This window comes from Pelagimonas sp. (assembly GCF_058892305.1).
Genome location: NZ_JBZXVN010000018.1, coordinates 1 through 55,605, shown reverse-complemented (window position 1 = coordinate 55,605; position 55,605 = coordinate 1). Strand labels below are relative to the sequence as shown.

The 55,605-nt window shown below is 55.6% G+C and carries 58 protein-coding genes, 2 tRNA genes and 1 pseudogene (1 of these 61 only partly in view); 32 read left to right on the top strand and 29 right to left on the bottom strand.

All coding sequences use genetic code 11. The features are described 5' to 3' along the window. Positions 1-640, bottom strand: partial view of a sensor histidine kinase RegB gene (gene regB, locus AC5EFR_RS08110; protein ID WP_493575346.1) — the 5' end (the start) only. The gene continues 758 nt to the left of window position 1, outside the view; 640 of the gene's 1,398 nt are visible here — the first part of the coding sequence; it begins with the start codon at positions 638-640; its stop codon lies beyond the left edge, outside the window. A 75-nt stretch (positions 641-715) separates the two neighbouring features. On the opposite strand from regB, the gene AC5EFR_RS08105 reads away from it, so the two are divergent. Together AC5EFR_RS08105 and AC5EFR_RS08100 are read left to right on the top strand one after the other, a co-directional pair. After that, positions 716-1,342: an SCO family protein gene (locus AC5EFR_RS08105; RefSeq protein WP_493575345.1), complete on the top strand. Its 627-nt coding sequence runs from the start codon at positions 716-718 to the stop codon at positions 1,340-1,342. Positions 1,343-1,419: 77 nt separating this feature from the next. Beyond that, positions 1,420-1,974, top strand: a complete 555-nt coding sequence (locus tag AC5EFR_RS08100; RefSeq protein ID WP_299921954.1) for an ActR/PrrA/RegA family redox response regulator transcription factor — start codon at positions 1,420-1,422, stop codon at positions 1,972-1,974. 39 nt (positions 1,975-2,013) lie between these two features. Here AC5EFR_RS08100 and AC5EFR_RS08095 read toward each other — a convergent pair whose 3' ends face one another. From AC5EFR_RS08095 to AC5EFR_RS08085, 3 genes are all read right to left on the bottom strand, one after another. Then, positions 2,014-2,727 (bottom strand): hypothetical protein, encoded by a 714-nt coding sequence (locus AC5EFR_RS08095; protein ID WP_493575344.1) that lies wholly within the window; start codon positions 2,725-2,727, stop codon positions 2,014-2,016. A gap of 122 nt (positions 2,728-2,849) precedes the next feature. Next, entirely contained in the window at positions 2,850-3,335 is a 486-nt protein-coding gene (locus AC5EFR_RS08090) for a GNAT family N-acetyltransferase (protein WP_493575343.1), read from the bottom strand. Then, positions 3,332-3,931, bottom strand: a complete 600-nt coding sequence (locus AC5EFR_RS08085; RefSeq protein WP_493575342.1) for an HD domain-containing protein — start codon at positions 3,929-3,931, stop codon at positions 3,332-3,334. The genes AC5EFR_RS08090 and AC5EFR_RS08085 overlap by 4 nt, the downstream gene beginning before the upstream one ends. A 494-nt stretch (positions 3,932-4,425) precedes the next feature. On the opposite strand from AC5EFR_RS08085, the gene ahcY reads away from it, so the two are divergent. Beyond that, positions 4,426-5,817 (top strand): adenosylhomocysteinase, encoded by a 1,392-nt coding sequence (gene ahcY, locus AC5EFR_RS08080; RefSeq protein WP_493575341.1) that lies wholly within the window; start codon positions 4,426-4,428, stop codon positions 5,815-5,817. Positions 5,818-5,824: 7 nt separating this feature from the next. Here ahcY and AC5EFR_RS08075 read toward each other — a convergent pair whose 3' ends face one another. The 4 genes from AC5EFR_RS08075 to AC5EFR_RS08060 all read right to left on the bottom strand — a co-directional run bounded on the left by AC5EFR_RS08075 (position 5,825) and on the right by AC5EFR_RS08060 (position 10,698). Next, the gene (locus AC5EFR_RS08075; RefSeq protein WP_493575340.1) at positions 5,825-7,894 is read right to left on the bottom strand and encodes a response regulator; all 2,070 of its coding nucleotides are present in this window, start codon (positions 7,892-7,894) and stop codon (positions 5,825-5,827) included. Between the two features lie 331 nt (positions 7,895-8,225). Next, positions 8,226-9,431 (bottom strand): tryptophan synthase subunit beta, encoded by a 1,206-nt coding sequence (gene trpB / locus AC5EFR_RS08070; RefSeq protein WP_493575339.1) that lies wholly within the window; start codon positions 9,429-9,431, stop codon positions 8,226-8,228. Positions 9,432-9,595: 164 nt separating this feature from the next. Continuing rightward, complete coding sequence (lysM, locus tag AC5EFR_RS08065) at positions 9,596-10,000, bottom strand: peptidoglycan-binding protein LysM (RefSeq protein ID WP_431373004.1); 405 nt, start codon at positions 9,998-10,000, stop codon at positions 9,596-9,598. Between the two features lie 95 nt (positions 10,001-10,095). Next, a complete protein-coding gene (locus tag AC5EFR_RS08060; RefSeq protein WP_493575338.1) occupies positions 10,096-10,698 on the bottom strand; it encodes an HD domain-containing protein in 603 nt (200 codons plus the stop codon). A gap of 228 nt (positions 10,699-10,926) precedes the next feature. On the opposite strand from AC5EFR_RS08060, the gene AC5EFR_RS08055 reads away from it, so the two are divergent. Both AC5EFR_RS08055 and AC5EFR_RS08050 read left to right on the top strand, forming a co-directional pair. Next, positions 10,927-11,268: a DUF2853 family protein gene (locus tag AC5EFR_RS08055; protein ID WP_493575337.1), complete on the top strand. Its 342-nt coding sequence runs from the start codon at positions 10,927-10,929 to the stop codon at positions 11,266-11,268. Between the two features lie 66 nt (positions 11,269-11,334). Then, the gene (locus AC5EFR_RS08050; protein WP_493575336.1) at positions 11,335-11,685 is read left to right on the top strand and encodes a GFA family protein; all 351 of its coding nucleotides are present in this window, start codon (positions 11,335-11,337) and stop codon (positions 11,683-11,685) included. Between the two features lie 218 nt (positions 11,686-11,903). Here the strand turns inward: AC5EFR_RS08050 and AC5EFR_RS08045 are convergent, their stop codons facing one another. The 5 genes from AC5EFR_RS08045 to tsaD all read right to left on the bottom strand — a co-directional run bounded on the left by AC5EFR_RS08045 (position 11,904) and on the right by tsaD (position 15,082). Continuing rightward, positions 11,904-12,302 carry a DUF1761 domain-containing protein gene (locus AC5EFR_RS08045; RefSeq protein ID WP_493575335.1) on the bottom strand — a complete coding sequence of 133 codons (399 nt, stop codon included), beginning with the start codon at positions 12,300-12,302 and terminating at the stop codon, positions 11,904-11,906. A 65-nt stretch (positions 12,303-12,367) separates the two neighbouring features. After that, a complete protein-coding gene (locus tag AC5EFR_RS08040) occupies positions 12,368-12,787 on the bottom strand; it encodes an EVE domain-containing protein (RefSeq protein ID WP_493575334.1) in 420 nt (139 codons plus the stop codon). Next, positions 12,787-13,053 (bottom strand): YciI family protein, encoded by a 267-nt coding sequence (locus tag AC5EFR_RS08035; RefSeq protein WP_493575333.1) that lies wholly within the window; start codon positions 13,051-13,053, stop codon positions 12,787-12,789. The genes AC5EFR_RS08040 and AC5EFR_RS08035 overlap by 1 nt, the downstream gene beginning before the upstream one ends. A gap of 2 nt (positions 13,054-13,055) precedes the next feature. After that, positions 13,056-14,006 (bottom strand): NAD(P)H-dependent glycerol-3-phosphate dehydrogenase, encoded by a 951-nt coding sequence (locus AC5EFR_RS08030; RefSeq protein WP_493575332.1) that lies wholly within the window; start codon positions 14,004-14,006, stop codon positions 13,056-13,058. Continuing rightward, on the bottom strand, positions 14,003-15,082 hold the full coding sequence (gene tsaD / locus AC5EFR_RS08025; protein ID WP_493575331.1) for a tRNA (adenosine(37)-N6)-threonylcarbamoyltransferase complex transferase subunit TsaD: 1,080 nt from the start codon (positions 15,080-15,082) through the stop codon (positions 14,003-14,005). The genes AC5EFR_RS08030 and tsaD overlap by 4 nt, the downstream gene beginning before the upstream one ends. A gap of 100 nt (positions 15,083-15,182) precedes the next feature. On the opposite strand from tsaD, the gene AC5EFR_RS08020 reads away from it, so the two are divergent. Genes AC5EFR_RS08020 through AC5EFR_RS08010 form a run of 3 tightly spaced genes read left to right on the top strand, consistent with a single transcriptional unit; the run spans position 15,183 to position 18,923 of the window. Continuing rightward, positions 15,183-15,884 carry a uroporphyrinogen-III synthase gene (locus AC5EFR_RS08020; protein WP_493575330.1) on the top strand — a complete coding sequence of 234 codons (702 nt, stop codon included), beginning with the start codon at positions 15,183-15,185 and terminating at the stop codon, positions 15,882-15,884. A gap of 27 nt (positions 15,885-15,911) precedes the next feature. After that, the gene (locus AC5EFR_RS08015) at positions 15,912-17,366 is read left to right on the top strand and encodes a COG4223 family protein (RefSeq protein WP_493575329.1); all 1,455 of its coding nucleotides are present in this window, start codon (positions 15,912-15,914) and stop codon (positions 17,364-17,366) included. A gap of 12 nt (positions 17,367-17,378) precedes the next feature. Next, positions 17,379-18,923 carry a heme biosynthesis protein HemY gene (locus tag AC5EFR_RS08010; RefSeq protein ID WP_493575328.1) on the top strand — a complete coding sequence of 515 codons (1,545 nt, stop codon included), beginning with the start codon at positions 17,379-17,381 and terminating at the stop codon, positions 18,921-18,923. A gap of 47 nt (positions 18,924-18,970) precedes the next feature. Here the strand turns inward: AC5EFR_RS08010 and AC5EFR_RS08005 are convergent, their stop codons facing one another. Then, positions 18,971-20,581 carry a choice-of-anchor L domain-containing protein gene (locus tag AC5EFR_RS08005; protein ID WP_493575327.1) on the bottom strand — a complete coding sequence of 537 codons (1,611 nt, stop codon included), beginning with the start codon at positions 20,579-20,581 and terminating at the stop codon, positions 18,971-18,973. Positions 20,582-21,020: 439 nt separating this feature from the next. Here AC5EFR_RS08005 and AC5EFR_RS08000 point away from each other — a divergent pair, with 439 nt between their 5' ends. From AC5EFR_RS08000 to AC5EFR_RS07980, 5 genes are all read left to right on the top strand, one after another. Continuing rightward, entirely contained in the window at positions 21,021-21,308 is a 288-nt protein-coding gene (locus AC5EFR_RS08000) for a hypothetical protein (protein ID WP_493575326.1), read from the top strand. Continuing rightward, the gene (locus AC5EFR_RS07995; protein ID WP_493575325.1) at positions 21,305-21,949 is read left to right on the top strand and encodes a DedA family protein; all 645 of its coding nucleotides are present in this window, start codon (positions 21,305-21,307) and stop codon (positions 21,947-21,949) included. The genes AC5EFR_RS08000 and AC5EFR_RS07995 overlap by 4 nt, the downstream gene beginning before the upstream one ends. A 164-nt stretch (positions 21,950-22,113) precedes the next feature. Next, positions 22,114-22,818, top strand: a complete 705-nt coding sequence (locus AC5EFR_RS07990; RefSeq protein WP_493575324.1) for an ABC transporter permease — start codon at positions 22,114-22,116, stop codon at positions 22,816-22,818. A gap of 5 nt (positions 22,819-22,823) precedes the next feature. Continuing rightward, a complete protein-coding gene (locus tag AC5EFR_RS07985) occupies positions 22,824-23,528 on the top strand; it encodes an ATP-binding cassette domain-containing protein (protein WP_493575423.1) in 705 nt (234 codons plus the stop codon). Next, positions 23,525-24,325, top strand: a complete 801-nt coding sequence (locus AC5EFR_RS07980) for an ABC transporter substrate-binding protein (RefSeq protein WP_493575323.1) — start codon at positions 23,525-23,527, stop codon at positions 24,323-24,325. Before AC5EFR_RS07985 ends, AC5EFR_RS07980 begins: the two co-directional genes overlap by 4 nt. Positions 24,326-24,393: 68 nt before the next feature. Here AC5EFR_RS07980 and AC5EFR_RS07975 read toward each other — a convergent pair whose 3' ends face one another. From AC5EFR_RS07975 to AC5EFR_RS07960, 4 genes are read right to left on the bottom strand one after another with little or no spacing between them, the layout of a single operon-like run. Continuing rightward, a complete protein-coding gene (locus tag AC5EFR_RS07975) occupies positions 24,394-24,876 on the bottom strand; it encodes a DUF6505 family protein (RefSeq protein WP_493575322.1) in 483 nt (160 codons plus the stop codon). Beyond that, on the bottom strand, positions 24,873-25,580 hold the full coding sequence (locus AC5EFR_RS07970) for a biotin/lipoate--protein ligase family protein (protein WP_493575321.1): 708 nt from the start codon (positions 25,578-25,580) through the stop codon (positions 24,873-24,875). Before AC5EFR_RS07970 ends, AC5EFR_RS07975 begins: the two co-directional genes overlap by 4 nt. Further along, positions 25,577-26,638, bottom strand: coding sequence for an Mrp/NBP35 family ATP-binding protein (locus tag AC5EFR_RS07965; protein WP_493575320.1), 1,062 nt, complete (start codon positions 26,636-26,638; stop codon positions 25,577-25,579). The genes AC5EFR_RS07970 and AC5EFR_RS07965 overlap by 4 nt, the downstream gene beginning before the upstream one ends. 3 nt (positions 26,639-26,641) lie before the next feature. Continuing rightward, a complete protein-coding gene (locus AC5EFR_RS07960; RefSeq protein WP_299936497.1) occupies positions 26,642-26,845 on the bottom strand; it encodes a DUF6494 family protein in 204 nt (67 codons plus the stop codon). A gap of 78 nt (positions 26,846-26,923) precedes the next feature. Here AC5EFR_RS07960 and AC5EFR_RS07955 point away from each other — a divergent pair, with 78 nt between their 5' ends. Continuing rightward, positions 26,924-27,643: a hypothetical protein gene (locus AC5EFR_RS07955; RefSeq protein ID WP_493575319.1), complete on the top strand. Its 720-nt coding sequence runs from the start codon at positions 26,924-26,926 to the stop codon at positions 27,641-27,643. A 4-nt stretch (positions 27,644-27,647) separates the two neighbouring features. Here the strand turns inward: AC5EFR_RS07955 and AC5EFR_RS07950 are convergent, their stop codons facing one another. Then, positions 27,648-29,594, bottom strand: coding sequence for a 4Fe-4S binding protein (locus AC5EFR_RS07950; protein ID WP_493575318.1), 1,947 nt, complete (start codon positions 29,592-29,594; stop codon positions 27,648-27,650). Between the two features lie 373 nt (positions 29,595-29,967). On the opposite strand from AC5EFR_RS07950, the gene AC5EFR_RS07945 reads away from it, so the two are divergent. From AC5EFR_RS07945 to AC5EFR_RS07895, 11 genes and pseudogenes are all read left to right on the top strand, one after another. Further along, entirely contained in the window at positions 29,968-30,504 is a 537-nt protein-coding gene (locus tag AC5EFR_RS07945) for a DUF3305 domain-containing protein (RefSeq protein WP_493575422.1), read from the top strand. Beyond that, complete coding sequence (locus tag AC5EFR_RS07940) at positions 30,501-31,205, top strand: DUF3306 domain-containing protein (RefSeq protein WP_493575317.1); 705 nt, start codon at positions 30,501-30,503, stop codon at positions 31,203-31,205. The genes AC5EFR_RS07945 and AC5EFR_RS07940 overlap by 4 nt, the downstream gene beginning before the upstream one ends. Beyond that, a complete protein-coding gene (locus tag AC5EFR_RS07935; RefSeq protein WP_493575316.1) occupies positions 31,202-31,810 on the top strand; it encodes a TorD/DmsD family molecular chaperone in 609 nt (202 codons plus the stop codon). Before AC5EFR_RS07940 ends, AC5EFR_RS07935 begins: the two co-directional genes overlap by 4 nt. Positions 31,811-31,882: 72 nt before the next feature. After that, positions 31,883-32,068, top strand: coding sequence for a twin-arginine translocation signal domain-containing protein (locus AC5EFR_RS07930; protein WP_493575315.1), 186 nt, complete (start codon positions 31,883-31,885; stop codon positions 32,066-32,068). A gap of 121 nt (positions 32,069-32,189) precedes the next feature. Continuing rightward, a pseudogene (locus tag AC5EFR_RS07925) lies at positions 32,190-34,753 on the top strand (molybdopterin-dependent oxidoreductase); the annotation flags it as partial. A 2-nt stretch (positions 34,754-34,755) separates the two neighbouring features. After that, the coding region (locus AC5EFR_RS07920) for a molybdopterin dinucleotide binding domain-containing protein (protein WP_493575314.1) at positions 34,756-35,088 on the top strand (333 nt) is incomplete at its 5' end. Between the two features lie 12 nt (positions 35,089-35,100). Continuing rightward, entirely contained in the window at positions 35,101-35,694 is a 594-nt protein-coding gene (fdh3B, locus tag AC5EFR_RS07915) for a formate dehydrogenase FDH3 subunit beta (RefSeq protein ID WP_299922020.1), read from the top strand. A 114-nt stretch (positions 35,695-35,808) separates the two neighbouring features. Further along, complete coding sequence (locus AC5EFR_RS07910; protein WP_493575313.1) at positions 35,809-37,035, top strand: formate dehydrogenase subunit gamma; 1,227 nt, start codon at positions 35,809-35,811, stop codon at positions 37,033-37,035. After that, entirely contained in the window at positions 37,035-38,360 is a 1,326-nt protein-coding gene (locus AC5EFR_RS07905; protein WP_493575312.1) for a c-type cytochrome, read from the top strand. The genes AC5EFR_RS07910 and AC5EFR_RS07905 overlap by 1 nt, the downstream gene beginning before the upstream one ends. Positions 38,361-38,364: 4 nt before the next feature. After that, positions 38,365-38,490 (top strand): hypothetical protein, encoded by a 126-nt coding sequence (locus AC5EFR_RS07900; protein ID WP_299922025.1) that lies wholly within the window; start codon positions 38,365-38,367, stop codon positions 38,488-38,490. Between the two features lie 7 nt (positions 38,491-38,497). Next, the gene (locus AC5EFR_RS07895) at positions 38,498-39,826 is read left to right on the top strand and encodes a sigma-54-dependent transcriptional regulator (RefSeq protein ID WP_493575311.1); all 1,329 of its coding nucleotides are present in this window, start codon (positions 38,498-38,500) and stop codon (positions 39,824-39,826) included. Between the two features lies 1 nt (position 39,827). Here the strand turns inward: AC5EFR_RS07895 and AC5EFR_RS07890 are convergent, their stop codons facing one another. Both AC5EFR_RS07890 and AC5EFR_RS07885 read right to left on the bottom strand, forming a co-directional pair. After that, positions 39,828-41,771: a sensor histidine kinase gene (locus tag AC5EFR_RS07890; RefSeq protein ID WP_493575310.1), complete on the bottom strand. Its 1,944-nt coding sequence runs from the start codon at positions 41,769-41,771 to the stop codon at positions 39,828-39,830. Between the two features lie 87 nt (positions 41,772-41,858). Beyond that, positions 41,859-43,298 carry an MORN repeat-containing protein gene (locus AC5EFR_RS07885; RefSeq protein ID WP_493575309.1) on the bottom strand — a complete coding sequence of 480 codons (1,440 nt, stop codon included), beginning with the start codon at positions 43,296-43,298 and terminating at the stop codon, positions 41,859-41,861. 148 nt (positions 43,299-43,446) lie between these two features. Between AC5EFR_RS07885 and AC5EFR_RS07880 the strand changes: the two genes are divergently transcribed. Both AC5EFR_RS07880 and AC5EFR_RS07875 read left to right on the top strand, forming a co-directional pair. Next, complete coding sequence (locus AC5EFR_RS07880; RefSeq protein WP_493575308.1) at positions 43,447-45,105, top strand: NAD+ synthase; 1,659 nt, start codon at positions 43,447-43,449, stop codon at positions 45,103-45,105. Positions 45,106-45,233: 128 nt separating this feature from the next. Next, a tRNA-Ser gene (locus AC5EFR_RS07875) sits at positions 45,234-45,323 on the top strand. A 229-nt stretch (positions 45,324-45,552) separates the two neighbouring features. On the opposite strand, the gene AC5EFR_RS07870 is transcribed toward AC5EFR_RS07875, so the two are convergent. The 8 genes from AC5EFR_RS07870 to AC5EFR_RS07835 form a co-directional block, all read right to left on the bottom strand. Next, positions 45,553-45,684, bottom strand: a complete 132-nt coding sequence (locus tag AC5EFR_RS07870; RefSeq protein ID WP_493575307.1) for a hypothetical protein — start codon at positions 45,682-45,684, stop codon at positions 45,553-45,555. Beyond that, positions 45,684-45,995, bottom strand: a complete 312-nt coding sequence (locus tag AC5EFR_RS07865) for a hypothetical protein (protein WP_493575306.1) — start codon at positions 45,993-45,995, stop codon at positions 45,684-45,686. The genes AC5EFR_RS07870 and AC5EFR_RS07865 overlap by 1 nt, the downstream gene beginning before the upstream one ends. A 77-nt stretch (positions 45,996-46,072) precedes the next feature. After that, on the bottom strand, positions 46,073-46,312 hold the full coding sequence (locus tag AC5EFR_RS07860; RefSeq protein WP_493575305.1) for a hypothetical protein: 240 nt from the start codon (positions 46,310-46,312) through the stop codon (positions 46,073-46,075). A gap of 177 nt (positions 46,313-46,489) precedes the next feature. Beyond that, positions 46,490-47,434 (bottom strand): hypothetical protein, encoded by a 945-nt coding sequence (locus AC5EFR_RS07855; protein ID WP_493575304.1) that lies wholly within the window; start codon positions 47,432-47,434, stop codon positions 46,490-46,492. A gap of 6 nt (positions 47,435-47,440) precedes the next feature. Beyond that, entirely contained in the window at positions 47,441-48,754 is a 1,314-nt protein-coding gene (locus tag AC5EFR_RS07850; protein ID WP_493575303.1) for a TRAP transporter large permease, read from the bottom strand. Next, positions 48,751-49,464, bottom strand: a complete 714-nt coding sequence (locus AC5EFR_RS07845; RefSeq protein ID WP_493575302.1) for a TRAP transporter small permease — start codon at positions 49,462-49,464, stop codon at positions 48,751-48,753. The genes AC5EFR_RS07850 and AC5EFR_RS07845 overlap by 4 nt, the downstream gene beginning before the upstream one ends. 64 nt (positions 49,465-49,528) lie before the next feature. Then, entirely contained in the window at positions 49,529-50,512 is a 984-nt protein-coding gene (locus tag AC5EFR_RS07840) for a TRAP transporter substrate-binding protein (protein ID WP_493575301.1), read from the bottom strand. A 34-nt stretch (positions 50,513-50,546) separates the two neighbouring features. Beyond that, positions 50,547-51,797 carry an NAD(P)/FAD-dependent oxidoreductase gene (locus AC5EFR_RS07835; RefSeq protein ID WP_493575300.1) on the bottom strand — a complete coding sequence of 417 codons (1,251 nt, stop codon included), beginning with the start codon at positions 51,795-51,797 and terminating at the stop codon, positions 50,547-50,549. 104 nt (positions 51,798-51,901) lie between these two features. On the opposite strand from AC5EFR_RS07835, the gene AC5EFR_RS07830 reads away from it, so the two are divergent. The 5 genes from AC5EFR_RS07830 to AC5EFR_RS07810 form a co-directional block, all read left to right on the top strand. After that, positions 51,902-52,822 (top strand): LysR family transcriptional regulator, encoded by a 921-nt coding sequence (locus AC5EFR_RS07830; RefSeq protein ID WP_493575299.1) that lies wholly within the window; start codon positions 51,902-51,904, stop codon positions 52,820-52,822. An 8-nt stretch (positions 52,823-52,830) separates the two neighbouring features. Next, the gene (locus AC5EFR_RS07825; protein ID WP_493575298.1) at positions 52,831-53,517 is read left to right on the top strand and encodes an aspartate/glutamate racemase family protein; all 687 of its coding nucleotides are present in this window, start codon (positions 52,831-52,833) and stop codon (positions 53,515-53,517) included. A 483-nt stretch (positions 53,518-54,000) separates the two neighbouring features. After that, positions 54,001-54,090 (top strand) — tRNA-Ser (locus AC5EFR_RS07820). Between the two features lie 147 nt (positions 54,091-54,237). Beyond that, positions 54,238-55,407 carry a tyrosine-type recombinase/integrase gene (locus tag AC5EFR_RS07815; protein WP_493575297.1) on the top strand — a complete coding sequence of 390 codons (1,170 nt, stop codon included), beginning with the start codon at positions 54,238-54,240 and terminating at the stop codon, positions 55,405-55,407. Beyond that, positions 55,394-55,605 (top strand): hypothetical protein (locus AC5EFR_RS07810; RefSeq protein ID WP_493575296.1); only part of this gene is annotated, 212 nt, incomplete at its 3' end. The genes AC5EFR_RS07815 and AC5EFR_RS07810, both read left to right, overlap by 14 nt.

Below are 55,605 nucleotides of genomic sequence, written 5' to 3'. Positions count from 1 at the left end.
CCCCTAAATCATTAAGTTTTTGGGCCCGTGCCAAGGCCATTTGCGTCGCGGCCAAAGCGTCGGACATTGAGTGCATTTCAAGGGTGATGCGCCGTGAATAGAGCGAAATGAACAGCAAGGCGATACAGATCGCGATCCATTGCCCAAAGACGAAAATATCAGGAATACGCAGAATAAACCCATCATCTGTCCGCAAAGGCAGGTGAAAATTCACCATCAGCGTCACAAAAATAAGGGCCGTAGACCCGAGGATAAGTGTCGAACGCAGGGTCAAAACAGAGGCCGAGACGGTCACCGGACCAAGCACAAGCAAAGAAAATGGATTGTTTAGACCACCGGTCAAATACAACAGGAAACACAATTGCAGCAGGTCAAACATGACCATCAAAAAGTTTTCCGTTTCGCTCAGACGTTTGTTTTCTGGAAACACAAAGATGGCGATTAGGTTGCCAATAATCGACACGCCAATAGCAAGGTAACAAAGCCCCAATTCGAGTTGCAGATTGTACATGCGCTGCGCGACTGTGATCGCGGTGATCTGTCCAACAATCGCCACCCATCGCAACAAAATCATCGTGCGCAGACGAATCCAATTGCTGCGCTGGTCTTCGCTGATCAGGCCGAGTTCACTTTGTGTCATATGTGCCCTTTCGCCCCTTGCGCGGGGTGCCCCAAGTGTTACCTGTGCCTGAGTTCGATTGAAAGGGAGAGAGCCATGTCGCGTTTGGCCGCCATATCCGCCTCTGTTGCTGTTGTCGCTTTGATTGGTGCAACGGCCTATATGACGTTGGGCAATTCGTCGGATGATCCGTTTGAGCAATGCCGCACGGGTGCCGTTGCCGGCGGTGGTGCCACGATTGGCGGACCGTTCACCTTGGTGAATTCCGAAGGTCAGACCGTGACCGATACGGATGTGATCACCGAACCGTCGCTTCTCTATTTTGGTTATACGTTCTGCCCGGATGTTTGCCCGTTCGATAGTGCCCGCAATTCCGAAGCCGTTGATCTTTTGGCCGAGCGCGGAATAAGCTCAACGCCAGTTTTCATTTCGATCGACCCCGAGCGCGACACGCCGGAGGTGGTGGGCGATTTTGCTTATAACAATCATGAAAAGATGATTGGATTGACCGGATCAGCGGAGCAGGTCAAAGCGGCGTCGCAAGCCTATCGCACCTATTTCAAAGCCCAACCGGCCGAGGATGAATACTATTTGGTTGATCACTCAACCTTCACCTATTTGGTGTTGCCCGAGGTCGGATTTGTCGAGTTTTTTCGCCGTGAAACCACTCCGGAACAGATGGCAGATCAGGTTGCCTGCTTTGCACAGGCTGCGGCAAAGTAGAAACCGGGTTTGACCATGCCATATTACGCATATAATACTTAGCGTTATTGGCGGGATTTCATCCGGGAGGATAGGCTTTGGCGGAACGCAGCATCGAGGAACTCGGCGACGATAGGTCCCTGTTACTAGTGGACGATGACGAACCTTTTCTGCGGCGACTGGCCAAAGCGATGGAAAAACGTGGATTTGATGTGGAAACGGCTGGGTCTGTTGCCGCCGGGTCCGCAGTCGCCACAGCGCGACCGCCGGCCTATGCTGTTGTTGACCTTCGCCTAGAAGACGGCAATGGGCTCGATGTGGTTGAAGTTCTAAGAGAAAAGCGCCCCGACAGCCGCGTCGTTGTTTTGACTGGTTATGGCGCAATTGCGACGGCGGTTGCTGCTGTCAAAATCGGAGCAACCGATTATTTGTCCAAACCGGCGGATGCGACCGACATTATGAATGCGCTATTGGCCAAGGGCGATGATTTGCCCCCGCCTCCTGAAAACCCGATGAGCGCGGATCGCGTCCGTTGGGAACATATTCAGCGAGTGTATGAATTGTGCGATCGCAATGTGTCTGAAACGGCGCGTCGTTTGAACATGCATCGCCGGACATTGCAGCGGATACTGGCAAAACGCAGCCCTCGTTAAGGCGCGACCCGGTTAGGGATCACGCCGTTTCTAGAAGTGTTAAAGCAACGATAACTGAGCGCGAGCTGATACGGCTTCGGCTTCTAGCTTGTTTGTTTCGGCAATGTACCAATCAATACCGGTTTGCCCCTGCGCCTTGGCATCAATGAGCGCGGTTTTCGCCTGACGGGCTTGGCTTGCACTAAGCGCCAGAGCTTGGGCAACCTCACTGCGTAGGGTGCGGATTTCGGCAAGTCGTGTGTCATAGGCTTGTTGTGATAGATCGCCTTGGGCAAGTTGTTGTTGCATCTGGGCAATTTCGGCGTCTTGCTTGGCAACAAGCTCGGCAACACCACCCGAAACCACATCCATTTGATCATTGGTTTTACGCAGGCTTGGAAGAACGCGGTTTAATTCGACAATCTCGACCCGTTTTTTCGCCTCTGCCTTGCCCGCAGCATTGCCGGCCACTCCGCCGATCAGCCCGCCGACAAGAGCAGCCTGAGCGCATTTCGCCTTGGACCCACCCGCAATCGCCAGACCACATCCCGCAACGGCACCTAGTGCTGCGCCTTTGAATGTTGTCTTACGCACAAGGTCTTTGGACATGCGGTCCAAGGCTTGGGCCTGATGGGCCAATGTGCGTTCTTGTTCGGTCTGGACCATCGGCTCTGCATCACGGTTCATCGACGATGCAAAAGGCGTTTTGGTTTGTGCGCAGCCTGCAATGGTCAACACAAGAAGGGCGGCAAAAGCTGATTTCAGACGAAACACGATGGGTCTCCAAGTAAATCTTGTTAGGGGAAATCCCCTGTTGAAATCTCTATGGTCTGTAATTGGGGCAAGAATGAGGAAGATTTGTTTCGAATGCGCGAAAATTAACCTTTTGGGTCCGTTCATAGATCGTAGCGTTTCAAAACCTTGTCCACCGTCTCACCGCTGTCCAGGATCACACCACTTTTCATCGCGTAATCTTCGAACCCCCGGCTTTGATAATACGCGAGACCGCCGCTGTTGTCGGCGCGAATGTTGGCATTGATCCATTGATAGCCAAGCTGCCGGGCCGCTTCCTTGGTTTTCTCAAACAACTTGGACCCAATGCCCATCTTGACCCGCCCGACCTTGGCAAATGTGGCGATATCTACGGCCTCGTCCGGGAGATATGCTTCTGGTTTGATCAGTTGAAATCCCAAAACGTCACCGGCTTCATCTTCCGCGATGTGCCAGGCTGACTGATGTGACTCGCTTTCCATCCAATCCCGAAGGTCTTGGGCGGATACCGATTTTGTTAGCGCTGTTGTCCCACCTTCGGCAATAATTTCGTTTAACAAATCGGCCATCGGGCGGGCATCCAAGGGGCCGGCGCGGCGCACAGTTATCAAGGCATGTCCTTCATCAAGGCGGCATGGCGGGCGGTAAAATCTTGTCTTGCTTGTACTGGCGGGCGGAGTTTGATGTGAAGATCGGAAATAAGATCAAGATCAGGTGCGCCAAAAAGCTTGTCGGCTTCGTCTCGGGTGAACCCGGCAATCTCAACCGCTTCCATCCACGCACTAATCCGATCGGCCTTTTTGATCAGCTTTTTAAGCCGAACCGTCGTAGTCGCGCGCAATCCAAACCGAATGTGAATGGCGGCGGTCAATCGTTTGTCGAGCTCTTCGTAATCGGGGCCAACGGCGGCTTTGACCGGGGAAATCATGTCGCCAATCACGTATTCCGGGGCATCATGTAACAGCGCGGTCAAGCGCTCAGCCGTTGTGGCCTTGGGGTGAACTCGGCCAAAAAGCTCCTCGACCAAGAGGGAATGTTCGGCCACCGAATAGGCGAAATCGCCTTTGGTCTGACCGTTCCAACGCGCCACAAAAGCCAAGCCATGGGCGATGTCTTCGATTTCAATATCAACGGGGGTCGGATCCAAAAGGTCAAGCCTGCGCCCCGATAGCATCCGTTGCCATGCTCGCGTTTGCTTTGTTGCCATTCTGCCACCCTCGTTTTGTGCTAGGGTGAAATTGCCACATTTGATGCGCATGCTAAAGGCTTGGGATCACTATCTGTCGACTTAAAGGCGGCAAGAACTGATTGGGTTCGTGCCTGATCTGATCCGAAATTTGAACCGGCAGAGGCACGTCCTTTCTCGGTATGCATGTCCGTAGTCGTTGCCAGGTGACAGAACGATGCCATGTTCAAACGTCTGATGAACGCCGCCCTCGTGTTTTGGGATTGGCCGCGATTGCGCTATTCGTATTTGCCCATACACATCGCGCCTCGCGCGATGTTGTTGTGGAGCGTGCGCTAAAATCCAAGCTGGAAGAAACTAGGACGTGGACGGAATTCCCCGTGAATACAGCCTGTTTGCAGGATAGGGGGTAAACGAAACATGAATAGCTTGCTTTGCAGGTTTATGCGCGTTGCCCGCGGGTTCGGGGAATGATAGGCCGTGCGCCAACGGATCAATCAACCGGAGGCAGGCTCATGGCCGCAGATTACATCGTCAAAGACATTGCGCTGGCCGAATTTGGCCGCAAAGAGCTCGACATCGCTGAAACGGAAATGCCGGGCCTTATGGCGCTGCGCGAAGAGTTTGGCGAAAGCCAGCCGCTAAAAGGCGCGCGGATTGTCGGGTCGTTGCACATGACCATCCAAACCGCGGTATTGATCGAAACGCTGGTTGCCTTGGGGGCCGATGTGCGCTGGGCATCGTGCAATATTTTCTCGACCCAAGATCACGCAGCCGCGGCGATCGCCGAGGCAGGTGTTCCAGTTTTCGCCATCAAAGGCCAGTCGCTGGTTGAGCATTGGGATTACCTTGATAAATCCTTCATGTTCCCAGAAGGGGCTAATCTTATCCTGGACGATGGCGGCGATGCGACGCTTTATGTGTTGCTGGGTGCGCGCGTTGAGGCAGGCGAAGTGGATTTGATCGAAGTTCCGACTTCGGAAGAAGAAGAAGCCATCTTTGCGCAGATCAAAAAACGCATGGCCGCCAGCCCCGGTTGGTTCACCAAGACGCGCGAAGCGATTTTGGGTGTATCCGAAGAGACAACCACAGGCGTTCACCGCTTGTATGATCTGGCGAAAAACGGTCAGCTGCCATTCCCGGCGATCAACGTCAACGACAGTGTGACCAAGTCGAAGTTTGACAACAAATACGGTTGTAAAGAATCGCTGGTCGACGGGATTCGTCGCGCCACCGACACCATGCTGGCCGGTAAAGTCGCGGTCGTTTGCGGTTATGGCGATGTTGGCAAAGGCTCTGCGGCGTCACTGGCCGGTGCCGGTGCCCGTGTGAAAGTGACCGAAGCCGATCCGATTTGCGCCCTGCAGGCGGCGATGGACGGTTTTGAGGTTGTTTTGTTGGAAGACGTTGTCGATTCTGCCGATGTGTTCATCACCACAACTGGCAACAAGGACGTGATCCGCATCGAGCATATGCGCGAGATGAAGAACATGGCCATCGTTGGCAACATCGGTCACTTTGACAACGAAATTCAAGTTGCCTCGCTGAAAAACCACAAATGGACCAACATCAAGGACCAGGTGGACATGATCGAAATGCCATCCGGCAACAAGATCATCCTGCTGTCCGAGGGTCGTTTGTTGAACCTTGGCAATGCCACCGGGCACCCGTCTTTTGTGATGTCGGCGTCCTTTACCAACCAAGTTTTGGCACAGATCGAGCTTTGGACAAATGGCGACGACTACAAGCCGGGTGTTTTCATTCTCCCCAAACATTTGGATGAGAAAGTTGCCCGCCTACACTTGGGGCGGATCGGTGTTAAACTGACAACGCTTTCGGCAGAGCAGGCGGCCTATATTGGGGTCAAACCCGAAGGACCATTTAAGCCAGAGCACTACCGCTACTAATAAAAGCTTAAGGATCCGGTGATTTTCCGGCTTCATCAGGGCCAAGGTGGGCGACGATAGTGTCGATCAGCTTGGCCCTTTTTACTGGCTTGGCCAAAAAACCATTCATCCCAGAGGCACGACAGGCCCTGCGGTCCTCTGGTAGGGCATTTGCGGTCAACGCCAAGATCGGCGTGTTTTGGGAATTTTGTTTTTCTTCAATCATCCGGATTATCTGTGTCGCTTCGTGCCCGTTCATTTCCGGCATGGCAATATCCATCAGCACCAGATCAGGATGCAGGGTTTCGAACATCTCAACCGCCTCAAGGCCATTGTTGGCCAAGTTAATATCGACACCGGTATTCTTGAGCAGCTTTTGAACGACCAGTTGGTTGGTCCGATTGTCCTCGGCCAACAGGATGCGAACCTTGGACAAATCCGGGTCTTGTGAATTGATTTGTGTGTCTGGCAGTTTGCCAAAAGCCGGATCCAATGCACGACAGAGCGCCATCGTGAATTCCCGAAGTTTGATTGGCTTGCGAAGCGACCCCGAAAACCCGCGGTTTTTGATTTTGGTGGCCGAATGATCGCGGTCAGGGCGAAGCATGATGATGCAAGGCAGATCGACAATGGCGTTCAACTCATCCATCAGAACAGCGCCGTTTTTGTCATTGATTCCGCAATCAATCAGGCAAATGTCCGGTTTGATGTTCTGTTTCACCAGGGTTTCGAGCATGTCCAGCGCAGTCCGACCTGATGGGCACGGCACGGGTTGCGCCCCCAAGAGGCGCAGTGTGTTGCACAGAGACCGGCTCATACTTTGACGGCTTTCGGCTATCAAAACCCGCTTGCCTGCGAGCAAATTCTGAGACTTTGCCCAATACGCCTGACTATCTTGTGAGCACTCTATTTGCTTGAGGGGCAGTCGTATTTCAAATTCTGATCCCACGCCAAGATCTGAGATCGCGGAAAGACTGCCGCCCATTAGCTGCGTTAGTTTGGAGGTGATGGTCAATCCAAGGCCCACGCCATCAAAGCTTCGGGTTGCTCCGTTTTCAATCTGGGAAAACGCTTCAAAAATCTGGCCAAGTTGGTCTTCGGCTATTCCGACACCGGTATCCGAAACGGTAATGATAACATGACCATCGTCTGCTTTTTGCAACGAAATGCTGATATGCCCCGCCATCGTGAATTTCGCAGCGTTGCCAACAAGGTTAAGCAGGCATTGGCGTATTCGGGCAGCATCCCCTTCAAAGCAAAGCGCATCGGGCATTTCGCTGTCGATGGTGATTTCGACGGATTTCGCCGCAAGTGTCGCGGCAAATATGGTGGCGACATCTTCGCCCAGTTGGCGCAAATTAAATGGTGCGCTGACGATCTCCAGTTGACCGGATTCGATCTTGGAGAAATCGAGTAGATCATTGATTATGCGCAACAAAGCCGTCGAGCTTTGGGATATCGTCGACACGATGGATCGCTGTTCGGAATTCAAACCAGACCGTTCCAACAAGTCAAACATTCCAATAACGCCGTTCATCGGTGTTCTGAGTTCATGACTCATTTGGGCCAGGAAGGATGATTTTGCCTGCTCGGCGTTTTCTGCTCGTTTTCGGGCCGTTCGCAGGTGTGACACCAGCTTCCTCAATCTAAACCAAAACACCAAAACGACGCCAAACGGAATGATCACAGCGGCAATAATTAACAGTCCAATGGTCAAGATTAGGTTGCTAAACAATGTCCGAACGTCGGCGGCCGCTTCGGTCATATCAAGATAGGCCTCAAAGACACCGGCAAGTTTCCCATCGATAAAAATGGGAATGTAGGATTCCGCATAGTGTTCAGGGGCATTTATATCATGGTTCCCTTCGCACATTTCGGTCGCAGGGAGCCCGGTGGCCAGAACATGACTCAGTGGTTCATTTATGGCGTGACGTCCATGGTGCGGGTCACTCAAAATTTCGGAATTCCCGGAGTCGAGAACAAGATCACCTTTGAGGTCATACAGTTTGAACCGAAACACATCAGAGGAATTGCGATAGTTTTCAAGGCGGTTCAGGTCACTGGAAGACAAAGACGATCCATTCAGCCATCCTTGCATCTGCGTTTCTTCAGCCGTCAAAATTCGAAGCCACATGTGCGCTGACTGTTCCGCTCGGGCGGTCATTTCCCCGTGCGCCGCGGATATACTCAGCCGATTGCCCAGCCAAAGGCACAGGGCCAGAGCGACAAAAGACGCTAATAAAATTGTTAGAGTTCGGCGCATTCAGACAGGTACCTATTCGGCGTCTGTCATTGATAAGCGGCCATTCTTAACGAGCCCTGAAATGCTTCGGAATGGAGTTGTCTCAGGGGGCAAAAACTGTGTTCAATTTTCCGAATGTGAATAACTCCCCTGCCGAGGTTTGGCTTTGGATCGGCAGGGGGGTATCTTAGAGGTCTTCGCCGAACCCAAAGGTTTCAGTGACGTAATCAATGTCTTTGTCACCGCGACCGGACAGGTTGATCAAGATCGACTTGCCCGGATTTTTGGGCGCTTCACGCTGGGCAAACGCGACGGCATGGGCGCTTTCGAGCGCGGGAATGATGCCCTCGTGACGGCTTAGGTCGTAGAAGGCTTTGAGCGCCTCTTTGTCATTTGCAGCGGTGTAATTGGCCTTGCCGGTGCGATAAAGATGCGCGTGTTCGGGCCCGACACCAGGGTAATCAAGGCCTGAAGCGACGGTATGAACAGGCGCTGGTTCGCCGGCTTCGTCCTTGAGAACCATGGTGCGGAAACCGTGAATATCGCCGTCTTCTCCGTAGGTTATGGTAGCGGCATGTTCGCCGAGCTTGGACGATGTGCCAAGCGGTTCAACGCCATAAAGCTGGACGTCATCATCAATAAAGCCCGCAAACAAGCCCATCGCATTCGACCCTCCGCCAACACAGGCGGCGACAATGTCAGGAAGCTCACCCGTCATTTCCATGAATTGCTCACGCGCTTCTATGCCGACGATATGCTGAAAATTTCGCACCATCATTGGGAAGGGATGCGGACCAACGACGGACCCGATCGCAAACAGTGCCTGGTCGGCCTGCGGTACATAGGCCTGAAAGGCGCTGTCGACCGCTTCTTTGAGAGAGCGACCGCCAAAACCAACAGGCACAACCGTCGCGCCAAGAAGTTTCATGCGGGTGACGTTGGGTGCTTCTTTTTCGATGTCGATCTCACCCATGTGGATCTCACATTCCATACCGAAATAGGCGGCCGCAGTGGCCAAGGCGACGCCGTGTTGACCGGCCCCGGTTTCGGCCATCAGCTTGGTTTTACCCATATGTTTGGCAAGCAACGCCTCGGCCATACAGTGGTTTAGCTTGTGCGCGCCGGTGTGGTTGAGGTCTTCGCGCTTGGCGTAAATCTGGGCACCGCCGGCCAAGTTGGACAGGTTTTTCAGATGCGAAACAGGTGTTGGACGGCCCTGAAAATGCTTGCGGATATAGCGCAGGTCGCGAATGAACTCCGACGATTTGGAGATATTGTCATAGGCTTCACGAATTTCCTTGAAATGCGGCTCTAGCGGGGGTGGCAATTGTGCCCCGCCGTAGTCGCCAAAAAAACCGTCCTGGTTCGGTGTGTTCTTTAAATAAGACGTCATTTTGTGCCTCCCTCAAATCTGTGTCTTGTGTGCGTCTGGGGCAATACTGCGCAGGACGGCAGGCCGAACAAGCCGCGTTTTGGTCGCAGGGGGCGCGCATCGTGCAAGACAGCAAAAAGCCCTGCCAAAATGACAGGGCTGATCGCAAGACATTTTTGGGGGATTTACGCAGGAATGCGCAGCACCTGACCGGGGTAGATTTTGTCAGGGTCGCTCAGCATGGGCTTGTTTGCCTCAAAAATCTCGGTGTAGCGGGCACCATTGCCAAGCGCTTTTTCCGCGACTTTCCAAAGGCTGTCGCCCTTTTCCACTGTGTGGAATTTTGGTTCTTCGCCGCCAAGGTTGTCTTCGACCTTGGTCACGCCGTCGACATTGCCCACCGCAAGGATAACTTTTTCCTTGGTTTCCTGATCGACATCGCCGGAGACGGTCACTGTTTCGCCGTCAACTTTGATCTCAACATTGTCGGCATCCAGACCAAGATCGGCGACTTCTTTTTTGAGATCGTCCGCTGTGGGGGCAACTGCGGCGACTTTCTTGCCACCTCTGAAAAAGTCAAAAAGACCCATAACCGTGTTCTCCTAATTGGTTAGCGGCTTTGTAGCGGTCGCATTGGGCGGCTTACAGGGGAAATTCGCGCCGGGTTGGTCATGCACTGGGGGCGTTACGCGGTGAGAGTGGACACAAACCCGTCGCGTAAGACGGCCGGATCATAGGCTTTGCGCGCAAAGACCTCGCGTAGCATAGGGTCGAAATGCTCTAGTGGCAGCATGTCGTAATCAGGGTCAAAGGAGGATTGATCCCAGCGCTCGCAAAAGGCGGCGCAATTGGCAAAACATGGATGATCTTTGAACTGATCACGGGCGTTTTCATCCCAGTTATAGTGGTGCGCATAATACAGCATCTGAAAAATACCGTGATGTTCAACGACCCATGCGACATCCCATCGAACAAAGGGGCGGATGACCTCGGCGCTAAACCGATCGTGGTTTTGTGGGGCCAGACCGTCGCCGATGTCATGCAACAAGGCTCCAACAATCCAATCTATATCCGCCCCATCCCGTTCGGCCCGTGTGGCAGATTGTAGACCATGCTCAAGCCGGTTGATTTTGTAGCCTTCGAGGCTGACCTCCCCTTGGCGGCGAAGTTCATCAAGGATGCGATCCGCGGTCATGGCCAAATAGGGTTTTTCGAGCTTTTGCAGCAAGAGGTATTCGTCCTTGGTCCCATCTTTCATCTGGGTAAAGGAGACTTGATTGTCTTGCATTGCGGAACACCTCTGCTGGCTTTGTTGGTCAGGATCAGTTTTGCCGTGTCTATGCGCGCAGTCTTGACCTTCCCCGACCAAAACACGTCGCGCGCTGCACATGGGAAAGCGCGGGTGTTTTTATCATTGCCTGCCTGTGAATAACCATTAATCTTGCCGCAGATGGCCAAAAGGGCCTTCAGAACCAAGTTTAACGGGGTGTGGGACCCCGATATGAGGGAGTTACCTATGGGCAAGCGCGACGAGCTGATTGCGAAATACGCGGACGATCTGAAAAACAAATGCGGCATGGAACCGGACATGGACTTGCTGACCAAAGTCACGATCGGTTGCGGTCCGGCAATCTACAACGACGATGCGTCCACCGTCGCGGGTTCGCAGGAATCTGAGCTTGAAACAGTGAAAAACAACTTCTTGATCAAGAAGCTTGGTCTGGCTGATGGTCCTGAGCTGATGGATGCGATCCAACAAGCGATCGAGACTTACGGCAAGTCCGAGCGCAACAAGTACCGCGCGGTGTTCTATTACCTGCTGGTCAAGCATTTCGGCAAAGAGTCGGTCTACGGTTAAGCCAATCGACATGCTTTGCGACGGGGCCCCTGATTTTCGGGGGCCTTTTATTTTGGAGGAACCCTAGTGATCGAAACCACCTGTCATTGCGGCGCGGTTCACATCAGATTTGATGACACTCCCGAATTTGCGGTGTCCTGCAACTGTTCGATCTGCCATCGGTTGGGGACCCATTGGATTTATTCACATACACAGAACATTACCATAAAGGGCGCGACTGCGGCCTATGCGCATGGCGACAAAAACATCGCGTTTCATCGCTGTGTGACTTGCGGATGCACGACCCATTGGGCCAATTTGAAGGAGCCGGAGTCAGGGCGTATGGCCGTAAATCTAAGGCTTGCGGATCGCGACATTGGTGCGAAGCTGCCGTTACGTCACTTTGATGGAGCCGATCGCTGGTGCTTTGTCGATTGATGGGATGTGTGGGAAATAGAGTCGTTTCCATGCACAATTACTTGAAATTGCAGGTATTCGGAGTTTGCTTGGAAACCGCTGTTTGAGTAAGTTGAAATAGAACCGGCTAGAAGGCTGGGACCAAGATTCAGTTTCACGTGTGGTGCGTAGGGAGCACGTGGGTGGACGGAGGGTTCCGGTATATGCCGGTCCCTCCGTCATTATTTGTGGGACAGCGTTCAGAACACTGTCAAAACCACCCCCATGATGGCGCAAGCGATGGTAGCGTACCCACCGTCAATCAGGGTGAGTTTTTTCGGTCGATTGCCATAGGCATTGTTGATGGCAATCCAGGGCGTGATGAAAAACAACCCAATTCCGATACCTGCAACCAAGCCTTTGCCCAAGGTGTCGATGTTCGCAAGCTCAAACACATGGCGCATCATTCCGGCCACAACCAGCTGCATCAAAAACGTACCGACATAGAGCATCGGGTTGGCCCCGTTGACCGGCTGGCCCTGATCATTGCGGGGCACGCCAGATGCCTCCATCCATGGTTCGGTCAATTTCATGTAATAGGCCGAACCGGCAGCAAACGACGCGACGGCCGCCACCAGCACATTGATAATTTCGAGCATTCTGCCCCTCCTGTTCGTCAAAAGACGTCTCGCAAGGGCAGTTTGCCGCAGCTTGACCCGCGCGCCTAGGGGGAAATCCCGGCCAGTGTGCAGATCAGCGTCCATTCCGTCTCTGTCACGGGCTGAACGGATAGTCGGGAATTTTTGACCAAAACCATCTCGGACAAGTCGGGATGGGCCTTGATGTCGTCCAATGTGACAGGCGTTTGAACCGGGTGCACCGCGCGGATGTCGACACAGTCCCAGCGGTCGTCGTCTGTTGTGCTGTCTTGGTGGGCTTCGGCACAGACTTCGACCACTCCGACCACGGCCTTTTCTTTTTGCGAATGATAGAAAAAGCCGCGATCCCCAATCGCCATCTCACGCATAAAATTGCGCGCTTGATAATTGCGGACGCCGTCCCATTCTTCGCCGGTGTCACCCTTGGCGACCTGTTGATCCCAAGACCACGTGGATGGCTCTGATTTGAACAGCCAGTAGCGCATCAGATCACCTTGTTCCAAACGATCAGTTCAGTCGATTCAAACAGGCCGGCCTTGTTGTAGGGATCATGGGCAACCCAATCTTGGGCGGCGGCCATGTCATGAAGATCGAGGATCACGAGAGAGCCACACATCTCTCCGTTGTCGTCCAGCAAAGGACCGGCTTGGGCGACGTTTGTGGCCTTTAGGTATTCCACATGGGCGGGGCGGTTTTCCTGACGGATAGCCAATGCGCCGGGTTTGTCCTTGGCGATCAGAGCGATAAGCATGTTTATTCCTCTTTCAACGGGCGAGATAGCAATTGGGTCATAACGTCATCTACGGTCACACGCCCTTGGGTCAAGGCGGCGACGGCGTGACAGATCGGGAGCGATAGGCCGGTGTCGATGGCGATACGGTCCATGGCCTGCGCAGTGGCGGCCCCTTCAACGGTGATAGACGGGTCAAACACTTGTTTGCGCCCCAGCGAAAGGCCGAGCCGGTAGTTTCGCGACAGTTCAGACGTACATGTCAGCGCCAAGTCACCAAGGCCGGAGAGACCCGCCATGGTTTCGGGCCGCGCCCCTTGGGCGGCGGCAAAGCGGGTCATTTCGGCAAACCCACGGGTCATCAACGCGGCACGCGCGCTATCCCCAAGCCCGGCACCAATCGCCGCGCCACAGGCAATCGCCATAACGTTTTTCAGCGCCCCCCCAAGTTCGGCACCAATGGTGTCGGTGCTACGATACAGGCGAAGGTTTGGGGTCGCGAGTTGATGCTGAACCTGCTTGCCCATGGCATCATTGGAACAGGCAAGAGTCAGGGCGGTCGGCAATCCGCGCGCGATGTCATCGGCAAAGCTCGGCCCGGTCAAAATGGCTGCGGTCGCGTCTGGTTTTGCAGCGGATAAAATTCCGACGGGTCCGCGCCCGGTTCGCAGGTCGACGCCTTTGCAACACGCGACCAAAGCCTTGCCCGAGAGGTCGCCGTCTATGCGGTTTAATAGGCCGGATAGGCTCTGCATCGGTGTTGAAAACAACAATATGTCATTGGAGACTGCCTGGTCCAAATCTTGCGTGATTTGGATGTTCTGAGGGAGTTTGTGCCCCGGCAGTTTTGGGCTTTCACCCCTAGCCAAAAGGGGCGAAATATCCCGCGCCCAAAGGGTTACCGGGCCATTTTGCGCCAAGGAAATGGCCAAGGCGGTGCCAAAGGCTCCGGCTCCGAGAACTGAAACACTCATGCTTTTGCGCCTTTCTTTCCCGACCCAATCAGCGGTTTTGCGTTTTGATCCAAAGGCCATCTTGGGCGTGCCGAGAGGGCCATGTCGCTGGTTTTTCCAAGCGCCAATAATTCTGACCCAGCGTAGGCAATCATCGCGGCGTTGTCGGTGCAAAGCGCAAGCGGCGGTGCGGTAAAACGTATGTTAGAGGTGGCGCAAACAGTCTCTAACCCGCCACGAAGCGCCATATTTGCCGCTACGCCGCCCGCAACGGCCAAAGCGGGGTCCGAAGGGTGTTCGTCAAGGTATGCTGTGATGGCGCGGCGGGTCTTTTCGACAAGAACGTCGCGCACAGCGGCTTGAAACCCGGCGCAAAGATCATTGCGATCTTGTTCGGTTAATCCGCCTTGATCGGCGATGATCTGATCGCGTTGACGCAGCAATGCCGTTTTCAAACCTGAGAAAGACAGGTCACAACCGGGGCGATCAAGCAAAGGCCGCGGAAAACGAAACCGCTTTTCATCCCCCTTTTTGGCGGCCGCTTCAACCGATGGACCACCGGGTTGCGGCAGGCCCAAAAGCCGGGCGGTTTTGTCAAAGGCTTCGCCGGGGGCGTCATCAATTGTGCCGCCAAGACGGGTGAAATCTTCGACGCCTCGCACGATCAGAAACTGACAATGGCCGCCCGAAACCAGCAGCATCAAGTAGGGGTAAGCAAGGTCATCGGTCAGGCGCGGCGTCAAGGCGTGGCCCGCCAAGTGGTTCACCCCAATCAAGGGCTTGTTGAGACCAGCGGCGAGACCTTTGGCCATCATGACGCCGGACAACACCCCGCCGATCAAACCGGGGCCGGCGGTGACGGCAATGGCGTCTATCTCTTGAAGCGTGGTTCCGCTCTCGTCCATGGCCTGCACAATGGCTCCGTCTAGCCGTTCGGCATGAGCGCGCGCGGCAATTTCCGGGACAACGCCGCCAAAATCCGCATGAAGCTGGGTTTGGCCCAAAACCACCGAAGAGAGCACATCGCGCCCCCGCAACACCGCGGCTGCAGTATCATCACAGCTGCTTTCCAGCCCAAGTATCAGGGGAGGTGTCATCCGGTCTTTCCGTTGCGTTGCCGACGGGCAGGGAGTACCACCCACAAAGGCGCGCGACAATCCCGGAGCGAGAATGCACAAGCCCAAGCCCATTTTGCTAATGACCCGACCGGCGGCGGCGGCACAGCGATTCTTGGCTAATTTGGGCGGGGAATGGGAGTGCGCGGCTATTTTATCGCCACTTATCGGGATCGAGTATATGCCCGAAACGCCGAATTTGGACGGCGTGCGTGGGTTGATATTCACCTCGGCGCATGGCGTTGCTGCGCTCGGGTTCCGGGGCGAAGGCCCCCCCTTTCCTGTTTACGTTGTCGGTCAAAATACCGCACAGGCGGCGCGTGATTGCGGTTGGGACGTAAGACAGGTTTATCAAAATGCCGATGCCTTGGTGCGCGGGTTGATCGCGACGCTTCCGCCGTTGCCGTTGCTGCATATTCGGGGGGTGCATACGCGTGGGGATGTGTCCGCGCGATTGGGCGACGCCGGGATCAAGACAATTGACGCGATTTTGTATGATCAGCCGGAAATACCCCTGTCAAAAGCCGCGCGTGATGCTTTGCTCGGAGAAATCCCCGTGATTGCACCTGTATTTTCGCCCAGAACGGCGGCACTACTGGCAAAAAACCGCATTAAAGCGCCGCTTCTTGTCGCGGCTATGAGCGAAGCGGTGGCCAAGCCGCTCTTGTCGCTGCATATAACAGAGTTGAAAATTGCGGTACGACCTGAGTCGGCAGAGATGACGCGTTTGGTGACGGATCTGTTGAAGTCGGCCAGTGCATGGGATTATGGGCCTGGGCATTAACCGGGTGTGTTGAAAGGGTGGCGGAACGTGGCAAAGTCCAAAAGAGGCAAGACTGGAAATACTCAGTCCAAAGCCGAAGAGAGTATTGAAGCGGTTGAGGCGAACACCGAGGCCGTGGTTGAGGATGCCGTGCAGGACGTGAGCGATGCGGCAGAAAACCTGACCGATGACGTTGCTGACGACTCTGCCGCTGAGGTTGAAGGTGGTGTAGAGGAAAGCGCCGAAAACGTCGCGAGCGAAGAGCCGGTTGAAGAAGCCGCCCCTCAAGACGACTCCGACACGGCCCCTGTCGATGAACCCGTTTCGCAAGAGGCAGCGGCCGTCGTTGACGCCCCAACAGGGGATGAGCCCGCGGAGGATGAGGCAGTCGACGATGTCGTCGATCTCGTTGATGAGACCGCCCAAGAAGATGTTGACCAACCCGAAGCAACACCCGAGCCTCAGGTGATCCGCGAAACAACCGTTGTTAAGAAAAGCGGTTTCATGTCGACGGCGCTTGGCGGTGTTGTTGCGGCGGCGCTAGGTTTTGGCGCGGCGCAGTTCACCGATGTGCAATTGCCGTTCACACCAGCTCCGGCTCCGAACCCCTTTGAAGAAGAGGCGCGTGCGGCGCTGACATCGCAGGGTGAGCAAATCGGAGCGCTTGTCGCGCAAGCGGATGAAACGCAGAAGGCGGTTGAGATTCTTGATCTGACACCGATCACAACGTCTATCTCCGGGATCGAAGACAAAATCGCCGGATCAGAAACGACGCTCAAGGCCATCGGGGATGAGCTTGCTGGCTTTGACAGCCGTTTGACAGCCATCGAAAAAGCCCCGCTTGCCGATGCGGTTTCTCCGGAGTCGATTGCCGCCTATGAGCGTGAGCTTGATGCGCTACGCAAGTCGATCACCGATCAACAAGCCGCCCTAGAAGAGCAAAAGGTTGAAATTCAAGCCATGGCCGCCGAAGCCGTGCAGGCCGAAAGCAATGCTGAAGAAAAAGCCACCTTGGCCGCTAGCCGCGCCGCGTTGGCCGAGGTCACAGCGCTTGTTCAGTCTGGAAAACCCTTTGCCGCGCCTTTGGCTGTTCTAGACGGCAATGGCGTTGCCGTCCCTGATGCGCTTGCTGCGGTCGCTGCAGATGGGGTTCCGACGCTTGCTTCTCTAACGGGAGAGTTTCCCGACGTTGCGCGCAAAGCTTTGACGGTTGCCCGCAAAACAGATCGCGCCGAGGGCGAAGGCGGTGGCATTGCCAGTTTCTTGCAAAGCCAGCTTGGGGCCCGATCGGTCACCCCGCGCGAAGGCGATGACCCGGACGCGGTTTTGTCCCGCGCCGAAGCTGCAGTCAAAGCCGGCGATTTAGAAGCCGCAACCACAGAGGTCGCAGCGCTTCCCGAGGCGGCAAAAGCCGAGTTGGCGGATTGGTTGGCGCAAGCCACGACCCGCAAAGAGGCGCTGGCCGCGACGGCCGCTCTCGCCCAAGAATTGAACAAACAGTAAGGGTCACGAAACATGCTTTGGTCACTAATCAAGATTATCGTGTTCGTCGCTCTGGTTGGGGCGTTGACCCTTGGGGCTGGATTTTTGATGGATGCGGATGGAATGGGCCTCGTCGAGGCGCGCGTCATCCTGATGGGTCAGGAATATAGCCTAAGCCCAATCCATATCGTTCTGTTGCTAATCGTGGCGGTTATCGCGCTTTACATTGTGTTCAAGCTGGCCAGTTTCCTGGTTGCTTTGCTCAAATGGATCAATGGCGACGAAACGGCCATAAGCCGGTATTTTGACCGCAATCGCGAACGCAAAGGCTATCACGCTTTGTCAGAAGGCATGATGGCGCTGGCTTCTGGAGAAGGTCAACTGGCGATAGCTAAGGCTAAAAAAGCCAACAAATATCTTCATAAGCCAGAGTTAACCGACCTTATCACCGCGCAAGGGGCCGAAATGGTTGGGGATAGTCAAAAGGCGGAAGAGGTCTATAAACGACTGTTGCAAGACGAGCGGACCCGCTTTGTTGGTGTGCGCGGCCTGATGAAGCAAAAGCTGGATTCCGGTGATACCGATACGGCGCTGAAGCTGGCCGAGCGGGCCTTTGCAATCAAGCCAAAGCATGGTGAAGTAGGAACCACGCTGCTGCGGCTGCAAGCTGAGTCAAAAGATTGGAGTGGGGCACGTAAAACCCTGTCGACCAAGCTCAAGAACGGCGCGCTGCCGCGAGACGTGTTCAAGCGCCGCGATGCTGTTTTGGCGCTGTCCAATGCGATCGAAATCAAGGATAGCGACGAAAGCGCAGCGGCGGCCGACGTGGCAATCGCGGCAAACAAAGCGTCGCCCGATCTGGTTCCCGCCGCAGCACTGGCAGCCCGTGGATTTGTCGAACAAGGCCGCAAGCGCAATGCCATAAAAGTGATCAAAAAGACTTGGGCCGTGCATCCGCACCCCGATTTGGCGGCGGCCTTTGCAGCGGTTGAGCCGAACGAGACACCCGAGGCGCGGTTGAAGCGATTTGATCCATTGTTGAAAATCCTGCCTGAGGATCGTGAAACCAAACTGCTCAAGGCGGAATTGCATCTTGCAGCCGAAGATTTCCCCGGTGCGCGTCGTGCGCTTGGCGATTTGATCGAAAACGATCCCGATGCACGGGTTTTGGCGATTATGGCCGCGGTTGAACGTGGCGAAGGTGCGCCAGATACCGTTGTGCGTGGTTGGTTGGCCAAGGCGGTTACCGCACCGCGCGGGCCGCAGTGGGTTTGCGAGAACTGTAACACCATCCATGCCGAATGGGCTCCACTGTGTTCGAGCTGCTCGGCGTTCGATACATTGGAATGGACAAACCCGCCTCAGTCCGAAGTGGTTTTGCCCGCCGGTGCCGACATGCTGCCGCTGATCGTTGGAGCGCTCGAAGACAAATCCGAAGACGCGCCAGCGGATATAATTGTCGCCAACCCGGACGCGGAAGACGAGGCAGGTAGCGCCGCCGAGACTGTGGATGTGGAGGCCGAGGTGATCGAAGATGCCGAAACGGTCGACGACACGAGGCCTGTCGATCAAAAGTAACTTGCTATTGAGGTGCTCCATTAAATGTGGGGCACCTTTTCGGTTTTTTAGGGTCTGATTTCCCAAAGTTGTGGTGTCATCGGGGCCATGTTCTGAAATATCATGTGGGTTTCGAAGGGTTTCAACATCAGCCGAGCAGACGTCATTGTGCGTTTGCTGGCGTATTGAAGCTCTGGTAAAATGTTAAATAGCGAAGTCTCATTACATGGGTCGAAACTCCGCGCCGTTTCGGGCCCCGCCAGATAGCTTTCGCTACACACGCCATCGCCGGCAATGATTTCGTGATTGTCAAAGAGCAAATGGTAATAGGCAACGTCACGACCATGTGTATCGTGAATGATCGAGCCACCATCCACCAAATCAATCGCTCGCACCAACACTTCTTGCTCAAAGAAAAACAGCTGGGTGTTACCGCTTTTGACAAGAATCCTGTGATTGGGAGATACCCAGGTATCCCGCCTGTTCCCCATTGCACCGGCACGAAAACGCACCGGGGCGTTTACACCCTTGGCCCGGCGGACCGACTTCCCGATCCATCGCAACACCTGAGGTCCGCGATCTCGAGTCACAACCAAATCCCCGACATTTAGCGCTTGGATCGGGACTCCGCCGCGTGGTGTTCTGATCCGGGTGCCATGTGTAAAACAAGGCGCGGTGGTGACTAGATCGACAAAGCCAACATCGGTATGGCCGTGTTCATCTTCGACTGTATAGGTGAAAAAATTGTCGCCAATTGTCGACGCGGCACCAGCTAGCACCACCCCATCGGACGTGACCTCAAGGTCTTCTCCTGTGGCGAGCGTGATGGTGTCACCTATGCTGACAGGTTGACCGTTGATATGGGTGATGTGCAGCTCGGAGCCAGATGTCGAAACATCGTTGGCCAGAAGATCGTGATTGACCTCTTCGCCCAAGCGCACATGGATTTCATCGTCGCCCGCAATCAATTCGGTCTGAACGGAATCCGCCGCGATCAACAAATTGCTATCATACGCCGCGTCACCGCCGTCTGCGATGCCGATTTTGATCGAGTTGGCAACACCCGGCGTCACCGGGGCCTTGAGCGTTAGGGTAACCGTGAAGCCATCCATTTCAGTGTTATAATTGTCATCGGTGGCGGCATTGTCGATATAGAGATTGGCATTGTCTACGTTGTTGATCTCATCAATCGAAATTTCACCTGTGCCAACGGTAAGCTCTGCCTGTACTCCGTTGACCCAAATGCCGACGGCGTCATTGAACCCGTCATCAACGAAATCAAGGTACTCCTCAGAAGAAAACACAATTTGCATGGAAAGAGTGCTGCCTTCCGGGACAAAATCAGCCTCGAATATCGCGGCATCGAATGTGGTCATTCCCGAAATCGCACTAAGATCTGTATCGCCTGCAGTCCCATGAATGGTTGTTGTATTTTCTGCAAGGTTAACATCACCGCTACTGTTGGTGATGTCAGACGCAGTCCCAGTCGACAAAATAACGCCACTGTCGGATGGGGTCACGCCGGGCGCAACGCTATCGCCGTTGGTAAAGATACCGGATGCCGTGGCGGCCCCGGAATAGGTGGCTGAAACGATGGCCACACCGTCGCCAAACATGGTGTCAGCCATATCCATGGCGGTCGCTGTACTATCTATTGGCAACTCATTTGCTGTGGGCATCTGAACTCTCGCTACTGATTACAACGTGAGGGTAGGAAAGCTGGCTTAACAACTCTCAAACAAATTTTTCCCTAAGGTGCACTTGTAATACCTCTTTTGGAATTTGGTCTTGTAAATCGATTTAACCTATTGGGTTGATGAAAATTTTAGGGATTTAGATTGCTCATTTTCTCTTGGGTGGCTCACAGCTCTTTACCTTGTTGGCAAATCAGAAGTGTGCAGCAAGCTGGCCTGAAAGGTTCGCTGAGTCAGGGGGCCCATGGTGCCTTGTGCTTTTGGCGAAAAAGGCGCTGAATATGGGCGGAACTCTGAGGAACGAGGCCGCGTTATGCGATCCAAGCCAATCTTCTTTTTAAAGAAAATATGGACGGCGGCGCCCTTGGCAACCGGTGTGCTTGTGATAGCGCTGTTGGCGAGTGGTTTTTTTGGCGTCAGGACCGTGGTTCATTGGATCAAACGTCCGCCATTGTCCGAACGCGCCCTGCCGGTGGCGGCTTGGATGACTCCGCGATACATCGCCCGATCATGGGGCGTTCCGCCAAAGGTGATCGCCCGAGCAATCGACGCACCTATTCCGCCACCTGACGGCCCGATGAGCCTCACTGAACTTGCCAAGATGCGAGGTGTGCCGGTTGAGCAGGTCATCGCAGAAGCCGAGGCCGAGATAGCCGCGTTTTTTGCAGAGCGAGGGCAGCCGGTCCCTGAGCCGCCAGAGGACGGCGAATGACAGAGACTGTTTTTGGCCTTGTTGCCCAATACGGCGTCTATGTGATCTTCGCGTCTGCATTTTTGTCCTGTCTGGCGCTGCCTATCCCAACATCTTTGATGATGTTGACCGGCGGGGCGTTTGTCGCCTCGGGCGATCTCACCTTCTGGTCGGTCGGTATATCCGCCTATCTGGGCGCGGTGCTTGGGGATCAGGCCGGATACTTTATCGGTCGTGCCGGGGGTGCCCCCCTTACCGCGCGTTTGTCGCAAAGCCCATCGCGGGCCAAGGTGCTGACCCAAGCGCAGCAACTTGTTGACCGGCGTGGCGGATTAGGCGTGTTTTTCTCGACATGGGCGGTAGCTCCTCTTGGGCCTTGGGTCAATTTCATCTCGGGCGCCACCGGGCTAAAGTGGTGGCGGTTTGCGATTTGGGACGTGTTGGGGGAAACCGTTTGGGTGACGGTCTATGTCGGGCTTGGCTATGTGTTCATGGACCAAGTTGCCACTGTCGCCGAAATAATGGGCGATGTGATCGGCTTTTTGGTGGCCGTTGTGATGGCCATCGCCTCTGCCATGTGGATCCGCGCTATTTTGAAGAGTAAGCGCAAGAGCGATACGAGGCATTCGGCTTCACCCCAACCTCACAACCCGAGGACATAAAAACCACTGGTTTTCCGTCCGTTACGACCAGTGTGGACAAAATGTCCGGCGCGAGAAAACTTTTGCCTGAAAAATAAAAGTTTTGTTGGCAATCCGGGTTTCTGGTGCTGTTCCCTGTTGCGCAAGGTTGCAATACTGCGCGCACAAAAGGGGGAGTGACAGACATGATTGACCTGTGGGACGGACTGTCCCGCGCGTTTTGGCTTGTAGTGACGCTTGATGCTCAACTTGTTGAGATCGCTTTGCGCTCCCTTCAGGTCACGCTCAGCGCCTTGGTGGTTGCGTCCGCTGTTGCTCTGCCGTTGGCGGCGCTGTTGGCGGTGCGGCGGTTTCGGGCGCGTCGGGGTGTCATCGCCGTATTGAATGCGCTGATGGGCCTGCCACCGGTTGTTGTCGGGTTAATTGTCTATGTTTTGCTGTCGCGCTCCGGGCCTTTTGGGGTATTGGGCCTTTTGTTCACGCCGACGGCGATGGTGATCGCTCAGGTCATTATTATCGTGCCGCTGATTGCCAGCATTGCGCATCAATCGCTCCGTGATCTTTGGGCCGAATACCACGATCTCTTGATCTCGATGAATGTCACCCAGATGCAAAAGATCACGACCTTGCTGTGGGATGCGCGGCGCGCATTGCTCACCGCATCCTTGGCCGGATTTGGCCGCGCCATCGGCGAGGTCGGCGCGATTATGATCGTCGGCGGTAATATCGACAACGCCACCCGTGTTTTGACCACCGCCATCGCCCTTGAAACCGGCAAGGGTAACTTTGCCTTGGCGCTTGGGCTTGGTTTTGTCCTGATCGGGCTGGCGATCATTGTGAACCTCACGATCCATTGGCTTGGGCGCACGGAACGGGAGGGGCGCTGGTGAGTGATATGTTCCCTCTGTCCGTCAAAGGCGCGCTGACATCTCGACGGGGCAAAACGCTTGTTGGCCCGGTGGATCTTGACTTGGATGGCAACGGGGCTTGTGTTGTCGTTGGGCCAAATGGAGCCGGAAAAACCACACTTTTACGATTGCTGCATGGGGCGGCTCGTCTCAACACCGGAACCATTCAATGGGCCTGTTCGACGCAAGAGGCACATCATGAGCAAGTGTTTGTTTTTCAACGCCCGGTCATGTTGCGCCGCACCGTCGAAGAGAATCTGATTTATCCGTTGCGGGTTCGTGGAATGGCCAAGCCGGAGGCCCGCGCCAAGGCACAAGAGTGGGCCGAACGGGTCGGGTTGCAAGACATGCTACGCCGCCCCGCGCCGGTTCTCTCCGGTGGCGAACAACAAAAGCTCGCCCTTGCCCGTGCTTTGATTGTGCAACCGAAATTGGTGTTTTTGGACGAACCCTGCGCATCGCTCGATGGCCGCGCGATGCGCGAGATCGAAGACGTTCTACAAGAGGCCCGTGCCAACGGAACCCGATTGATTATGTCCACACATGACATGGGACAAGCACGGCGGTTGGCAGATAGCGTAATCTTTATGTTCAAGGGCCGTGTGCACGAGCATAGCCCAGCTCAAAAGTTTTTCTCGTCGCCTGACACGGCTCAGGCTTCTGCTTTCCTTAGAGGAGATATCGTGGAATGAAACAGGTGTTTGCAACCTTAGCCGCCGTCATTATCGGAACGGCTGCCTTTGCTGGCGACAACATGAAAATGGCGGTCACCACGTCCTTTAACAACTCTGGGCTGGCAGACATTTTGCTGCCTGAAATCCAAAAGGATTTGGACCTTGACGTCCAACTTTTGGTGGTTGGAACCGGCCAGGCCTTGAAACTTGGCCGTGCTGGGGATGTGGATGCGATCCTTGTCCATAGCCGCAAAGCCGAAGACAAGTTTCTGGCCGAAGGCTATGGCACGCATCGCCGCGAAATCATGTATAACGATTTCGTTTTTATTGGCCCAAAGGATGATCCCGCTGGTGTTCGTGGTGTTCCGACCGCGGTAAACGCCTTGCAAAATATTTCGGACAAGGGCGCGGCGTTTGTTAGCCGGGGCGACGATAGCGGCACCCACAAGAAAGAACTGAGCCTCTGGGGCGCAGCGGAGCTGAATTCCAAAGGGTTTGGCGGCTGGTACAATGCGGTTGGGGCCGGCATGGGCGCGTCGCTCAACACTGCGGCGGGCATGGGGGCCTATATCATGTCGGATCGGGCCAGCTGGCTGAACTTTGGCAACAAAGGCGATCTAGAATTGCTCTATTCTGGTGATCCGGTTCTGTTCAATCAATACGCCTATTTGCCGATCAATCCGGCCAAGCACAGCCATGTCAAAACCGATTTGGCGGCCAAGCTTGAAGGCTGGTTGGTCTCTGACAAGGCCAAGGAACTGATCAATACCTACAAGATCAACGGCGAAACTCTCTTTGTGTTCAACGCCGAATAAGATGTGCGGCGGGGCCGTCGCCCCAACCGCAAGGGCCCCTGACGTTCCTTCTCGTCAGGGGCTTTTATTTATGTGTCGTCGACTGACCCGTGGATAGCGAATTGGTCTAGACCGGCCTCTTGTGGCTCAATCACGCGAAACGCCTCTTTGACACCGGCGTCGGTCAATTCTCGGGCGACGGTTAGCAAGGTGTTGGGAGAGTGATCCTCGCACAAATCTTGCATATGCGCGATTTCCTCAGCGGCAACAGGCAAAGCAGCCTCAACCGATGGGGCCCCGTAATAGGTCACAAAATGGTTTGCCAATTGGGCCGTTAGGTCGGTTTTTTCGGCCTCGGTTATTTCGGTCACGGCAACAAATGTCACGCGGCCCGAGGTTTCCAAGCCAAACCAACCGTTGGCAAAGGCCTGACGCGCCTTGCCGGATAAATCGGCTTCGGACCAATTGGAAAACTCAAACCCGCCGGGAATGCACCATTCCCCGGTTCGGGCCGGAGAATGAAAGACGCGCTGGTCGGATTCGTCGAAATGGATCGCACGGGCGAGCTTCATGAGTCGTTCTCCAACAGGGTTGTGAGCGGGATCAGATGGGTTTCATTATCGTCACGCAAGAGCATGCCAAAGTCTTCGTCCACACCAAGGAACGTGCCGTCTAGGCCGCCTTGCAGCCTGGGTTCGCCGACACCCTGCGCTAGTCCACGCCATTCCGCATGGAGCGGGCGAGTGCCTTCTTCTTCCCAACGGGTGATCCAATTGAGCGTATGTCGCGACCAAGCTTCGACGAGGGCCGGGGCCTGAACATCGGCACAGCCCTCGGAATACAACGCGGTTTCGTGCGGGTTTGCGCCGGGATTGTCATCTTTGGGCCAAAGCGGCAGCGTAAAGCCAACAACCAACCAATCAGGAACGGCCTCGGGATCGGTGTCCGAGGCCATGACCCGGAATTGACCACAGGCGGCGCCGTTGACCTGAATACCGCCCGCCCATTCCAGATGTACGGCGACCTCAGGTGGGGCCAACGCCCCCAGCGCATTCTGAAAACCAATCCCACAAAGCGGCAGCATCGCCATGGCTTGGCGCAACGGGACCTCGGGGGCAAAGACAAGAGCGCCCTCCAAAGTGCTGGTGCCCAAGTGGTAGCAAATCAGCCCCGCGTCGCAGCCCATCACCGCCCGTTGGCAGGCGGTGTCAAAAGCGTCGCCGTCACAGGCTTCGCCAGACATGAGGGGCGGGAATTGCAGCTCAGAACCGGTCATGCCTTGTCCCATGCCACCAACGCATTGGCGATGTCGTTAAAGGCCCGTGCCTGTGCGCTGTCCGGGGCGCTAACGGTGATCGGGGCACCGCCATCCGCCGCCAAACGGATATCAAGATGCAAGGGCACTTCGGCCAGCAAAGGCACACCAAGCTTCGCCGCTTCGGCGGCTACGCCACCATGACCAAACACATGCTCTTCGTGACCACATTTGGAACAGACATGCGTCGACATGTTTTCGATCATCCCGAGAATGGGAACGTTCAATTGGTTAAACATATCAATGCCTTTGCGCGCATCTATAAGGGCCACGTCCTGAGGCGTAGACACTATAATTGCCCCGTCGATATGGGCCTTCTGCGCCAGCGTCATTTGCACGTCGCCGGTGCCCGGTGGAAGGTCAACGATCAACACATCCAACGCGCCCCATTGCACTTGGGTTAGCATCTGTTGCAACGCGCCCATGAGCATCGGACCACGCCATACAACCGCCTGATCGTCATTGGTCATCAGGCCAAGCGACATCATCGTGACGCCGTGGTTGCGCATCGGCAGGATGGTTTTGCCATCCGGTGACGCAGGCCGTCCGCTAATGCCCAACATGCGCGGCTGGCTTGGGCCATAAACATCGGCATCCAAAAGACCAACCTTGCGGCCCTGCGCCGCCAAAGCACAGGCGAGGTTGGCCGACACGGTGGATTTGCCAACGCCGCCCTTGCCCGAGGCTACTGCGATAATATGCGCAATGCCGGGGAGGCGCTGTGGCCCCTTGGGCTCGGAAGGTTTTGACGGTTTCAAATCCGGTGGCGCGGCGTTGGAATGCCCGGTCAAGACGACCGACACGGAGTTTACGCCATCCAGCGCCTTGACCCGCGTTTCGGCTTCGGCCCGAACCGGTTCGAAAAGGCTGGCGTTTTCTGGCGCAATTTCAATGACAAAACGCACGGTGCCATCACCAACGTTTAGCGCCCGCATGGCCCCGCTGGCCACGATGTCGCTGCCTGTTACCGGGTCGGTGATGGATTTCAGAACGTCAAGAACGGTTTCTCTGTTTGCCACGGATCAGTCCTGCCCTTTGGTGTCGCCGGACAATGTGCCGGTGACTTCATGTGTCATGCCTAGCTCTTCGATAGTCACCACAGCCTTGACCGAAAAGGATTTTCCGCTTGTGTCGCCATTGCGCAGCGCCTCTTCGATGGCCTGTTGGGATGTCACCCCAACCTGCTTGAGAAACTTGCGCATGGACATGTTGAAATCGTCGCTCATCGTCTACTCCTATCGGACCCGTTGACGTAGACCCGTCTGCTTGCCTACCCTAAAGGCATGCAAAAAGGTCTGTTCATAATGTTGTTGCTTCTGGTGCCGCTGGCTGCGGCCGCAGAGGATCGGTTGGTTCGGTTGTACGCGCCGCAAGGGTTGGTTGAAACCGGCTTGTTCAAGCATATCCTGCCGCGCTTTTCGCTGAAAACCCAGATCAAGGTTGAAGTGGTTGCAGATGCCGAAGGTGCCGACCTTTCCCTTGGAGCGGACGGACGCGCGGTGTTTCAGGGGCAGGCACAGATTTGGCATTTGAAACGCCAACGCGAGGGGCACAAAAGCACCGAACGTTTGGCGAAATGGATGTTTTCCGATGTTGGCCTGCGCACAATCATCGGGTTTGCACCCGACGGTTCCGCACTGTTTTCCGTGCCGCCCGAAGGGGAGGAAGAGGTCGAGGATGTCACCCTCGACGGCAATGCGGTGCTGGGGCTGACGGCGTCGAAAACCAAATGCGCCCGCTGCCATGCGGTTGACGAGTCGACCCGGCTGACAACCATCGGTTCGACCCCAAGCTTTTTCGTCTTGCGGAGCCTGTCCGACTGGCAGGAACGCTTTGCGACCTTCTATGATCTCAACCCGCACCCGTCGTTTACGCAGGTTGCCGATTTGACGGACCCGTTCCCCGAAGACCGGCCGCCACCCATCGTTCCCGTCCTTATGACGATCGACGAAGTGTCGGCGATATTGGCCTATGTGTCGGGGCTGCAAGCCGCCGATCTGGGGAACCCGCTGGTGCATCAATAAACCCTTAGTGGTCCCGCCGCTTTGAAAGGTAATCCTCGGTCATGCGGGGTTTGGGGCGTTCGCCACCTTGGAACGGATTGTCCGTGGCCTGAAACTGCGCATTGACGCGACAATTGTCACACATCTGGATCATCTTGAGCGCCTCTGGGCGCTGGAACATGCTATGTGCCTCGAGCTTTTCGGTGATCTTTTCGATTGTCGATTTTACCCCGAACAACGACCCGCATTCGATACAGGCAAAGGGTTCTTCTTCGTTGATCACTTTTTGCGTTAGCGCGGCGTCGGTCAGGTCAAGCTGGGGGAGGTAGCTAATCGCGTTTTCCGGGCAGACGTGTGAACACAACCCGCATTGCAAACAGGCGTCTTCTTGGAACCGCAGTTGCGGTAGATCTGGGTTGTCGCCCAAAGCCCCGGATGGGCAGAGCGACACGCAGGATAGGCACAATGTGCAATCATCAGTGTTCACAACAACCGCGCCATAGGGGGCTTTTTCCGGCAAAGGCAAGGTTTCGGTATCCGGGTTCAAGGCGCGGGCCGCCTGACGGGTGATTTGGCGACGCGTCCCCATTGGGCGAACCGGCGTAGCCACCGGAGCAGGTGCGACCGCGCCGTAAAACGCATCGGACATGGCATCGGGGTCCGTTGTGTCCAGTAGGGTGACGCTATCGGTGCCTCCGATCGCTTCGGCCAAAGCGATCTGAACCTGCAAGGCGTCGCGATCCGTTGCCGGGCCGGGCACAAGCGTCACCGAGGCAAAGCCCGCCGCCAGTGCCGCAACCGCCTCTGCGTGGCCAAATAGGTTCAGTGCTGGAACCTCCATCGGGATCACATCAGCAGGTAGTCCGCCGCCGTGGCGGGCCGAAAGACGCACCATTTCCGCGCCATGGGCGTCGCTCACCATCAAACGGGGGGCTGTGCCGCCGGCGTCCAGATAGGCTTTGGCAAGGGTTTGAACGCGGCGCATGGTCAAATCAACGGGTGGGGCGTCATAGGTGATGGCCCCGGACGGGCAGGCCGCAGAACAGGCCCCGCAGCCCGCGCAAACCATTGGGTCAATGCTCACATGGTCTCCGGCGGGCGAAATTGCCCCCGTTGGGCACAGGTCAAGGCAATTGCTGCACCCGGTTTGCTCGGCCCGTGAATGGGCACACAAGAGCGGTTCCGCTTTGACGTAAAGAGGTTTTTCAAAGGTTCCGACCATGTGCGATGCCGCCAGAACCGAGGCGCTAACCGAAGGCGCATGGGCGGGATCGGCGCGCAGGTATCCTTCGCGTTTCTCGGGGGCGGGGAACAAGGGTGTTCCGCCGGTTAGGTCCAAGAGGATGTCACATTGGGTTTGGCCGCCATCACGCGGATCCGAAAGGTGCGCCGCACGCCCGCCGGGGTGGGGCAGTTGCAGCGCATCAATGGTCAGGTCAAATTGTCCAAACGCGCCATTGGCCTTGCGAATTTTGCCGACAACCACGTCAAAGTCACAGGTATCTGGAATGTCTTTGGCGCTATTCAAAAGAACAGTAACACTTAGAAATCCCTTAAGTTGTTCAGCCACAGGGAGAGTTACGTCTGCCGGTCCGGTGATCAGACAGAGCCCCTCTGATACCACGTCTCGGGTCTTGGCTGGCGCGGCTGGGAGCAGGGCCTCGGCCGCGAGCGCGGACATTTTGGGTAGTTTTGAAGCGGTATCCGCGCTCCATCCGGCCCGGTCCCGAAGGTCGAGCAACGGGGCCTCGGGCTGTCCCAATTCGGCGGCCAATCCCTCAAAAACCCGCGCTTCCTGGGTACAGCAAATAATTGCGTCACCGGCTTCAAGCGCGGCGGCGGCCTTGTCGATTTGGGTGGTGCAGAGCGTTGAACAGGGTTTGGACACCTCCAAACCCGTTGATTGCGAAAGCCCATCGACGTCCAATTGCATGGACCCCATACAATCACATGTAATCAGAGACTTAGGCATGTTTTCCTCACCGTAATATAGGCCGTTTCCGACCGAAAATGTTCCTCATCCGAGGCCGAGCGTAGGCATGATTCGAAGCTGGCGACAACCGATTTTGTTGCGCGATCAATCCGCGAAATCCTTGGTTGGCGCGGTGATTCGCGCTGGTGATTCGCCAAAATTGCAGGCCGTCGGAAAACATATGTTTTTTGTCGGATTAGACATTTCGTCCAGTCGGACCCTTTGTCGGGTGGGGGCCTACCCAATTTGTCCCGGAATACCAAAGAATACCGATTTGGCCCAATCAGAGCTTTGAACCGAAGGGGCTCTGACGCAAGGTTAGATCAACGGGAGGACATCTGGGTTGATCCACAATCCTAAAATGTATCGGACGATGCCGCTGGGCGTCGTGCTGCGAAAGACGCCGGGCGTAACGCGCTGGGTGCCTTGGGTGTGGAAAGCGGTTGCCGTGTTGCCCGGTGCCGGACCCGCTGATTTTCGTGAGATGCGCCGAGAAGGTGAGGCGATTGAATATCACGCCGCGACACTAACGCTCGAATTGCACGGGGCCGAGACCGAAGCCTATCTTCACGGGCTCACCGCTCAGGTGCCTTGCATCTATGTGGTGATGCGCGAAGGAGACGGCGATTGCCCGCTTGATATGTTGCTTGTCACCGCCTCCCCCTATGAGGCGCAAGATTACACCGACAGCGGCGAAGAGCTTGTTGAAAAGGTTCCTATGCCCGCCGGTCTGGTGGCTTGGGTGCGCGAGTTTGTTGAAGAATTCCACGAGGACGAAGTTTTCGTAAAGCGGCGTCGTGACAAAAAACGCACCGATTTGGTCGAAGATGGCATTGGCGATGCGCGCATCACGCAAGTCGCAGATGTGTACCGGTCGCCAACTGGCCGCAAGAAGGCGAGGTTGCAATGAGCGACGCCAAGAAAAGTGGAGACCGGGTTTCTGTCCGGTGTCGCGACCCGTCCAGCAAGTTGGATTTTTGGGCTCGCCGCAAAGCTGCAGTTGAGGCAGAAACCATTGCAGAGGTCAAAGCCGAAGAGGCTGTGGCCAAGGCCGAGGTTGAAGCGGTTCAGGCCGAAAAAACCGACGACGAGCTGCTCAAAGAGCTTGGCCTGCCTGATCCTGATACATTGGGTGAAGGGGATGATTTCAAGGCGTTTATGGGTGATGCGATCCCGGCGCGTCTGAAAACGCGGGCGTTGCGCAAGCTTTGGACGGTGAACCCGCTTTTGGCGAACGTCGACGGTCTCGTGGATTATGGCGAGGATTTCACCGACGCCGCCATGTGTGTTGAGAACATGCAAAGCGCCTATCAGGTCGGCAAGGGTATGATGGCCCATGTCGAAGAACTGGCGCGTCAGGCCGAAGAAGACGCGGTGGTTGAGATGGCGGATGACGACACCGAAGCCGAGACGGAAGAGCCGGTGATCAACCCGGTTCGCCCGCCAGAGTTAAAAGACAAAGAAGCAGTTCTGGCTTTTGCTGCGGAAGCGGTCGAAGATGAGGAGCCATATGAGCCCGTCTGGGACGATGGTGCCGAAGACGCAGCGCACGCCCCGACGCCGGGGTCGCGCCGCATGACATTCACATTTGACGACCAGAGGACAGGATGACCGCAGCCGTGGACACCACTCAGATTGCAACCGAGGATCGGCTTCGCGCTGATCTATACAATTTTCTTGGCTTGATCCTGTCGGGCCCGCCCGATGAGATGCTTTTGGCCCAAACTGCCAGCCTCAGCGGTGATGACAGTGATCTGGGGCGCGCAATCAGCACCTTGGCCAAAGTGGCCAAGATCACCAAACCCAAAGCCGTTGAGAGCGAATACAACAAGCTGTTCATCGGGTTGGGCCGGGGTGAACTGCTCCCCTATGCGTCTTATTACCTAACTGGGTTTCTCAACGAAAAGCCGCTTGCTCAGCTGCGCAAAGATATGGTCGCGCGTGGGCTAGAACGGGCGCAAAACGTGTTTGAACCCGAAGACAATATTGCCAGCCTGATGGAAATGATGGGTGCGCTGGTTGTGGGGCGTTTCGGTACGCCGGCGACGCTGGATGATCAAAAGACGTTTTTCAATCGCCATATTGGCCCTTGGGCAACGCATTTCTTTACCGATCTCGAAGGGGCCAAGAATTCGGTTTTCTATGCCTCTGTCGGCACAGTTGGCCGTGCCTTTATGGAGATCGAGGCCGAAGGATTCAGATTGAGTAGTGAGTGATTGGTTGCTGGTGGAGAGCCAGCATTTCGAGTGACGGGCAACCGTCAGAACACATCAAGGGGAGAACCCAAGATGACAAAAGAAACCAAGGCGTCCCGCCGTGATTTCTTGAAAATGGCCGGAACCACGGCGCCCGTTGCGGCGCTGGCCGTTGCGACCACAGCAGGCGAAGCCGAAGCGGCGGAACCTGATCTGGCATCGAACAAGATGCAAGATACCGCGCATACCCGCGCCTACCTTGATTCCGCCCGGTTCTAAACCGGACGTGATCACCCCGCCTTTTGGCAACTGGTTGCGTGACGCCCGACCGTCAAAAGATCATTCGTGAATACCAAGCAAGCTGGGGATCAAACCCCATGCACGCAAGGGAGAGAGAAACATGCTTAGGAAAAAGACCAACGGGGTTGCGCGACGCCCCCAGCGGACCAGTATCCTGTCTGAGGCTGCAAATGCTTCAGTAGACCGCCGTGCGTTTTTGCGCGGGTCCGGTCTTGCGATCGGTGGCCTTGCCGCGATTGCAGCCACCGGTGGTACGGTGCAGCAGGCTTCGGCCGCGACTGCGGCGACCGGCGCGGTGGAAACCAAGAAATCCATTTGTACCCACTGTTCGGTCGGTTGTACCGTTGTGGCCGAGGTATCGAATGGCGTTTGGGTTGGGCAAGAGCCCGGCTGGGACAGCCCGTTCAACCTTGGTGCGCATTGCGCCAAAGGGGCTTCTGTTCGTGAGCACGCCCATGGTGAACGCCGTCTGAAATACCCTATGAAAAAAGAGGGTGGTGAGTGGAAGCGCATCAGCTGGGAACAGGCGATCAATGAGATCGGCGACGGCATGATGAACATCCGGGAAGAAAGTGGCCCGGATAGCGTCTATTGGCTGGGTTCGGCCAAACACTCGAACGAACAAGCCTACCTGTTCCGCAAGTTTGCTGCCTATTGGGGCACCAACAACGTGGACCACCAGGCGCGTATTTGTCACTCAACCACAGTTGCCGGTGTTGCGAACACCTGGGGCTACGGTGCGATGACGAACTCGTACAACGACATCCACAATTCCAAAGCGATCTTTATCATTGGTGGTAACCCAGCCGAAGCACACCCCGTTTCGCTGCTCCACGTTTTGAAAGCAAAAGAGCAAAACAACGCTCCGTTGATCGTTTGTGACCCACGTTTTACCCGTACTGCGGCCCATGCGGATGAATATGTCCGCTTCCGTCCCGGTTCGGATGTGGCGTTGATCTGGGGTATTTTGTGGCACATCTTCGAAAACGGTTGGGAGGACAAAGAGTTCATCCGCACCCGTGTTTGGGGCATGGACCAGATCAAAGAAGAAGTGGCCAAGTGGACACCTGAAGAAGTCGAACGTGTCACTGGCACGCCCGGTTCTCAGCTTCGCCGCGTTGCCCGTACCATGGCCAACAACCGTCCCGGCACCGTGATTTGGTGTATGGGTGGTACGCAGCACACGAATGGTAACAACAACACCCGTGCGTATTGCGTGCTTCAGCTGGCGCTGGGCAACATGGGCACCTCGGGTGGTGGTACCAACATCTTCCGCGGTCACGACAACGTTCAGGGCGCAACCGACCTTGGTGTTCTGTCGCACACTTTGCCGGGCTATTATGGCCTGTCCAAAGGTGCATGGGCCCATTGGGCGCGCGTTTGGGAAGAAGACGCCGAATGGCTCGGCAATCAGTTTGCCAAGACCACCGGTGCCGACGGCAAGGAAAAGTCGCTTCAGAACCTGACCGGTATTCCGGTTTCGCGCTGGATCGACGGTGTTCTTGAAGACCCGGAAAACATGGACAACCCGGACAAAGTCCGCGCCATGGTTCTTTGGGGGCACGCGCCGAACTCGCAGACTCGTGGGCCGGAAATGAAAACGGCGATGGAAAAGCTGGACATGCTGGTCGTCATCGACCCGTATCCCACCGTTTCCGCCGTTATGCATGACCGTACCGATGGTTGTTACCTGCTACCAGCGGCGACACAGTTTGAAACGCGTGGCTCGGTCACGGCGTCAAACCGGTCGTTCCAGTGGCGTGAACAGATCATGGATCCGCTGTTTGAATCGAAGACCGACCACGAAATCATTGGTTTGTTCTCGAAGAAATTCGGCTTCCATGAGCGCCTGTTCCGCAACATCGAGCTGGAAGAAGATGGCATCACGCCAAATGTCGAAGACACGCTGCGTGAGATCAACAAAGGTATGTGGACCATTGGCTATACCGGCCAGTCGCCCGAACGTCTGAAACTGCACATGGCCAACCAGCACACGTTCGACAGAACCACGCTGCAGGCGATTGGTGGTCCGGCTGATGGCGATTACTACGGTCTGCCATGGCCTTGCTGGGGCACCGCAGAGATGGGTCACCCCGGAACGCCGAACCTCTATGATATGTCCAAGCCGGTTTCCGAGGGTGGTCTCACCTTCCGGGCGCGCTTTGGCGTTGAGCGGGATGGCGACAACCTGTTGGCCGATGGTGTCTACAGCGCGAATTCGGAAATCCAAGACGGGTATCCGGAATTCACCATGCAGATGCTGATGGACCTTGGTTGGGACGGTGATCTGACCGACGAAGAGCGCGCTTCTATCGAAGCCGTTGCCGGTGCCAAGACCAACTGGAAAACCGACCTGTCCGGCGGTATCCAGCGTGTTGCGATTGCGCATGAATGTGCGCCGTTTGGTAACGCCAAGGCCCGTGCCGTCGTGTGGACGTTCCCGGATCCGGTGCCGCTGCACCGCGAACCGCTCTACAGCCCGCGTCGCGATCTGGTTGCGGATTATCCAACCTACGAAGACCGCAAGTTCTATCGTCTGCCGACCATGTATGCGTCGATCCAGAAGAACGACTTCTCCAAAGACTTCCCAATCATTCTGACCTCTGGTCGCTTGGTTGAATACGAAGGCGGCGGTGATGAAACACGGTCGAACCCATGGCTGGCNNGAACTTCAGCAGGACATGTTCGTCGAGATCAACCCACGTGACGCCAACAACCTTGGTGTGCGCGACGGGGCTCAGGTCTGGGTCGAAGGTCCAGAAGGCGGCAAGGTCAAGGTTATGGCGATGGTCACCAACCGGGTCGGCGAAGGCGTTGCCTTTATGCCGTTCCACTTTGGTGGTCACTTCCAAGGTGCGGATTTGCGGGACAAATACCCCGATGGCGCTGATCCCTATGTATTGGGTGAAAGCACCAACACCGCGCAGACCTATGGGTATGACTCGGTCACTCAGATGCAGGAGACAAAATGTACTCTCTGCAAAATCTCAGCAGCATAAGGAGAACAGGATATGGCACGAGCTAAGTTCCTATGTGATGCCGAACGCTGCATCGAGTGTAACGCCTGCGTCACCGCATGTAAGAACGAGCACGAGGTGCCTTGGGGCATCAACCGTCGTCGCGTTGTAACCATCCAAGATGGTAACCCCGGCGAACGCTCGATCTCGGTGGCCTGTATGCATTGTTCCGATGCGCCTTGTATGGCGGTGTGTCCGGTCGACTGCTTCTATCAAAACGAAGAAGGCGTGGTCCTGCACTCCAAGGATCTTTGCATTGGGTGTGGTTATTGCTTCTACGCGTGTCCGTTTGGCGCGCCGCAATACCCACAGGCTGGTAACTTTGGATCCCGTGGCAAGATGGACAAATGTACCTTCTGCGCCGGTGGCCCCGAGGAAAACCACTCGACCGCAGAGTTTGCCAAATACGGTCGTAACCGTATTGCCGAAGGCAAACTGCCGATTTGTGCAGAAATGTGTTCCACCAAGGCCCTGTTGGCGGGTGACGGCGACATCGTGTCGGCGATCTACCGTGAACGTGTGGTTGCTCGCGGCTTCGGCTCGGGCGCTTGGGGTTGGGGCACTGCCTACGACCAAAAGGGCGGCTGACGCTCTGGATGGGCGGGGGTATCCCCGCCCTATCTCCAATCAGCAGGGCGGCCCTTTTTCCCTCGGGCTGGCCTGCACCTCATTCGAATTCTAGATCTCCAAGGAGGGTGACACATGCTGCGCATGGCACTCGCACTTGTCTTTTCACTGCTGCTGACAAGCGTCGCGCAGGCTGAAGATGTGACCGCAACACCAGCCCCTGATCGCGCCGCGACCGGTGGCGCTCAGACGCTCGAAGACATCATGGCCCGCCAGCGTGGCGAAACGGTTGATGATGCGTTTCGGCGCGACAATGTTGGCGACCCCACCGCAGACCCCGGCGCGGCCCAGCTCGCCCCTCTTGGTGGTGCATCAGACCCGGAACTGTGGCGCGCGCTGCGCTATGGTTCGGCTGACCTGACAACCTCGGCCCGCAGCGGTGGTTCGGCCATGTTGGTCCAGGACGGCGGCATGTGGTGGCTAACCTTCCGCGAAGGCCCGCTGGCCACATATGGCGGCTGGCTTTTGCTGGGGACCATTGGCGCACTGATTTTGTTCTATCTGTTGCGCGGCAAAATTGGCATTGATGAGCCGATGACCGGCCGCACTGTTACCCGTTTCAAATTCATCGAACGCATGGCGCATTGGATTTTGGGCGGGTCATTCATCCTATTGGGCCTGACCGGGTTGTTTGTCTTGTTTGGACGAAACTTCATTGCGCCCTATCTTGGGCATGAGTTCAACTCGACCCTGCTCACCGTGTCAAAACTGATCCACAACAACGTGGCTTGGGCCTTTATCCTTGGGCTGGTCATGGTGTTCTTTATGTGGGTTTGGCACAATATTCCCGACCGCACAGACATCAAATGGTTCGCCCAATTCGGCGGTATCATTGGCAAAAACCACCCCCCAGCCAAGAAATTCAATGGGGGTCAAAAGATCATCTTTTGGTCGGTTATCTTATTTGGTGGCTCGATTGCCTTGTCCGGCGTGTCGTTGCTGTTCCCTTACGAACTGCCGCTGATGGCGAAAACTTTTGTTTTGTTAAACGACATTGGCGCGCCGGATTGGGTGGGTATCGCCCCCTTGCCGACCGAATTGTCGCCGCAAGAGGAAATGCAATACACCCAGCTTTGGCACGCGATTATGGCCTTTGTCCTTATGGCGATTGTGTTGGCGCATATTTATATCGGCTCGGTCGGTATGGACGGCGCGGCGGATGCGATGACCACGGGCGAAGTCGACGAAGCATGGGCGCATCAGCACCACTCGATTTGGCTTGATGAGGTGCTTGTTGCCGAAGGGCGCGAGCCGCGTGACGCCAAACCCAAAGACACCACTCCCGCTACTCCGGCGGAATAATGCGAGGTCTTGCGCCGCTCATAAGCTTGGCCGCCCTATGGGTAATGCCGGCCGTGGCGCAAGATTTTACCACGCTCAAAGGGCACGGAGGCCCGATCATGGATATCGCCGTCGCCCCGGATGGGACGGTGGTCACCGCTAGTTTTGATAACTCGGTTGGGGTGTGGGACGGACGAGTGCCGACATGGTTGGAAGGGCATGACGCGGCGGTCGTGGCGGTTGCCAGCCCTGAACCGCGAGTGGTTGTATCCGGTGGAGATGATTTTCGAGTGTTGCTTAACCTTCTAGACCAGACTGACCCAATCAAAGTGACCGAGCACAAAGGCAAGGTCAGTGACATTGCTTTTGATACCGAAACCAACAGGATCGCCACCGCCAGCTGGGATGGCACAATTCACTTGCTAAGTCGGGTGAAGGTCCTGCGCAAAGCCGGAGGACCCCTCATTGAGCTACAGCCCGAGATTTTGGCAGGTCATGCGACGGGCGTAAATGCCGTGGCTTTTGCTCCCTCGGGGGGGCTTTTCTCTGCGTCATCTGATGGAACAGTTCGGGTGTGGGAGGGGCGGACCAACGCCCTCACTAGTCGACCCATCGTCAAACACGGCTTTGGTATCAATAAACTGATCGTCACCGACGACTGGCTTGCCTATGGCGCTGTGGACGGTGGAACTCGGATTGTTCACCCGGAAACTGGTGACCAGATTTCCGACTTCACCCTTGATCGCCGCCCAATCCTGTCGATGGCCTATCACGCTGACACCCATCAGCTCGCTGTTGGGGACGGGCAGGGCTATATCATGATGATCGACACCGCCGAATGGCGCATCACGCGAGATTTCCGGGCAACGCGCAACGGTCCGGTTTGGGCGCTTGCCTTTTCCAATGATGGCAAAACCATCTGGGCCGGGGGGCTGGATGATGTTGCCTATGGATGGCCAGTTGACAGCCTTGATGAATATGATCCGGCCATAAGCGGCGAACGCAGCTTCCTGCAGGACGCTGACACCATGCCCAACGGTGAACGGCAATTCATGCGCAAATGTTCGATCTGTCATGCACTTGAACCCGGCCCCTCACGCAAAGCTGGCCCAACGATGCACGGTGTTTTCGGGCGTCGCGCCGGGACCGTGCCGGGGTACTCCTATTCCGACACCTTGGATGGATCGCCGATCATCTGGGATGAAACCACCATTGACGCCCTATTTGATCAGGGGCCTGACCACTATATTCCGGGTAGCAAAATGCCCATGCAGGTGATCGCGAAGCCGCAAGATCGCGCCGATCTGATCACCTTTCTCAAAGACAATACAAGCCAAGGAGACTAACCCAATGAAAGCCATGTGGGCCGGGTTCGCCGCAACCATCATCATCGGCATCGCCGCCAATTTCATTCTCGCAGAGATAGGCTTTTCCGCCGAAGAGCGCTATTCCGGTGCCAGTGTCCGATTGAACTGAGGTACATGTGGCAGACGAATACGGGAGCAGCCTAAAGGGCGCGTCGATCCTTGTGTTGGACGACGAACCGGGCATGCGCAATTTCCTAACCAAAATCTTGGAACCCCGCTGTAAACGGGTGGAACAAGCCGGATCACCGGACGAAGCGACGGCCATGTTGGACCGGGCGCATTTTGATTTGGTCATCCTCGACAATATCATGCCGGGAAAAACCGGGCTGGAATGGGTTGTCGAGCAAAGTCGCCTTGGCTTGTTTGCCGATACGATCCTGATCACGGCCTATGCCGATCTCGAAACGGCGATTACGGCGTTGCGGGCCGGGGTGTCGGACTTTGTGTTGAAACCGTTTCGCGCCAACCAGATTTTGAATGCGGTATCACGCACATTGGACCGCAAGTATTTGCAACGTGACAACACGCTTTTGCGTCATGAATTGTCGTCGGACAATGCCCGTGGTCAGCTTCTAGGCACGTCCGATGCCTTGGCCGATGTGCGGGCGATGTTGCACAAGCTCGCCCCGCTGCCGACGCCGGTTTTGTTCACCGGGGCCAGTGGGACGGGCAAAGAGGTTGCCGCGCGCACCCTGCATCAACTGTCGGATCGGGCCGAAAAGCCCTTTGTCGCCGTAAATTGCGCGGCCTTGGCCCCGGATCGCATTTCACAGGAATTGTTTGGCGTGGTCGAAGGCGCGGATCAGCGCAAAGCCGGTTTGTTTTTGCTCGCTGATGGCGGGACTTTGTTCTTGGACGAAGTGGCCCAAATGACCGAACCTTTGCAAGCGGCCTTGCTCCGGGTCTTGGAGGATCAACGGGTGCGGCCGGTTGGTGGCGAACGTGACATTCCGCTGAACTTACGCCTGTGTTTTGCTACCAATGCCAATTTGGATCGTGCGGTCGAGGAGGGCAAGTTTCGCCCGGATCTCTATCATCGGATCAATATCGTGAATATCGACATGCCGCTTCTCAAGGACCGGTCAGAGGATATTGTCGAACTCGCCAGCCTATTCATGACGCATTTTTCCATGGCTCTGGGCATGCCGGTGTTGGAATTGGATGATGAAACCCTTTTGAAACTGCGCCGCTATGATTGGCCCGGCAATGTGCGCGAGCTGCGCAATTTGATCGAACGTTCGGTCATTCTGGGTGAGTTCCCGGATGAGTTTTCTGGCAACGGCCAAGTGACCGGCGCGCAAGCAAAGGAGACGCTGGATTTTGTCATGCAGCGTCATATCCTGCATGTGCTTGATCAATGCGACGGCAACCGGGCCGAAGCGGCGCGCCGTTTGGGCGTTTCGCGCAAAACCATTGATCGCAAATGCGCCGCATGGGGGGAATGATCTAAGCGGCCGGAAGCCAGACGGAAAATTCGGCACCGCGATCCGTATTGCGGGCCGAGATGATACCACCCGAGCGTTGGATCAGGGTTTGGCTTATCGACAGGCCAAGCCCGGTGCCCTCGGCCTGTTTGGTGGTAAAAAACGGATCGAACACCGAATTGAGCTTGTCCTCGGGAACACCGGGTCCGGTGTCGCTGATGGAAAGCTCAGCGCCGTCAACGCCGTCACGTTGTTTGCTGGAGAGAGTGATGGCTAGCTCGCCTCGATCGCCCATGGCTTGAACTGCGTTGACGATCAAATTGATAACAACCTGCTGCATTTCGCCGGGGTCTACTTTGACGGCCGGGGCATCACCAAGGTCTACCGCGATTGAAATATGGCGACGGCTGATCAGGTGATCGACCAAAACCAAACAGTCCGACACAACCGGGTGCATCTTGGTGGTTTCTTCATAGCCCGAAAACTCACCCGGGCGTGCGAATTGCAGAAGTTTGCCAACAATCGCATCAATGCGTGAGACTTGCTGATCGACCAAATCCAGTTCGGTTTTAACATCCTTGGCGTGTTCGCCCAGTGTTTCGCGCATCACGTCCACGTTGCCCTGAATCACCGCAACCGGGTTGTTGATTTCATGGGCGACACCGGCGGTGATTTCACCGATCGAAGCCAGCTTTTCCGACATCACCAACTGTTTAAATGTCTGTTCGAGTTTGGCATTGGCATCGCGCAGTTCCGAGGTGCGTTGGTCAACCCGTTGGTTCAACTCGTCTGCCCAAGCGCGCAGTTTTTGATCGCGGTCTTGGACCTGATTGAGCAAGCTGTCCAAATGCGCTGCCACTTGCCCGATCTCATCCTTGGTGCCGATATTGCCATTTCTGGCCGATAGATCGCCCTTCTCCACTTTACGCATGGTCGAACTCATCCGTTCCAGCGGTGCAAAAATCCCCTTGGCGAGCCAAAGAAACAAAGGACCCGATAGGGCCAAAACTGCGCCAAAGGCGACCATCATCCAAAGGTAGGCGGATCGTTTCGCCGCTGTGAAGGGGGCTTCGAGAAACCCGACGTAAAGCATCCCGACGCGTCGTCCAAAGCTATCGGTAAGCGGCAGATAGCCGGAAATATACCAATCATTGACCACAAAAGCCCGCGCCAGCCATGTCTGGCCCTGTTCCAACACCTTGCTGCGCACCGCGCCGGAAACGCGGGTTCCAAGCGCACGCACATCTTCGAACAGGCGGACATTGGTGGACACGCGCACATCATCAAGAAACAAGGTGGCGGTGCCCTGACGTTCGCCGCCAGTGATGGCGTTTAGATAGACCAACGCGTTGATTGTATCAATAAATTGCAGGTTGCGGTTCAACAGAACACCACCGACCAATACGCCGTTGTGACCGGGGATCATTACCGGCGAGGCGGCGTGCACCACCATGCCGCGATCTTCGATGGTGCGAGAGGTTGGGCTGGCGGCTTCGGTGTCAATTAGGTCAATCCGCGCCTGCGCGGCCAAGTCATCTGACAACTCTTCGAGATCGGTGGTCGAGAAAATGTCGATCTGTGTATTGGCCATACCGTTTAACGCCGTACGGATCACCGGCCATTTTCTGGCGGCGGTTTCGGCGTCGCCGCGCGGAATGAAATAGAGGAAATCGAGCTCAAAAGCGTCACGTTTGGTGCTAAAATACGCGTTTTGTGCTGTGACTGGACGATCTAGAAGGCTTGAAAATTCGGTCGATTCCGCCACCCCTAATAGGTCGGTGCCGGTTTCGGTCATCAAGCGCGCCAAATATTGTTCTGCGATGCGCAAATCGCTTTCGACATTGGCGATCAGAACCTTGTCGTAATCCGCGCTCCACCGGGTCATGCCCAATAGCAAAAGCAAGGGCATGAGCACGATCAATGGCAACAGGGCCAAGATCAACAGGCGCAAACGAACAGTAGACATCAAGGCTCCGGTCATGGATTACCGGCCAGCCTATCGGTGCAAGGGTGTTGGCGCAAATGCGACTTTGTCACTTAAGGAGCCGTCCGTCTATTCAGACGCTTCAACGGCCTCTTCTTCGGGTTCTGCGGCGGCGGGTTTGCCGGTTAGGGCGCCATTGACCCAATCGCCGTTGGCCTCTTCGCCGGTGGCATAGCGCATGGTGCCAATCCCTTGGCGTTTGCCGTTCTTGAACATGCCGGTGTAGACGTCGCCATTGGCGTAGGTTGCGATGCCTTCACCGCTAATCTCACCGCGTTCCCAGTTGCCGTCATAGACAAACCCACCGGCCATGTTAATCACACCTTGGCCATGGCGTTGACCATCGCGGAACTGCCCTTCGTACAAGGTGCCATCTGGGTAGGTGGCTTTGCCTTCGCCGTGACGTTGGCCGTCTTTCCAACCGCCCTCATAACGATAGCCGTCAGGGTAGGTCATGATGCCAAAGCCGTTATTACGGGCGTTGGACCATTCGCCGGTATAAACCAAGCCATTGATATATGTGGCCACGCCACGTCCGTCGATCACGCCTTCTTTCCAGTCGCCGTCATAGGTCGATCCATCAGGATAGGTGATCTTGCCCTTACCATTGGCAAGGTCACCCTTGAACGCGCCTTCATAAACCGAGCCATCGGGGTAGGTAACTTTGCCCTGGCCTTCGATCTGGCCTGACACCCAGTTGCCTTCGTATTTGTAGCCGTCCTTGCCAACAAAGGTGCCCTGACCATGGCGTTGGTCATTGTTGAACTCGCCTTCATAAGTGTCTTCATTGGCATAGGTGACTTTGCCCGCACCCTCGCGACGGCCATCAACCAACTGCCCTTCGTAAATATCGCCGTTGGGCTGGACCAGCTTGCCCGATCCGTCGATCTGACCATCGCGCCAAGTGCCCTCATAGATCAAACCATCGGGCATGGTTAGTTTGCCCTGACCTTCGCGTTCGCCATCGGCAACGCGGCCATCGTAAACGGAACTGTCGGGATAGGTGATTTTGGCGCCACCTTCTTTGACGCCGTTCACCCAATCACCATCGTAAAGGTACCCATTGGGCGAGGTCATGATGCCCTTGCCGTGGTGCAGCGCGTTGCGGAACGACCCTTCGTAGCGCACGCCATTGGCATAGATCGCCACGCCGTTGCCGGTGATCTTACCGTCGCGCCAAGTGCCCTCATAGGTGCCGCCATCAGCAAAAGTGATCTTGCCAACACCTTCGGGTTTGCCCTTGGCGAACTTACCCTCGTAGACCGACCCGTTAGGAAAGCGCGCGATGCCATCGCCCTTGATTTCCCCTTCGAACCAATCGCCGTTGTATTCATAGCCATTGGGCAATCGATAGGTGCCGGTGCCGTGTTGCAACCCGTCTTGGAACGTGCCGACATATTCGCCGCCGTCGTCATATTGTTTGGTGACAACCTCTGTGTCCTGCGCGCTGACTGGCCCGGCCAGCGTTAGCGCGGCGACAAAAAGGGTGATGATACCTGCGGTCTTCATGCTCGTCCCGTCCCCATTGCGGGTGTTCCAATTGGCCAAAACGTAACCAAGGCGGGGCTTAGGGGCAATCTCTTTTGCCCATTACGCTTTTCCTCCGGCGTGCATCTGCTATTTCAAGGGTGAAACGCGAAGAATAAGGGCAGGCCCGATGAGTGATCGTTTTCGTCTGACGTTGGCACAGTTGAACCCGACAGTGGGTGATTTGCACGGCAATGCCGCTAAGGCACGCGATGCCTGGGAACAGGGCAAAGCAGCCGGCGCCGACATGGTGGCGCTGCCTGAAATGTTCATTACCGGCTATAATGCACAGGATTTGGTGATGAAGCCGGCCTTTCACGCCGAGGCCATTCAGGTTGTTGAACAATTGGCGATTGACTGCGCCGATGGTCCGACACTGGCGATTGGCGGCCCTTGGGTCGAGGGAACCGAGCTTTTCAACGCGTATCACATTTGCACCGGTGGCAAGATTGTGCGCACGGTTCTGAAACATCACCTGCCGAATGAAACCGTGTTTGACGAAAAGCGGATTTTTGACAGCGGGCCGTTGTCTGGCCCCTATAGCGTCGGTGATGTGCGGATCGGCTCGCCGATTTGCGAAGATGCCTGGCACTCGGATGTCGCCGAAACGCTCGAAGAAACCGGGGCGGAGTTTCTTTTGGTCCCCAACGGATCGCCTTATTACCGCAACAAATTCGAAACCCGGTTGAACCACATGGTGGCCCGGGTCGTCGAAACGGAACTCCCTTTGGTCTATCTGAATATGACCGGTGGGCAGGATGATCAGGTGTTTGACGGCGGAACCTTTGTGTTGAACCCCGGCGGCAAGATCGTTTTGCAATTGCCGGTGTTCGATGAGGTCATCGCTCAAGTTGATTTCGAACGCGGCCCGGATGGGTGGCGTGCGCTTGATGGTCCGTTCACCAAACATCCCGACGCGTGGGAGCAAGATTACCGCGTGATGGTCGAATCCCTGCGGGACTATTTGTACAAAACGGGCTTCAAAAAGGTCTTATTGGGTCTGTCAGGCGGGATCGATTCCGCCATCGTTGCAACCATCGCGGTCGATGCTTTGGGGGCGGAAAATGTGCGCTGTGTCATGTTGCCTTCGGAATATACTTCGTCTGACTCCTTGGATGACGCCAAAGCCTTGGCCGAGAATCTGGGATGTCGCTACGACTTTGTCCCGATCGCCGAAGGCCGTGCCGCGATCACCAACACGCTGGCCCCGCTTTTCGAAGGCACCGAAGCCGATCTGACAGAAGAAAACATTCAGTCCCGTTTGCGCGGGCTTTTGTTGATGGCGCTGTCGAACAAGTTTGGCGAAATGCTTTTGACGACCGGCAACAAATCCGAAGTCGCAGTCGGCTATGCGACGATCTACGGTGACATGGCGGGCGGCTATAACCCTATCAAAGATATGTATAAAACCCGTGTGTTTGATCAATGCCGCTGGCGCAATGAAAACCACCGGGATTGGATGAAGGGGCCGTCCGGCGCAGTGATTCCGGATCGGATCATCACCAAACCCCCCTCGGCCGAGCTTCGCGATGATCAAAAGGACAGCGATAGCCTACCGGATTATCCGGTGCTTGATGCGATCCTTGAGATACTGGTCGACAAAGAAGGGTCAATCGCCGATTGCGTCGCCGCTGGTTATGACCGGGCGGATGCCAAAAAGGTCGAGCACTTGCTCTATATTAGCGAATACAAACGCTTCCAATCCGCACCCGGTCCGCGCCTTACACCCCGGGCGTTTTGGTTGGATCGCCGTTACCCGATTGTGAATCGTTGGCGCGACAATTCCTGACTTTGTCATTGGGGTCGCCTCGAATCTGGCCGATAAAACGGGAACTGATCGGGCAATTGAAAAAACATTGTTTGGTCGGTTAGAAATCGACTTGCACCCCCCTAGACCTTTCCGTTAAACGGGTCGACGGAGAGGTGGCCGAGTGGTCGAAGGCGCACGCCTGGAAAGTGTGTAGGCGGGAGACCGTCTCGAGGGTTCGAATCCCTTCCTCTCCGCCAGACACCCCAATGAAATATGGGCTTTTCGCGATTTTCGATTGTTTGCGTGCCAAAATGCTTCCCAAACCTGAAGGTGGTTGGAATTTGGCCGTTCTGTGGGGGGTGTGAAAGCCTGCCGGTCGAATAATCCGGGGCTTTGCGCTGGGCGGTCAATATCTGCGCCCGTCTGTCTGTCTGTCTGAAATTCGATCTGGGAAAAAGTAAGCCCGCCATTACAGCGGGCCTGTGGTCAGTCTGTGGGGTGGTCGCTGGTTTTCAGTGGCGTCAATCTCTCGGGGTCGGCCTCAATAAAGGTCGCAAACATCAGGGTTGGCCCTACCAGAAGGAAGGCGAGAAGGATTCGGTTGAGCACGTTTTTCATCAGTCGATCCCTTCGCTATTCTCATGTGGCAGGCAAAGATTGCCCAAAACCATATTGGTTTCGCTATCCGCCATGCAGGCTTTTTCGAATTGTTCTTCTGTCTCATGGCAAATTCCCTTGTAGAGGATACCCTTCTGAGACTGGCATTGGTTCCGCAGGTGATGCTCTAGCTGGCCTTTGACCATTTCGGTAATTTCCCTACCGAACCTGCTATCCTGAACCCTTACCTCCCACGACACATGAGCGCGCATCAAAAGGTGAGAGGAGATCAACGCCGCCAAAATCGCGAGAAATAGTTGGTTGTTAGTCATTGGATTGTCTCCGGGGAAGTTAGCTGTGGTCACGGGCGACATTGGCAACGCCCGCGACATTCTTTCAGGGGGAAAGGTCAGAACCTTTCGTCAGCGATCCTACGGCAGACCACTTGCGTCACGGCAGGTATGTCATTCGTCACGGTCAGGTGGTTGATCATATGCACAAGCACAGTCCCCAGCGCAAAGTTAGGCTCCGGCCCGTCCATGCTATTCATCAGTTCTGTGAGCGCGTCATGCATCTGCGTGATGAACTCGGGCGGCTCAACCCCGGCCCAATCGCATTCCCGCTTTAAGGAGGTGATACTTTCCAGCATGGGGGCATATGCGACGAAGTTTGATAGCCGTGTCGCCATGAGATGCCCATTTTGACACCAATCATATCCTCTCAACGGAATCGCTTTTTAGGCATTGGTTGGGAAAGCGCAAATTGCTGTGACGCGGATGGTTCCCAACTATTGGGCGAGCCATTTCTGTAGGGAGCCCTGCGCTCTTTATTCGGCGTTTTTCATACGACTATGGTTCCCCAAAATCGGACGCATTATGATTGGGGTAAGATACATTGGAAACTGGTAGCATCCTAGGAACAAAAGGAATTCATCCGTTTGGGTGGCTGACGACGCGACAAGGAAAAGCGCCACATTGCGGTTTCCAGCGACCAAAGCCATGGGGGCTGCGCTGTGTTCGTTTCCAAATCGGCGCAAGCCCGCATAGGCCACAACTTGCAAGCCGAGATTGGCCACCATTGCGACAAGAAACCATTTTGCGAGCGACCAAGGGGCGGCCGACAAGGCGGGGGCGACCGCGCTCATCAGGCCGATGACAATGACGACCAAAGCAAGCGATGTTAGCCCATCAAGCGCTTGGAGTTCATGCGGACCGATGTTCGGCCAAAACAGGGCGCGCAGCGTAAAAGCCACGGCAATGGTTGCGCTGATAGACAGACCAAGACGCAAGGCCGCGTAGACCGCTTCGGATAAGTTTCCAAGCGCCGGTGAAACCCAAAAGATAGGTATGATTGTCAGCGGTAGGATCAAGGTGCCCAGAATGAGGAGACGAAAGCCAGACTCGGGGGCTTGGCCAAGGAGCACCGACATGTTCGGGCTCGCCGTTACAGACGGAGCCGAGAGCATGAGCGTCAAGGCTATGGCAACGGGACTTTGGGCAAGGCCAAAGAGCGCAAACATTGCGATGCATATCAGCGGCATTGCCAATTGATAGACCAGCACAACCCCAAGCGTGTTGCGAATCTGGGAGAGCCCGTCCAATGCAGACGGCAGGCCCACACGAAAGGCCGTCAGAAACAGCAACAGCAGCACCAGTTCGCTAAGCCATGGCCTTAGGGCCGACGCGACGCTGGGCAAGACAAGCCCAGCGACAAGCCCCACGACAAGGACAAAGCGCCCATAGCGCGCAATGCCCCCAAGCGCGCCAAGCATGCTGATTTAGCCTCCTGGCCCTTGGCGAATGTTATCGGGCAGCCAAGTTGCCAGTTCGGGCCAGATCACCAGAATGACCACCATGAGCAGCATCAGGCCTACCATCGGAATCGCCGTTTTGGCGATGTATCCGATGTCATGGCGGGTCATCCCTTGAAGGACAAAAAGGTTGAACCCGATGGGCGGCGTGACCTGTGCGGTTTCGATCACGACCACAAGGAAGATCCCAAACCAGATCACATCAATGCCAGCGGCGCGGATCATAGGTTCGACAATTGCCATGGTCAGAACCACCGATGACAGCCCGTCCATGAACATCCCGAGGATCAGGTAGAACACCGTCAACACAGCGATCAGGGCCACCGGCGACAGGTTATAGCTTTCGATCAGTTCCGCGAGCGCCCGCGGCAGGCCGGTAAAGCCCATGGACAGCGACAAGAACGCAGCGCCCATAAGAATGAAGGCGATCATCGCCGAGGTTTTCGTCGCGCCCATCAGGCTGTCTTGGAAGGTTTTCCAATCAAGCGAACCCTGCATAAATGAGAGCAAAAGCGCCCCAACAACGCCAACCGCTGCGGCCTCGGTGGCTGTGGCATAGCCAAGATACATTGACCCGATCACCACAAAGACCAACCCAAACAGCGGTAGCAAAAACCGGCTTTCCGAGAGACGTTTTGCCATTGGCATCGGGGGTTCCGGCTCTGGTCTCTGATCTTTGTAAACAAAGTGCCAGGCCATGATGTAGAGCATGAAAAGCCCCGCCAAAACGAGACCGGGAAAGACACCCGCCATGAAAAGCTTGGTGATGCTTTCGTTGATGGTTACGCCGTAGACGATCAGTGTTAGCGAGGGTGGGATCATCAGGCCGAGCGTTGCGGCCCCTGCCAATGTGCCGATGATCATATACTCGGGATAGCCACGTTTGCGCAGCTCAGGGATCGACATTTTGCCGACCATATTCAGGGTTGCAGCGGATGAACCGGACACCGCCGCGAAGATGGTGCAGCCTGCGATATTGGTGTGTAACAATCCACCGGGCAGAAAACGCATCCATGGCGCAAGGCCGCGGAACATATCTTGGGATAATCGGGTTCGATACAAGATTTCGCCCATCCAGATGAAAAGCGGCAAGGCGGTGAGGGTCCAGCTTGATGCGCCTGTCCAGATTGTGGTGATCATCGCATCCCCGGCGGGGCGCGATGTGAACAGCTCCATGCCAACCCATGCCACCCCCATCAGAGCAAGCCCGATCCAAACGGAGCCGCCTAAAAGCGCGAAAAGGACAAAGAGAAAAATCGCTGTGGCGTAAAGTTCGCTCATTCCAGAACCTCCCCGTGAATTTGACTTTCACGATGCGCGAGAAGCCGTGTGAGATAATCCCAGATTGCGATTGCCAAAAGCACGGTGCCAATCGACATCGGCAACTGAGGCAACCAGACGGGGGTATAGACCCAGTCGGAGCCTGTCTTGGCCCACATCTCTCCCCATTTTGAGGGCGAATTTGCGAACATGGCGAAGAAGGTCAGCAGCCATTCGGGGGTGAAATCCTGACCTTGGGTGCGATCATTCAGCATTTCTGACATGATGTTGGTTTTGATCGCGTAGCGCGCAAAATAGGTGGCGGTGGTGGCCGCAATGAACATCGCCACCGCATCAAGCCAAAACTCGGTGTGTCTATTGAGATTTAGCAACACGGATACGCGGATATGCCCCCCTTGCGTCAAAGTGTACGCCAGCGCGAAAAAGGATGTCGCGGCCATGGAATAGCCAGCATATTCGGTTGACCCGGGGAAGGTGAGGTTGGACCAACGAGCAATCATTTGCCCGATAATCAACAGCAAGATCAGCACCATAAAGCAGGCGGCAAGCACACCGGCCGCCTTGTAGATTTTATCGAGAACCCTCCAGACAGGTGACAGAAGCGCGACGGCTTTTGGACCCTGCCAAAGACAAAAAAGCGCTAACAACGCTGGAAACACAAAGAGCCAGACCCACAAGGGAAGCCCTAAAAATGGTTGCCAATCTCGCATGGAAACTCCCCTGAATTCAGTTTGGTAGCGGCCCCAAGTCTGTGTGAGGCCGCCGCCATTGGCCTTAGTTGGCTTTGTAGGCATCAAGGATAGCCTGGCCATCCTCACCCACATCTGCCAGCCAATCAGCTGTCATTTTCGCGCCAATGGCTTCAAGCTCAGCAAGGAAATCAGCGCCCGCGTCTTCGACCTTCATGCCGTTGGCTTCGAGCTGTTCGAAATACCAGTTGGCAAGTTCTGCTGACTTGGCTGCGCAGGCCGCGCCGGTTTCATCGGCGGCTTTCTGGACGTTGGCCTGCATGTCTGCGCTCAGGCCTTCCCAGATGCCTTTGTTGACCATGACATAGTTGCGCGGAAGCCAGGCGTTGACCTTGTAATAGTGGGTCAGTGTTTCCCAGACCTTGCGGTCATAGCCTGTTGAGCCTGACGAAATGAACGACTCTGCGACGCCTGTGGCCAAGGCTTGGCTAAGCTCAGCGGCCTCGACTTGAACTGGGATCATTCCAAGCTCTTCGGCAAAGGTTGCCGTCGCCGTATTGTAAGAGCGGAACTTCACACCTTGGGTGTCCTCAGATGAATTGACTTCTTTTTTGAAATAGAAGCCTTGACCGGGCCAAGGGCAGGTATAAAGCGCCACGAGGTTGAGATCGGACAGCTGTGCATTCACTTTGTCTTTGGCCGCAGCCCAAAGCTTGTCATTGTCTTCATAGGTGGTCGCAATAAAGGGCAGGTTGTCCCATCCCAAAAGCGGAGCTTCGTTGGCGTGCGCCGACATGAAACGTTCCCCAATTGGCGCTTGACCCGTTTGAACCGCGCGCTTGATCTCGCCGCCCTTAAAGAGCGAGCCACCGGGATGCACCGTGATATCAATCTCGCCACCGGTGTATTCGCGGACTTTGTCAGCAAAAACCACACCCAGTTCGGAATGAAAATTGGTTGCTGCATATGCCATGGGCATGTCCCATTGCTCGGCAGACGCGGTGGACCCCGCGATCGCCAGCGCGACAGTCATAGCGGTCGTGCTCAATGTCTTGCTAAGTGGTTTCATCGTTCTCTCCCTGAGTTATTGTTGTTGATCTTGGTTATTTGCCCCCAGCAAAGCGCATCGGCTCAAAGGGGCGAATGTCATTGTTCGTATGGTTTCCAGAAATAATGTCTGCGACAAGGCGACCAGTTTTAGGCCCACCCGTCAAGCCGATGTGGTGATGGCCAAAAGCCGTGAAAACACCGGTGTCGTGTAGCTCACCAATCAAGGGGAGGCTGTCGGACGGTGCCGGGCGATACCCGAGCCATTCTTCGTCACTTTCGTATGTCAGATCGGGAAACATCTCTTGCGCTTTGCGGCGCAGAAGTTTCAGCGGCGCTTTTGAGGGCGTCTCACTTAACCCGCCAAACTCAACCACACCGGCACATCGCACGCCGTGGTCCATCGGAGTGGCAACAAATTTCCCAGCCGTCAGCATCATTGGATTGTTGGGTTTAAGGTTGGGGTCTTTGAACACGATGTGATAGCCGCGCTCCGCCTCAAGCGGCACAGTCAACCCAAGTTTTTGCATTAGCGGCTTGGACCAAACCCCGGATGATACGACGGCTTTGTCGCAGTGAATGCGACCAATGTGGGTGTCTACCGCGCTAACTTGTCCGCCACTCAGTTCGAAATCTTTGACGTCGGCCTGAACGAACTTGCCGCCGATCTCTTCGAATAGAACGACAAGGTCACCAACGTAAGAACCGGGATTGAGAATGAAACCATGGTTTTTGAGCACAGCCAAAAGTTGGGTTGCGGGGCCAAGGATCGGCTCGGCATCCTGAACAGCCTGTCCTTCAATGAACGTGGGTTCAAACCCGGCTTCCTTTCGCAGTTGCCACGCGAAGGCATCGGCGTCAAAGGCGCGACGGTCGGGGTAGGCGAAACTATAGTCACTTTCTTGTACCCATTTGGCAGCCTTGGTGCCGGTCGTCAAAGCCTGATGCTGTTCAAGGCTGTCCCCCACGATCGTTGTCAGCCCTTGGCTAATCCGGCGGGTGTCGCCTTCGTTCGCATGTGACATGTATTTGATCAGCCACGGCACGAGTTTGGGCACATAGCCCCAGCGCATGAAAAGCGGGAAGTTCGGGTTGGCCAAATACGCTGGGCTTTTTTTGAGAAGGCCCGGACCGGTGACCGGCACGACGGAGCAGCTCGCCAGAATGCCACCGTTTCCGTAAGAGGCCCCCATCCCAGGCGCGCCTTTGTCAATCAGCGTCACATCATATCCCGCGCGGCGCAGCCATATGGCGGATGATGCGCCGACAATCCCGGCCCCGATGACAACAATATGCTCTGAAGGCATTAAGCGACTTTCTTTTGAGGTTGAAAGAGAGTTTGGCAGCCACATGGCATCATTTCCAATACTAAATTCTAGCAATGACATTATAAAAAGTGATACACTACGGAATGCGACTTCAGTTCCGACAGCTTCAGGCGTTTCATGCCATCATCGAGACGGGCACCGTTACCGGCGCTGCCGAGTCCTTGGGAATTTCTCAGCCCGGAATATCAAACCTTCTTGCCCAACTAGAACGCCAAACGGGGCTTGAGCTTTTCGAACGTTTGCATGGTCGGCTTGTCCCGACACCAGAGGCCGAGTTGATGTACCGAGAGATTGATACCGTGGTGCGCGGTCTTGATCACGTCACGCAGACCGTTGTTGATTTGCAAAACAAGCAAGCGGGGCAACTTCAAATCGCCTCACAACACTCTATGTCGTTCGGTTTTGTGCCCAAGCTTATCGCCGAGTTTGCGAAAGCCAGACCTGACATGAATATCTCGTTTCAGTCGCAGTACAGTTCGAAGATTCAGGAATGGGTATTGTCGGGTCTTTTTGAGATTGGCATATGCGAAATGCCGATGCTGTATGACACGCTGCAATACTACCCTCTGCATGTGGAAACGCGTATTGCGTTGCACAAGGATAATCCGCTTGGGCAACACGACGTGCTTACGCCTGAGCGTCTCAAAGACGAGCCGTTGCTCGTGATGGGGCCAGATCACATCACACAGCGACGACTACGCGAAGCGTTTGAAAAATCCAACATCCCGATGAAATCTCGGGTGCACTCCCATCTGTTCAAAAACCTACTGGCCTTTGTAAAAGAAGGTATGGGGGTTGCGCTACTTGACCGCTTTGGATTGGAGTTCGACTACGATGACCGCTTTGTCGCCCGCCGGTTTGCCCCCCCCATCATGATGGACATGGCCGTGATCACCTCTGCAACCCGCCCGCTCTCGCAACTCGGCAAAGAGTTTTTGGAATTTCTTTTGGCTGAATTGCAACCTTACAATGTCGATGGCAAGCCCATCGTGCGCGCAAAATAGGAGAAGGCATGGAACCCACCGCCGTTGGAATCCTGATGCTTGAGACCCATTTCCCGCGCCCGCTTGGCGATATTGGTCACAACGAAACCTGGAATTTTCCGGTCCACATGCGTGCGGTTGGTGGGGCCAGTGCTCAAAAAGTTGTGCATGAAGACCCCCGCGCGCTTTTGGACAGGTTTATTCAAGTCGGGCGCGACTTGGTTGCCGATGGTTGCGGGGGGCTGACAACATCCTGTGGATTTCTGTCGCTTATGCAAGATGAGTTGAAAGACGCACTCGGCGTACCTTTTGCCAGTTCGTCCTTGATGCAGATACCGATGATCAAGGCGACGCTACCAACCACGCAAGAGGTTGGGGTTTTGACAATCTCAAAAGAAAGCCTGACCGTCGCGCATTTGCGCGCGGCCGGTGCCCGAGGTGACGTTCCGATAGAAGGGTTGCCACGCGACGGTGCCTTTGCCACCGCGATTTTCGAAGACCGGCCTGACATGGACGTCGATGTCTGCCGGACTGAAATGAAGGATATGGCTCGACAACTCGTTTCAGAGCACCAATCCGTAGGGGCAATCGTGCTCGAATGCACCAATATGGCCCCTTATGCTGCGGACGTCGCCAAGATCACAGGGCGCCCCGTTTATTCGATCGTTAGCTTTCTGAACTGGTTTCAGGCGGGTTTGGCCCCCATGCGCTACTAAGCCGTTTGCACGAGAACGGAGCCCAGATCACCATTCTTAGCGAACCTAAGACTTGTTGGTCCTTTGGATTTTCCTGCCCCGGACGCTCTCTGGCCATATTCTGACATCGAATCCAGGACGGTTTGGTGCTTCAAGCCTGATCCAATAGGCCTGTAATCACTCCAATCCAACTATGCTGCCTTTGTTCCCAATTCGCTTGGCTGGATATTCTGATCCTGTGCTGGCCGTATTTTTCGCTCTGCAGTCGGGCTAAATTGACGTCCTCTTGGGACAAGGCTGAATCTGCGAGGGAACTTTGGTGTGTAAGTCACCGTTGCGCGATTGAAAGGCACGGGTGCCTTGCACAGCCAACCAAGGCGCAAGTCTTGCTAGACAGTTCCGAGTTGTGTGGCTCCGCAGTCATTAAAACCGCAACAAGGAAAAATTCAAAAAGGATATTTTTCGCCTTGTGTCCTCTGGGTTTACTTAGATATACGCGTCCTTGGAGACGTGGCCGAGTGGTCGAAGGCGCTCCCCTGCTAAGGGAGTAGGCGGGAAACCGTCTCGAGGGTTCGAATCCCTTCGTCTCCGCCACCCACCATTTTCATTCAATTCTGTTGATGTACATTCAGCCCCTTATAGGGCTGTTTTTGTTGATATATCTGCTTTCATTGTTGCTATTCATTTTTCTTCGATTAGACTCGTTTCTATTCATTGCGTGGTAGAAATCGTGGTATTTTCATGGCTGCTCTGAGCGGAAAGCTGACGAAAAATCTGGTCCGAACCCTCGGCCCCGGTCGCCATGGCGACGGGAGCGGACTGTATCTAGTGGTCGATCCATCCGGCGCACGACGCTGGATCGTGCGGGTCACAGTGAAGGGTCAACGCAACCGCGAAGGCAAGCCCCTACGTACGGACTTCGGTCTTGGTGGAGCGGATGTGGTGACCCTGAATGAAGCGCGGGACCGTGCCTTGGAATATCGACGGCTGGCGAAGCGTGGGATTAACCCTCGCTACAACGGACGCCAAGAAATCCCCTGCTTTGAAGAGATCGCTCGGCAAGTCCACATTGAGCGCCTGCCAACATGGAAGAACCCAAAGCACGGCCAGCAATGGATCAACACTTTGGCCGAGTATGCCTTCCCAAAGATCGGGCGGTTGCCGGTGTCCGAGGTCGGCCAGCCGGAGGTGCTCCAAGTGCTTCTGCCTGTCTGGACCGAGAAACACGAAACAGCCAAGCGCCTAGCGCAGAGGATCAAGGCCGTGCTGGATGTGGCGAAGTCGAAGGGTTTTCGAGACGGTGAAAACCCCGTGACAACTATCCGCGACGCCCGTGTCCTGCCACAGGTCAAACAGAAGGTGCAGCATCACAAGGCGATGCACTGGAAAGACGTTCCAGAGTTCTACGCCGAATTGGCAACGAAAGACGCCATGGCGGCGAAGGCGCTGATGTTCACATGCTTAACGGCCAGCCGCACGAGCGAAGTCCTACACGCCCGCTGGGAAGAGTTTGATTTCGACGAGATGCTATGGACCGTTCCAGCCGAACGCATGAAAGCGGACCAGGAGCATCGTATCCCCCTGACGGAAGAGATGCTGGCGATCATCGAGCCGCTCAAAGCACTAAGGTCTGAAGTCGTTTTCGAAGGCCAAAAACGCCACCGGCCCATGTCAAACATGGCGATGCTGATGTTGCTTCGTCGTATGAAAGTTGAAGGGATTACTGTTCACGGCTTTCGTTCAACTTTTAGAGATTGGGCGGCAGAGCAACCGGGCGTCTCACGAGAAGTTGCGGAACTAAGCCTGGCCCACAAGGTTGGTTCGGAAGTTGAGCGCGCCTATGCTCGTTCTGACCTCTTAGTTAAACGCCGAAAACTAATGCAAAGTTGGAGCAATCATGTCTTGGGATGAAGTGGACGCCAATCGTGAGATGGCGATGCTGTGCTTTGAACGCGATGCGATTGAGCCTTTTGAACAAAGGATGTTTCGCGTCTGGATGTCGATCAATGAGGTTTTGAACTTTCACTTGGGCACTCGTTTCTCCAAGTTTGAAGACTGCATTCCGGCTGCCCTTCTTTACAATCCGTTCGATGCTACAGGTCCCATTTG

Excerpts from the sequence above, each read along its gene's own strand:
- AC5EFR_RS08105 (WP_493575345.1), top strand. The coding sequence starts at position 716 with ATGTCGCGTTTGGCCGCCATATCCGCCTCTGTTGCTGTTGTCGCTTTG.
- AC5EFR_RS08085 (WP_493575342.1), bottom strand. The coding sequence starts at position 3,931 with ATGGCAACAAAGCAAACGCGAGCATGGCAACGGATGCTATCGGGGCGC.
- ahcY (WP_493575341.1), top strand. The coding sequence starts at position 4,426 with ATGGCCGCAGATTACATCGTCAAAGACATTGCGCTGGCCGAATTTGGC.
- AC5EFR_RS08075 (WP_493575340.1), bottom strand. The coding sequence starts at position 7,894 with ATGCAAGGATGGCTGAATGGATCGTCTTTGTCTTCCAGTGACCTGAAC.
- trpB (WP_493575339.1), bottom strand. The coding sequence starts at position 9,431 with ATGACGTCTTATTTAAAGAACACACCGAACCAGGACGGTTTTTTTGGC.
- lysM (WP_431373004.1), bottom strand. The coding sequence starts at position 10,000 with ATGGGTCTTTTTGACTTTTTCAGAGGTGGCAAGAAAGTCGCCGCAGTT.
- AC5EFR_RS08060 (WP_493575338.1), bottom strand. The coding sequence starts at position 10,698 with ATGCAAGACAATCAAGTCTCCTTTACCCAGATGAAAGATGGGACCAAG.
- AC5EFR_RS08055 (WP_493575337.1), top strand. The coding sequence starts at position 10,927 with ATGGGCAAGCGCGACGAGCTGATTGCGAAATACGCGGACGATCTGAAA.
- AC5EFR_RS08045 (WP_493575335.1), bottom strand. The coding sequence starts at position 12,302 with ATGCTCGAAATTATCAATGTGCTGGTGGCGGCCGTCGCGTCGTTTGCT.
- AC5EFR_RS08040 (WP_493575334.1), bottom strand. The coding sequence starts at position 12,787 with ATGCGCTACTGGCTGTTCAAATCAGAGCCATCCACGTGGTCTTGGGAT.
- AC5EFR_RS08035 (WP_493575333.1), bottom strand. The coding sequence starts at position 13,053 with ATGCTTATCGCTCTGATCGCCAAGGACAAACCCGGCGCATTGGCTATC.
- AC5EFR_RS08030 (WP_493575332.1), bottom strand. The coding sequence starts at position 14,006 with ATGAGTGTTTCAGTTCTCGGAGCCGGAGCCTTTGGCACCGCCTTGGCC.
- tsaD (WP_493575331.1), bottom strand. The coding sequence starts at position 15,082 with ATGACACCTCCCCTGATACTTGGGCTGGAAAGCAGCTGTGATGATACT.
- AC5EFR_RS08020 (WP_493575330.1), top strand. The coding sequence starts at position 15,183 with ATGACCCGACCGGCGGCGGCGGCACAGCGATTCTTGGCTAATTTGGGC.
- AC5EFR_RS08010 (WP_493575328.1), top strand. The coding sequence starts at position 17,379 with ATGCTTTGGTCACTAATCAAGATTATCGTGTTCGTCGCTCTGGTTGGG.
- AC5EFR_RS08005 (WP_493575327.1), bottom strand. The coding sequence starts at position 20,581 with ATGCCCACAGCAAATGAGTTGCCAATAGATAGTACAGCGACCGCCATG.
- AC5EFR_RS07995 (WP_493575325.1), top strand. The coding sequence starts at position 21,305 with ATGACAGAGACTGTTTTTGGCCTTGTTGCCCAATACGGCGTCTATGTG.
- AC5EFR_RS07990 (WP_493575324.1), top strand. The coding sequence starts at position 22,114 with ATGATTGACCTGTGGGACGGACTGTCCCGCGCGTTTTGGCTTGTAGTG.
- AC5EFR_RS07985 (WP_493575423.1), top strand. The coding sequence starts at position 22,824 with ATGTTCCCTCTGTCCGTCAAAGGCGCGCTGACATCTCGACGGGGCAAA.
- AC5EFR_RS07980 (WP_493575323.1), top strand. The coding sequence starts at position 23,525 with ATGAAACAGGTGTTTGCAACCTTAGCCGCCGTCATTATCGGAACGGCT.
- AC5EFR_RS07975 (WP_493575322.1), bottom strand. The coding sequence starts at position 24,876 with ATGAAGCTCGCCCGTGCGATCCATTTCGACGAATCCGACCAGCGCGTC.
- AC5EFR_RS07970 (WP_493575321.1), bottom strand. The coding sequence starts at position 25,580 with ATGACCGGTTCTGAGCTGCAATTCCCGCCCCTCATGTCTGGCGAAGCC.
- AC5EFR_RS07960 (WP_299936497.1), bottom strand. The coding sequence starts at position 26,845 with ATGAGCGACGATTTCAACATGTCCATGCGCAAGTTTCTCAAGCAGGTT.
- AC5EFR_RS07955 (WP_493575319.1), top strand. The coding sequence starts at position 26,924 with ATGTTGTTGCTTCTGGTGCCGCTGGCTGCGGCCGCAGAGGATCGGTTG.
- AC5EFR_RS07950 (WP_493575318.1), bottom strand. The coding sequence starts at position 29,594 with ATGCCTAAGTCTCTGATTACATGTGATTGTATGGGGTCCATGCAATTG.
- AC5EFR_RS07945 (WP_493575422.1), top strand. The coding sequence starts at position 29,968 with ATGCCGCTGGGCGTCGTGCTGCGAAAGACGCCGGGCGTAACGCGCTGG.
- AC5EFR_RS07940 (WP_493575317.1), top strand. The coding sequence starts at position 30,501 with ATGAGCGACGCCAAGAAAAGTGGAGACCGGGTTTCTGTCCGGTGTCGC.
- AC5EFR_RS07935 (WP_493575316.1), top strand. The coding sequence starts at position 31,202 with ATGACCGCAGCCGTGGACACCACTCAGATTGCAACCGAGGATCGGCTT.
- AC5EFR_RS07930 (WP_493575315.1), top strand. The coding sequence starts at position 31,883 with ATGACAAAAGAAACCAAGGCGTCCCGCCGTGATTTCTTGAAAATGGCC.
- fdh3B (WP_299922020.1), top strand. The coding sequence starts at position 35,101 with ATGGCACGAGCTAAGTTCCTATGTGATGCCGAACGCTGCATCGAGTGT.
- AC5EFR_RS07910 (WP_493575313.1), top strand. The coding sequence starts at position 35,809 with ATGCTGCGCATGGCACTCGCACTTGTCTTTTCACTGCTGCTGACAAGC.
- AC5EFR_RS07905 (WP_493575312.1), top strand. The coding sequence starts at position 37,035 with ATGCGAGGTCTTGCGCCGCTCATAAGCTTGGCCGCCCTATGGGTAATG.
- AC5EFR_RS07900 (WP_299922025.1), top strand. The coding sequence starts at position 38,365 with ATGAAAGCCATGTGGGCCGGGTTCGCCGCAACCATCATCATCGGCATC.
- AC5EFR_RS07890 (WP_493575310.1), bottom strand. The coding sequence starts at position 41,771 with ATGTCTACTGTTCGTTTGCGCCTGTTGATCTTGGCCCTGTTGCCATTG.
- AC5EFR_RS07885 (WP_493575309.1), bottom strand. The coding sequence starts at position 43,298 with ATGAAGACCGCAGGTATCATCACCCTTTTTGTCGCCGCGCTAACGCTG.
- AC5EFR_RS07880 (WP_493575308.1), top strand. The coding sequence starts at position 43,447 with ATGAGTGATCGTTTTCGTCTGACGTTGGCACAGTTGAACCCGACAGTG.
- AC5EFR_RS07870 (WP_493575307.1), bottom strand. The coding sequence starts at position 45,684 with ATGAAAAACGTGCTCAACCGAATCCTTCTCGCCTTCCTTCTGGTAGGG.
- AC5EFR_RS07865 (WP_493575306.1), bottom strand. The coding sequence starts at position 45,995 with ATGACTAACAACCAACTATTTCTCGCGATTTTGGCGGCGTTGATCTCC.
- AC5EFR_RS07860 (WP_493575305.1), bottom strand. The coding sequence starts at position 46,312 with ATGCTGGAAAGTATCACCTCCTTAAAGCGGGAATGCGATTGGGCCGGG.
- AC5EFR_RS07855 (WP_493575304.1), bottom strand. The coding sequence starts at position 47,434 with ATGCTTGGCGCGCTTGGGGGCATTGCGCGCTATGGGCGCTTTGTCCTT.
- AC5EFR_RS07850 (WP_493575303.1), bottom strand. The coding sequence starts at position 48,754 with ATGAGCGAACTTTACGCCACAGCGATTTTTCTCTTTGTCCTTTTCGCG.
- AC5EFR_RS07845 (WP_493575302.1), bottom strand. The coding sequence starts at position 49,464 with ATGCGAGATTGGCAACCATTTTTAGGGCTTCCCTTGTGGGTCTGGCTC.
- AC5EFR_RS07840 (WP_493575301.1), bottom strand. The coding sequence starts at position 50,512 with ATGAAACCACTTAGCAAGACATTGAGCACGACCGCTATGACTGTCGCG.
- AC5EFR_RS07835 (WP_493575300.1), bottom strand. The coding sequence starts at position 51,797 with ATGCCTTCAGAGCATATTGTTGTCATCGGGGCCGGGATTGTCGGCGCA.
- AC5EFR_RS07830 (WP_493575299.1), top strand. The coding sequence starts at position 51,902 with ATGCGACTTCAGTTCCGACAGCTTCAGGCGTTTCATGCCATCATCGAG.
- AC5EFR_RS07825 (WP_493575298.1), top strand. The coding sequence starts at position 52,831 with ATGGAACCCACCGCCGTTGGAATCCTGATGCTTGAGACCCATTTCCCG.
- AC5EFR_RS07815 (WP_493575297.1), top strand. The coding sequence starts at position 54,238 with ATGGCTGCTCTGAGCGGAAAGCTGACGAAAAATCTGGTCCGAACCCTC.